Below are 57,671 nucleotides of genomic sequence, written 5' to 3' on the forward strand. Positions count from 1 at the left end.
CTGGTTTAGCGCCAAATGAATCTGAGGTTAGATACCAAGATTCTAAAACTGTGGCCAAAATTAGTTGACCACTACAATATGGAGTTACCAGTACTAGGTAATATAGATAGAACTTTTACTCCTAGGGATGGAGGGAAAATAAAAAAGAAATAACTAACTCTAAAGGAGTAAGCCAAGTAAAAGATATGTCACATTGGCTTGCGCATTATTTATATAAAAAAATAATAGAGTTAGATGTAATTTGTATTTTTGATGATGTAATGGGTACGGAGGGGGATTTAGTTGGTTTTGAAAAAACTTCATTTATAAATAAACATGAAGAGATGGTGCATATTGCTTGTAAAAAAAATATTAGTTCAAAAAATGAATTGATGAAATTGATTTTTGCATCAAAGGTGAGTTGGCATTTTGTATGTGTAATTGCTTATACGGATAAAGGTTTTACGACCCCTGAATATTATGAGACTGACTCTCTAAAAGTAAAGGAGGTTGTGATAGGTGCATGTGATGGTGAAGCTTTTATAGTGGTAAAAAATCTTTACGAAAAGTAGTTAAACTATGCGCCACACAAAGGCTTACCGATGAATATAAACAAACGCTCTGGCAAGCCCAGTATAATGCCTTTGGTACAACCCAGATAATTACTCAACAAGCAGTCGCTGAACAAATAACGAGTAATCTTCGTTTTCCAGGGCAGTATTTTGATGCAGAAACGGGACTCTATTACAACTGGCACAGATACTATGACCCAGAGATTGGTCAGTCAGAGTGAAATCAATATTATTGGCTGTCGTTTATTATAATTAACTCAGCTCCCTGATCGCATTACTAATCCCATCTAAGCTCAATGGGTACATTCTGTTATCCATCAGCTGCTTTATAAAATCAATTGATTGATAGTAAGGCCAGTGTTCAACAGGTTGTGGGTTGAGCCAGGCGACTTTATCAAAGTGATTTGTTATACGTTGCAACCATGCTCTGCCGGGCTCTTCATTGTAGTGCTCTACCGAGCCGCCGGGGTACGCTATTTCGTATGGGCCCATAGTAGCGTCACCGACAAATATTACTTTGTAGTCGCTGGTAAATTTATTAATCAGCGTCATGGTGTCGATGATGTTTGAATGGCGCCGTGCATTGTCTTGCCAAACGTGCTCGTATAAGCAGTTATGAAAGTAGTAAAACTCTAAATGTTTAAACTCGCTGTGGGCTGCGCTAAATAGCTCTTCGCAGGTATGAATGTAGTCATCCATCGAGCCGCCAATATCAAACAGCATCAATACTTTTACGGCATTATGGCGCTCGGGTGCCATTTTTACATCCAGCATGCCGCCTTGTTTGGCGGTAGCGCGAATGGTCTCGTTTAAATCAAGGGTGTCACTTGCGCCTGTGCGGGCAAATTTACGTAATTTTTTAAGGGCCAGTTTAATAGTACGAGAGCCAATTTCGCGATCAGAGTCTAAATTGCGGTATTCGCGCTTATCCCACACTTTTACCGCTTGGCGATTACGGTTACCCTCTTGCCCTATACGCACGCCTTCTGGGTTATAGCCATATGCACCAAAAGGTGATGTACCGCCGGTGCCCACCCATTTATTACCGCCTGCGTGGCGTTTTTGTTGCTCTTGTAAACGCTCTTTTAGGGTTTTCATTAGCTCGTCGAGCCCACCCATGGCTTTTAGCTGGGCTTTTTCTTCATCGCTTAGGTGTTTTTCAAACTCTTTGCGTAACCAGTCTTTAGGTAAGTTGTGCTGTTGTTTTAAACTTTCGAGCAAATCAAGGTCGGCAATACCGCTAAAGTAGTCGCTGAACGCTTTGTCGAACCGGTCAAAATGGGTTTCGTCTTTTACCATTATGGTGCGAGCTAAATGGTAAAAGCCATCTACATCGGCAAATATAACGCCTTTTTTTAAGGCGTTTATTAAATCGAGTAGCTCGCGCAAGCTTACCGGTAAGCGGTATTTGCGCAGCGTGAAAAAAAACTGTACTAACATGTTAGCGACGGCTCATAAACGCAAGTTTTTCGATGAGGCTTATGTCTTGCTCATTTTTAAGCAGTGCACCAAACATCGGCATTAAGCCGCCTTTTTGGGCTTTATCGTGCAGTGTTTTAGCGTCTATATCTTCGGCCATTAAAAGCTTTAACCAATCCAGCAGTTCGCTGGTGGAAGGTTTCTTTTTAAGACCGTTGGCTTCACGTAAGTTAAAAAATACTTCGAGTGCTTGGCGAACTAAATCTTGTTTAACGTTAGGGTAGTGCACATCAACAATTTGCTGCATTTCTTCGCTGCTTGGAAAATCAATATAGTGAAAAAAGCAGCGGCGTAAAAAGGCATCTGGTAGTTCTTTTTCGTTGTTTGACGTGATGATCACAATAGGGCGTTCTTTCGCTACAATGCGCTCGTTAGTTTCGTAAACATGAAACTCCATTTTATCAAGTTCGAGCAGTAAGTCGTTTGGGAACTCGATGTCGGCTTTGTCTATTTCGTCGATTAAAAGCACTGGCCGTTTGCCGTTAAGTTCAGCGTAGTTAAACGCTTGCCACAGTTTACCTTTAACAATGTAGTTGCCAATATTATGTACGCGCTCATCGCCTAATTGGCTGTCGCGTAGGCGCGATACCGCGTCGTATTCATACAAGCCCTGTTGTGCTTTGGTGGTTGATTTAATGTGCCACTGAATAAGCTCGGTATCTAAGCTTTTAGCAAGCTCTTCAGCCAGCATGGTTTTACCTGTACCTGGCTCACCTTTAATTAATAAGGGTTTTTCAAGCATAATAGCGGCATTTACAGCCTGTTTAAGCGAGCTGCTAGCGATGTAGTTGTCGGTAGAATTAAATTGCACGGGTTCCCCTTGCCTGGTCTGATCAGTGTTGTATGTGATTATAATGCCATAGTTAATCTGCAGCTCCAAGGTAGGCAAAGCGTGGAATAGTGTGTCCATCTTTTTCAACGGTTTCTAAAAACATACTTAGTGGGCGTGCCCACATGCCGTAGTCGCCATACAGGGCTTGGTATATAACTAGTTGCTCGTCGGTTTCACTGTGTGTTGCTACGTAAAATACTTTGTATTGTGGGCCTTTGTAGTGTTGATATATCCCTGGTTTGAGGGAAAGCGGTTTTATTGCTGTAGTCATGTTTTGATCTCTTGTATAATTGCGTTTGCTTTTTATTATGCCAAAGAATACACCAACACTATGAATTATATTTCGCTCGATGATCACAAAAAAGCCTGGGTTTTTCGTCATAAGGACCTCCCTGTATCTGAAGAAGACGCTGCGCGTATTAAGCCAATGACCAGCGAACGTGCTGCGGTGCTTTGGAGCACTATGGTGAGCCGCGAGTTCGACCACCCCGATTTTTTTGATAAAACTGATTGGTGCGGTAAAGAAGAAAGCTTTAGCGATGAAGTAAATTGGGAAGATGCGTGGGAAAATGGCGACGAAAGCTTACCGCAAGCCATTTTGGATCATTTAGATTGGCAGGCTAATACCACCGTTTATTTTTGTATGGCACGCGATAACGTTATAGAAACCACCTTTGATGTATTTAAACGTAATTGGCAAAACTTTATGTTTTTAGCTGATGGCAGTTTATTAATTGGTAAAAAGCGTAATACCGTGGTGCAATTTTTAGAAAGCGGCATTGCTAAATTAGGTGAAAAGCCAAGCGCTTAAATTGCCTAGTACGCTTAAAAAATAGCCGCTATTGTGCTATAAAACAGCTACCTAATTGTTTTTTGAGTATAACTATTGGTAGCGAAGAGTCAGCCACTTGCAGCTCAGCAGCAAGAAATATGGCAAAGTGATGCGCAAAAAGTGCTGTATGCACAATTGTGCAATGCGTTTTATCAGCGAGAGGTACAGCGCTTAGTTGCTGAGCCTAATGCCGATAAACTACGCCGTCAATTAAAAAGCTTACCGTATTATATAGAACGGGCGGCCACTTTGGTTGCCAATGGGAGTTCGCCGTTTACGCTCGACTCACAAAATGGCTCTTGGCTTGAAAAACAAAAGCCAACACCGCCAGAGGTTAACGCTCAGGCAAATGAACTTTTTTATAAAAAATATGCCCAAGTGGGGCTAATAGTGCCGGTGTTAATAAATAGCCATGACCAAGTGAGGCTAAGAATAGACAGCATAGATCAAGTAAGCGACAATAAACTGCACTGTAATGAACTAGGCTGGTTTGATTTTTTTGGCAAGGGCCTAGAGCAAGCAAATACGCAGTTGGTAAAACCCAGTAAAATGAGTTTAACAGCGGCGTGTTGCGGGCATCAGTGGCAATTTTCAAAACGCTGCGCACCTAGGTTGCTTTCACTTAGAGAAATGCTATTAGCGGGTAATATTAATTGGCGTAATATAAAACGCCCACGAGCCTAATTTTATTTAAAAACGAATAGGGAGTGTTAAATGCGGTTTTTTCAGCTTGGCCTGTTGTGCTTAGCACTGTTTATACAATACCGACTTTGGTTTGGTCATAACGGGGTGCAAGACTATACGCGTTTAAAAGCAGCCGTGGCTTCTCATCAACAAACTAACGAAAAACTAATTAAGCGCAATAAAGTACTTACCGCCGACATAGAAGATTTAAAGCTTGGTCAAGAAGGTATAGAAGAGCGCGCTCGTAACGAATTAGGAATGATTAAACCGGATGAAACATTTATACGTGTTTTACCGGGCAAACAACATGAAAAATAATAATTCAATAGCTGCCATTGTACCCGCTGCCGGCGTAGGCAGCAGAATGCAGCACAGTGCACCTAAGCAGTATATTAAATTGGCAGGAAAAACTATTTTAGAGCACACGCTCTGTAAGCTTTCGCAATTACAAAGCTTAAGCCAAATAGTTGTAGCCGTTAGTCAAACCGACCCTTATTTTGACTCGCTTGCGCACATAGACTCGCGAATTTTACGCGCCAGCGGCGGGCAAGAGCGAGCAGACTCAGTGCTTAATAGCCTATTATTTTTAGAAAATAACCCTCCTGAATGGGTGCTGGTGCACGACGCAGCCCGCCCCTTAGTTACTATTAACGATATTGAAACCTTAATAGCGCATTGTATAGCCGACGACGAAGGCGGTATTTTAGCAAGCAAGGTAAAAGACACCATAAAGCGTGGTAACACGCATAGCGAGCAAACCGTGCCTCGTGATGATTTATGGCAAGCGCTTACACCGCAGTTTTTTAAATATGACGAGCTTAAAAATGCGTTGCAACGTGCGCTTTGTGAGGGCGTGACTATTACCGATGAAGCCAGTGCCATTGAGTGGGCAAATAAACCCGTTAAGCTAATTACAGGGCGCAGCGACAATATTAAAATAACCACGCCGGAGGATTTAGACCTAGCGGGGTTTTTATTAAACAAACAACAAAACGAGCAAGCATTATGATTCGAATTGGCCATGGTTTTGACGTACACAAATTTGGTGGCGAAGGCCCAATAACAATTTGCGGCGAAAAAATAGATTACCCGCAGGGCTTTTTAGCACACTCAGATGGCGATGTTGCTATTCATGCATTATGCGATGCTATTTTAGGCGCGTTGGCAATGGGCGATATTGGTAAGCATTTTCCGGACACGGCGAGCGAGTATGAAAATATCGACAGCCGTATTTTACTTCGCCATGTTGTAGGTCTTGCCAAAGAGCAAGGTTATGTACTGGGCAATGGCGATGTCACTATTGTGGCGCAGGCTCCTAAAATGTTGCCACACATCCACGCTATGCGCTCTAATTTAGCCAGCGATTTAAATTGCGAGCTTTCACAAATCAATGTTAAAGCGACCACCACCGAAAAGCTCGGCTTTGAAGGGCGTAAAGAAGGTATTTCTAGCTATGCGGTGGTTATTATGAGCAAAGCGCCTGAGAGTACAGCAAGCGCATGAGCGATTTAAATTACCTATACGGTGCACCGCTTTCAAAAGCAGACTTTAAAACCGTTGCTGAAGATTTTATGGTTGATGAAGACCTCGGCATAGAATTTACCGGCAGTGGTGAGCATGTATGCTTACAGGTCGTTAAAAAAGGTGAAAACACGCAATATGTGGCCAAGTTAATTGCACAAAAGGCTGGAGTGTCACCGCGCGAAGTAAGCTATGCCGGCATGAAAGACCGTCACGGCGTGTGTAGCCAATGGTTTAGCGTAAAAGTACCCATTAAAAAGCATATTGATTTTAGTGAACTCAATAGCGACAGCATTTTTGTGGTTTCGCAACAGCGCCACGAACGTAAATTACGCACCGGTTGCCACAAAGGAAACCGATTCACTATTACGCTTCGTAATGTAACCCAGCCGCTTGATATTTTATGCCGCATTAATGCTGTACGTGCCGGTGTGCCTAACTACTTTGGCGAGCAGCGCTTTGGCCGCGATGGGCATAATTTAGTTATGGCCGAAAAAATGTTTGCCGGCGAGCGCATTCGCGATAAAAAACTACGCGGTATTATTATCTCCGCTGCCCGTTCACATGTATTTAATCAAATAGTGAGCTTACGTGTTAAAGAGCATGGGTTAGCTAAAACCATGCACCGTGAAGTATTTATGCTAAGCGGTAGTAACGCATTTTTTGAAGATGCAATAAGCGATGAAAACATAGCACGTTTAGCCTCTGGCGATATTATGATGTCGGCTCCTATGGTTGGTAAAAGCGAAAAGGGCTTAACTGATCAAGAAAAAATATGGCTAAAACCATACCAAGCATGGTGTGAGGGCTTAGGCGAATTAGGCCTTAAAAATGAGCGCCGTATGCTGCGCCTCATTCCGCAAGATTTAACCATAGAAACACTAGACGAAACGACTTTAAAATTAAGCTTTGGATTGCCTAAAGGGTGTTTTGCTACCGCACTTTTACGTGAGCTGGTGGATTACACCGATGCAAGCCCTAATGAGCGAAAAGAAAAGGATAGTCAAAATGAAGATACTGCTAAGTAACGACGACGGTGTAAACGCTAAAGGGATTGCTGTTTTATACCAGGCTCTTACGCAAATTGCCGATGTAACCCTTGTAGCCCCTGATCGTAACTGTAGTGGTGCCAGTAACTCGTTAACGTTAATAAACCCACTGCGCTCTACCACGCTTGAAAACGGCTTTATATCGGTTAATGGCACACCTACTGATTGTGTTCATTTAGGGGTTAATCAGTTAGTAGATGAAACGCCTGATTTGGTCGTAGCAGGTATTAACCACGGCGCTAATTTGGGCGACGATACATTGTATTCAGGCACTGTGGCAGCGGCGACCGAAGGGCGCCATTTAGGCTTGCCTGCTATTGCCGTGTCGCTTTGCTCGCACCATGGTGAGCACTTTGAAACCGCAGCAGCTGTGACCGTTAACATAATTAAAGGGCTGGCATCGCACCCACTGCCTAAAGATCAAATTATCAATGTAAATGTACCCGATATACCTCTAACTGAGCTAAAAGGGGTGCAAGTTACGCGTTTAGGCGCTCGACATAAAGCCGAAACCATGACCAAACAAACGGACCCATGGGGGCGTGATATTTTTTGGTATGGCTCGCTTGGTATTGAAAGCGATGCCGGAGAGGGTACTGATTTTTACGCTGTTAATAATGGCTATGCTTCAGTTACACCGTTAAGCGTTGATATGACAGCAAAAGAAAGTATTGAAGCGGTTGGGCAGTGGTTAGCTGAAATGGAGATAAACCGTGCTGGCTAATTACTCGCGCAGTGCTATTGCGCTTTCTAAGCTATTAGAGCAAGAAGGGGTAGAAGACAAACAGGTATTAAAAGCCATTGCAGATATACCACGTCATGCCTTTATTGATGATGTACTAAAACACAAGGCGTACGAAAACACGGCGTTGCCAATAGGGCAAGGGCAAACTATTTCGCAGCCTTATATTGTGGCGCGTATGACCGAGCTGCTTCATTTGGCTGGCGTACGCGACAAAGTGTTAGAAATTGGCACAGGCTCTGGTTATCAAACCGCAGTGTTAGCCAAGTGTTTTAATAAGGTGTATTCGGTCGAGCGTATAAAAGCACTGCAATGGCAGGCTAAACGCCGTTTACATCAACTTGATTTATACAATGTAACCATGAAACACGCAGATGGCTGGCAAGGCTGGCAATCGCAGGCCCCGTTTAATGGTATTATAGTTACCGCGGCCGCATCAAAAGTGCCTCAAGACTTACTTGCACAACTAGCTGATGGAGGTGTACTCCTTGCCCCCATTGGAGAGCAAGAACAAAAATTAACCATGGTTATTCGCCAAGGCGATTGCTTCACAGAGCATGTTATTGCACCAGTTCGGTTTGTCCCTCTCGTCCCTGGTGATATTGAATAGGAATTCACGTTGAAATTGTTTACTAAGTTATACGATATGGCCCTAGTGTGGGCAAAACACCGCTTTGCTGAGCGCTATTTAGCAGCCATGAGCTTTGCTGAGTCTGTTTTTTTTCCGGTACCACCGGATGTAATGCTTGCTCCTATGTCGCTTGCTCAGCCAAGTAAAGCGTGGCGCTTTGCAAGCTTTGCAACAGTTGCTTCAGTACTTGGGGGGATTGTAGGTTACTTTTTAGGTTACTGGTTATTTGAGCCTGTTGTACAGCCCTTTATTGAGCAGATGCACTGGCAAGAAAAATTTGAAACAGCGCTTACATGGTTTAAAGAGTATGGCGTGTGGGTGGTATTTTTAGCGGGCTTTTCACCTATCCCTTATAAGGTATTTACTATTGGTGCAGGGGTATTACAAATGGCATTTTTACCATTTTTAATAGCGTCTGCCGTTGGCCGCGGTGCGCGTTTCTTTTTAGTTTCTGCTTTAATGAAGTGGGGCGGGGTTAAAATGGAGCAAAAATTACGTCAATATGTTGAAGTACTTGGCTGGGGTTTAGTTATATTAATAGCGGTTGCTTACTTTTTATTACGCTAACTAGCAAAAGTAGTACTTTTTAAATTTCGGAGCAAAACACCTTGAATAGTCAGTACGCATTATATGTAGTTGTATTTATTGCTGTTTTGTTTTCGGGGTGTTCATCTCGCCATATCCCTGCTCCTGTTAGTAGCCTTAATACTAATGTTAATGATTTTCAAAAAGGCATTAACATTAATGGAAATAAATACACAGTACAAAAGGGTGATACTTTATATTCCATTGCCTTTAGTGCAGGCAAAGATTTTAGAACACTTGCAAAAAACAACTCAATTCCATCACCTTATGTTATTTATCCTGGGCAAGTTATTTCGCTTGTAGCCACCAGTAGTCATGCGATTGCTAGCAATTCACCCGTTAAACAAAAAATAACATCCACTAAAATAAAACAAAAAACTAACAAAAAATTAAAGAAAAATCTTGATCAGCCGAAACAACGAGAGTATGTTCAAAAACAAGCCAATAAAATAGTTAGTAATGCTAAACCTTCGTCGAGCAGTAAAGTAAAGTGGTTTTGGCCTGCAAAGGGCAAAGTGACTAAACGCTTTTCTAATAAGGAAAACGGTTACAAGGGTTTACAGATTGCTAACCGTACAGGGGCTTCAGTTTTAGCCGCAGCACAAGGAACGGTGGTGTATGCGGGTAATGCGCTTCGAGGGTATGGTAATTTAATCATTTTGAAACATAATGATGATTACCTAAGTGCTTATGCACATAACTCGAAACTACTTGTTAGAGAAAAGCAGAAAGTTAAGGCAGGACAAAAAATAGCAGAAATGGGCAAGTCAGAATCTTCGGTCACTGCGCTTCGTTTTGAAATTCGCTACCGTGGGCAAGCTGTCAATCCTGCTAAATACCTTCCCTAATTTTTAGGTATTGATAATTGCTCGGGAGAAGGCTTATGGCTAACGCAGCAAAACTTGACAAAAACACCACCGACGAAAAATTTGATGACACCGCAGTAGCAGAAACTGCAGCATTACTTGAAGAGGTTGATAACGAAGAAGAGATATTTGCAAAAGAGGAAGTAACTAAAAACCTTGATGCAACCCAACTTTATTTAGGAGAAATTGGTTTTTCTCCCCTACTTAGCGCTGAAGAAGAAGTCTTTTTTGCCCGCAAATCGCTACGTGGATGTGAAGCATCTCGCAAGCGTATGATTGAAAGTAACCTACGTTTAGTTGTAAAAATTGCCCGCCGTTATAACAACCGAGGATTAGCACTTCTAGATTTAATTGAAGAAGGTAACCTAGGTTTAATTCGTGCTGTTGAAAAGTTTGACCCAGAACGCGGTTTTAGATTTTCGACTTATGCAACGTGGTGGATACGCCAAACAATTGAACGCGCCATTATGAATCAAACGCGCACAATTCGCCTGCCAATACATGTAGTTAAAGAATTAAATGTTTACTTGCGTACAGCACGCGAGCTGACACAAAAGCTAGACCATGAGCCAACTGCTGAAGAAATTGCTGAAAGCCTAGGCAGACCCGTAGAAGACGTAACTAAAATGCTACGCTTAAACGAGAAAATTGCCTCAGTTGATATGCCAATTGGCGGTGAGAACGACAGCGCACTGTTAGACATTATTGCCGATGAAAAAAGCGCAGGCCCTGAGGGCGAAGTTCAAAACAACGATATTAACAAACATATTGTTGATTGGTTAGGTGAGTTAAACCCTAAACAACGTGAAGTATTAGCGCGTCGCTTTGGTTTACTTGGCTATGAGCCATCAACACTTGAAGATGTTGGCCGTGAAATTGGTTTAACGCGAGAGCGCGTAAGACAAATTCAGGTAGAAGCATTACGTCGTTTAAAAGATATTTTACAACAAGAAGGGTTAAGCACAGAAAGTTTGTTTGACCAGTTCTCGTAACTCCCTTTTATACTGTCTATGTGTTTAAAAGCTGAAGGATAAAACCTTCAGCTTTTTTTATGTCTTACAACCCCCAAGAAATACTATTCACTGTGTTATCAGCTTCTTAACCACCGCTCAAGTTAGCTATATTTAAAGCAGAGCCTTTAATTTATAAAGAAGTTCGTGTGCTTGACGCGGCGATAGGTTATCAGGGTCAATGGCACCGAGCTGCTCCTCAACTTCAGAAGGCTCAGGCGCAGGTAACTCATTAGCAAATGAAAACGCCTGCTGCTCAGCATTAGGCGCTGTTACACTTTGGTGGTTTTCGAGCAGTTTAAGCTTTTGTTTTGCTTGGGCTATCACGGCTTTAGGCACGCCGGCAAGCGCTGCGACCTGTAAGCCAAAGCTTTTACTTGCTGCACCATCAAGCACAGTATGCATAAATGCAATGGTGTCGTTGTGCTCTATGGCATCTAAGTGCACATTCACCAGCCCAGTTTTTTGCTCAGCAAGTTCCGTTAATTCAAAGTAGTGCGTAGCAAATAATGTTTTAGCAGATATTTTTTGTGCCAGATGATCAGCCGTTGCATAAGCAAGTGACAAGCCATCGTAGGTACTGGTGCCTCTGCCTATTTCATCCATTAATACCAAAGATTGCGCAGTTGCATTATTTAAAATTGTGGCAGTTTCGGTCATTTCTACCATAAAAGTAGAGCGACCAGAGGCTAAATCGTCGCTTGCACCAATGCGTGTAAATATACGGTCAATATTACCAATTTTTGCACTATCAGCAGGGACATAACAGCCAATATGCGCCATCAATACGATAAGTGCTGTTTGGCGCATATAGGTTGATTTACCACCCATGTTTGGACCGGTGATAATCAACATTTTACGCTGGCTATTTAGCTCGACAGGGTTGGCAATAAAAGGTTCTTTCATTACTTGCTCTACCACGGGGTGGCGACCTTGTTTAATGCTTATATTGTCATCATCGCATAGCTGTGGTTTAGCATAGTTAAGCGTTTGTGCTCGCTCTGCTAAGTTATTCAATACATCTAAATCAGCTAATGCGCCAGCCATCATTTGAAGCTGTTCAATATGCGGGGCTATAAACTCAAATAGCTCTTCATATAATTGTTTTTCAAGCGCAAGAGCTTTTGATTGGCTGCCAAGCACTTTGTCTTCGTGCTCTTTTAATTCAGGTATTATGTAGCGTTCATTATTTTTAAGCGTTTGGCGGCGAATATAATCAGCAGGTACTAAGTGTGAATTTGCACGACTTACCTCGATAAAAAAGCCATGTACCTTGTTATAGCCAATTTTTAATGTGCTGATCCCGGTGCGCTCGCGCTCTCTAAGCTCTAGTTGCTCAAGTATATCGGTAGCGCCTTTACTCAAGTTTCGCCATTCATCGAGTTCGCTGTTGTAGCCTGGTGCAATAACGCCCCCATCGCGAATTAGTACCGGTGGGTTATCAATAACAGCACGCTCAAGTAAAGCTTGTAGTTCAGGCAGCTCTGGAGAATGGCGAACAATGCTCGCGATACGCTCATCATTAGCATCGTTTAATAAAGCATGCAGTGGTGCGAGTGCTTGTAGGGCACTGCGCAGTCGGGTTAAATCGCGCGGGCGTGCAGTGCATAAAGCAAGTCGTGCTATTACGCGCTCTATATCACCAATTTCTTTTAATGAGTCGTGTAACTCGCCATATAATTGCACATCTAAAATAGCGCTAATGGCATTTAAACGTGAGTTAAGCTCATTTTTATTACGCACCGGTGTATGAATGCGGCGTTTAAGTAAACGCGACCCCATGGCCGTGGCGGTTTTATCAAGTACCTGCGCTAAGGTGTTTTCAAAGCCACCCGATAAATTAACGGTTAGTTCTAAATTTTTGCGCGTTGCCGCATCTAATATAACTGCGTGCTCGTTATGCTCAAGCGTAATAGCGCGAATGTGAGGGAGCGCAATACGTTGTGTATCTTTTACGTATTGCATTAAACAACCCGCAGCGACCAAAGCAGCATGCGCTTTATCTACACCAAAACCAACTAAATCTTTGGTGCCAAACTGCTCGCACAGTAAGTGTTGCGCGGTGTCTAGGTCAAACTCCCACTCAGGGCGTCGGCGTGCCCCTTTTATATGCTCAATTAAATGTGTGTTTTCAAAGCTTTCACAGTATAAAAGCTCAGCGGGTGCTAAGCGCTGTAAGGTTGAAGTAAATGCTTCGTCGGTGTTAACTTCAACTACGTTGAAGCGCCCTGAATTTATATCAAGGTAGGCAATACCGTATAGCCCTTTTTTATTTTGCCATACGCTAGTGAGTAAGTTATCTTGGCGTTCTTGCAATAGCGCTTCATCTGAAATAGTACCCGGAGTAACGATACGTACGACTTTGCGCTCTACTGGCCCTTTACTGGTTGCAGGATCGCCAATTTGCTCACATATAGCAACCGATTCGCCCATTTGCACTAAACGAGCTAAATAGTTTTCTACTGCATGATAAGGGACACCCGCCATAGGGATAGGATCGCCGCCGGCTTTACCACGATGCGTTTGCGAAATATCGAGTAGTTGGGCCGCGCGTTTAGCGTCGTCAAAAAAGAGTTCATAAAAATCCCCCATACGATAAAACAATAAAATATCGCGATGCTCTGATTTTATTTTTAGATACTGCTGCATCATAGGGGTTTGTTGTTTTATAGTGTGCGGTGCATAAAGATCAAACGACATGTATTTACCCAAAGGCTGAATATGGAATTACATCAAGAGATTAAAACACTTGCTGCGCAATTGGGCGTTATTTTAACGGATAAACGCTTATGGATCACTACCGCTGAATCATGTACTGGTGGCGGAGTGAGTTATGCGCTTACAGATACGCCAGGTAGCTCAGGTTATTTGGGCCGCGCATTTGTTACTTATAGTAATGAAGCTAAGCATGAACTGCTTAATGTGGCCAATACTACGCTAGAGCAATTTGGTGCGGTGAGTGAGGAAACAGTAAAAGAGATGGCTTTTGGTGCCGCAAGTGTTGCCAATGCTGATGTTGCCGTGGCAATTTCGGGCATTGCTGGGCCAGGTGGCGCTACGTCCGATAAACCAGTTGGCTTTGTGTGGTTTTGCATACAAATTGCCAATGAACAATTTACGTTTAAGCAAATATTTAACGGCGATAGAGCGCAAGTTAGAATGCAAGCTATTGAATTTGCATTGAAAAGTACTATCGAGAAGATAAAATTATAAATTTCACTTGATACTGTGATTTCATACAGTATACTTGTTCGCATTAGCCGGATTTGGAGAACAGAATGAACGATAATAAACAAAAAGCGCTGGACGCTGCACTATCACAAATTGAGCGTCAATTTGGTAAAGGATCAATTATGAAACTGGGCGATAACAAAGCCCTAAATATTGATGCTGTATCTACAGGCTCACTTGGGATTGATATTGCTTTAGGCATAGGTGGTTTGCCTATGGGGCGTATTGTTGAAGTGTATGGCCCTGAGTCTTCAGGTAAAACAACGCTTACTTTGCAAGTTATCGCGCAGGCTCAAAAAGAAGGAAAAACATGTGCCTTTGTTGATGCTGAGCATGCTCTTGATCCGGTATACGCACAAAAGTTAGGTGTTAACATTGATGAGCTGTTAGTGTCTCAGCCAGATACCGGTGAGCAAGCGCTAGAAATTTGTGACATGTTAGTACGTTCAAGTGCTGTAGATGTTGTTATTGTCGATTCTGTTGCAGCGCTTACACCAAAAGCTGAAATTGAAGGCGACATGGGCGACTCGCACATGGGCTTACAAGCACGTTTAATGTCGCAAGCACTACGTAAGCTTACAGGTAATATTAAACGCTCAAATACGCTATGTATTTTCATTAACCAAATTCGTATGAAAATTGGTGTAATGTTTGGTAACCCTGAAACAACAACCGGTGGTAACGCACTTAAGTTTTACGCATCAGTGCGTATTGATATTCGTCGTATTGGCTCTGTTAAAGAAGGTGATGAGGTAGTCGGTAACGAAACCCGCGTTAAAGTAGTTAAAAACAAAGTTGCACCACCGTTTAAACAAGCTGAATTCATCATTATGTATGGTGAAGGTATTTCTAAACAAGGTGAGTTAATTGATTTAGGTGTTAAGCACAAAATTGTTGAAAAAGCAGGTGCTTGGTACAGCTACAACGGCAATAAAGTAGGCCAAGGTAAATCAAACTCTATTAAGTTTTTGAAAGAAAACGTAGAAATTGCAGATGAAATTGAAGGTAAGTTACGTGATATGTTGCTATTAAAAGCAACGGTTGAGCCAGAAGATGGCGAAGACGTATTAGGCGCTGAGTCTGACCTTTAAGTGTAAACGTTCTCTAAGCTTGATTTGACCCGAGCTTTAAAAGGCGCTAACCAGCAATGGTTAGCGCCTTTTTGTGTTTAATGCACGCTAAAACTATAACCTTACAGGCTTTAATAGATGCAGTTTAAATAGCACTTAGCCATATTTACAGTGAGGCTGGCTAACAAGTTCGCGTTTTAATTGAGGCGCGTAATAAAAGCATGCTATTGCAATTACTTTGCATAAAATAGATAGCGCAAGGAGGGTGATAAGCGCTTTAACTTAAAGGGGCTTAAAACAAAAACGGCACTAAAAAGTGCCGTTTAAATTTAAAAGCCGTAATTTAAAAAAGCGACTTATAGCTGCCAGTTTACAGATAGCGCGTAGTTACGCGGCGCACCGTAATAACCTTGAGCCCAGTATAGGCTGTGTAGGTATTTTTCATCTGTGGTGTTATTAACGTTAAAAGTAACCCCAACGTTTTCTGTAATTTTGTAGTTAGCCATTAAATCAAGAATACCGTAAGCATCTTGGTTCGTGGTTACAAGTGCAGCGCCGGTTGCATCTTCAACTTGTACGCGGCTAACCGAGTCTTGCCAACGATAATTTGCACCAAAAGTTAAGCCTTCAACAAATGGAACTTGGTAAGTTGCAGCCAGTTTTAGCTGATTCTCTGGCGTGTAATCTTCAACTAAATCATCACCCTCAATACTTAAGTTACTAAAGCTGATGCTTGCACTTAAATCGTCGGTTACTTTACCACTTAGCTCAATTTCAAACCCATCACTGTTAATACCATCAGCGGCATAGTAACGAGAATTTGGTGCTGTGTTTGCTATTTCAACGGCAAGTCCTTCCTGTTTTGCATCAAAGTATGCAAAGGTGACAAATACTTGATCGTCTAAAAGCTGTGCTTTTAAACCAATCTCGCTACTTTTACCTGTTATTGGTGCAAGCTGCTCATTGTTGATATCTAGTTCTTTTTGCGGCACAAAGGTTTCAGTGTAACTTGCATAAGCTGAAAGTGATTCATTGAAATCGTATACAGCTCCAACATACGGAATAACTTCGCTGTCGTTACGTGTTTGTTCTACACCATAAGCACTACCAGAAGTTTCCCAATCAGTGTAACGCACACCGGCTAGTACGCTTAATGGTTCACCTAACTTTATACGTGTAGATATATAAGCTGATTGTTGCTTATTTTTTATGTCACTGCCACTTAAGGCATCAACAAGTGTTGCCTCAGGCGCTACACCATCCCATGTGTCAAGTGATGGCATTGCAGGAAAGCCGTTGCCCGTGCTGTAATCGAAAAGCGACTGTTCGTTATAGTCCATTTTTGCTTGGCTAACACCAAATGACAGGTCGTGTTCTTGGCCAAATAAATCAAATTTACCGCTGGCGTATAAATCAAACAGGTCGTGCTTATCTTCGTAGTCGTAACGACTTGCGTAACCGGTTAAACCAAGGCCAGTTTCGCTATCTGGTGTACCGAATACGTAAAATAGTTCTGAGTCTTGCTCGTTTTCTATGTGTGCATAACGCGCTATTGCAACCCACGTAGCCGATAGGTTTTGCTCAAGTGTTACATATACTTGCTCTGCGCTGTTATCCCAGTAAGACCAATCAGATGCCGTACTTGTAGAGGCGTCGTAGTTTGTTGCTGTGCCATCGGTGTAATAAAGAGGGAGTGCGCCCCAAAGTGGGCTATCGGCATCTTTTTGTTGGTTAACATAGTTGATGCTTAATGTCGTGTCGTCGGTTAGCTTGCCTTCGTAAGCAAGATAAGCAATTGTTTTATCTGTTTCGTAACGATCTAGGTATGACTCCGCTTTTTGCTTGGTAAATACGGCGCGTACAGCGTGGTCGTCGTTAATTGGCGTTGAAACATCTACCTCTAAACGCTTGTTGTTCCATGAACCATACGATGCAGATGCATGCGCTTGAGTTATGTAAGTTGGTTTTTTTAATACCATATTTACGGTTGCTGATGGGTTACCTGCGCCAGTCATAAGGCCGTTTGCACCACGTACAATTTCTACACGGTCGTAAATAGACGTATCTAAAGTGCCCTGAATAGAGCCTGAGCTTTGAGGGATGCCTAAACCATCAACCTGAAAGTTTGTTATTTCAAAGCCACGGGCTTTAAAATAAGTACGGTCAGTTTCTATTTGTTCTACAGTTACACCGGGGGTGCTCTCTAGCACTGAGTTAATATCATCTAATGAAAAATCATCCATTAAAGCGCGAGAAACAACAGAAATACTTTGTGGGGTTTCTTTGATTGTTAGGCCTAATTTTGTAGCAGATTGCGCATCTTCGGTGATGTAGTTTTTATGATGCTGGCCATATACTGCTATTTTTTCTAATGAGTCATCTGTATTTGTTGTAGTTTCTTGTGCAAATGCATGACCAGATAAAACAAGTGAAGTAATAAGGCTTAGCTTAGATAAACGCAAAATTTGTTGGGACGACATGTGTTTTTCCAATAGGTTCAAAAAAGAAGTGCATAACATAATCTAAATGAGAGTGATTTTCAATAACGCGTTTGTTGTTTGTGCAAAATAATTAATAGTTATCCGAAATTGTGGGAATTTAGTGGATTTTAGCAACTAAATAGCCACTTAGTTTAGCGCTAAGGTAATATTACTTAATCGCAAAGAGAGTGTTATTTCTGTACAAACTTTTATCTGAGCTCTTCCAAATGCTGCTATTTAAGCTTGTTTAATCGCTAACCGTGTTTAATTTACTGAAAATCTCAGACAAAAAAGCACCCTTAAATACCATTACTATCACAGTACTATTAAACCTTTTAAACAAAGTTCAAATTGTATAGCTAAAAAAAGCGGCCTAAGCCGCTTTATTGTGATCACTATGTTTAATTAAAAATTGTATTTTACAGAAAATTGTAAGCGCTCTAAATCGCCGTCAATACCACTTTCTGTTTCGCGCTCGGCATGTTTAAACTCTGCACCAAATGTTAAACGCTTAACCGGTGAGTATAAAATGTTTGCACTAAAGCTTTGGCTTGATTCAACAGGGTCGCCTGATATTGTTAATAGATCGGTGTTGTTGTCAGCACTAAAGAAAGAATATAAGAAAGTTGAGCGCCACTGGCTTGTCCATTTATGTTGATAAGCAACAAAACCAGATGTTGAGTCTATTGCATCTAGTTCATCGCCATTAAGCACTGCACCATGGGCAACATTTAAGCCCACGTAACGGCCAAGGCCTTTACCTTGTGTAAGCATAAATTTAAGATAGTCTTCGCCAAAATTTACACGGCCCGAAGCGCTAATACCAAACGAGGTTTCATCAGCGTCAACATCGCCTACTTTATAAGTAAGTTGGCGAGCAAGTGCTGCAACTACAAAGTTACCCCAATCGGCGTTGTGTGTGTAGCGCGCAGTAAAATCAGGAAGTGACGCATCATCTGTTTCTACACGTGCGCCACCTTGAGTGGTAATTGTGCTTTCTGGGTTTTCTAGTGAGAATGACCAAGCACCGGTTGTGTACTTAATTTGCGTTTGGCGAACAAAAACAGTGCCTTCAGCAGGGCCTACAAAATCAAGTGTTTCTGCAAGTGCACCCACGTTTTGAAAGTTTGACCATGTTTGACCAAATAACCAGCCATCGTAAGTTACAAATGCATGGCGAATACGTGGAGCATAAGAGTTTGATACGCGCTCGTTACCGCCAGGTGCAGATGCTAAAAAGTCTAACTCAATTTTAGTTTTAACTGTTTTACCGTTATCCATTAACGTTGACGTACCAAAGTTAAAACGTGACTCACGTGCATGCATATCAAATACGGCATCCGAATCATCGTCATCGCCTACTGGCAGTGTGCTTGGTACGTAAAAATCACGCCCTACATTTGAGCCATCAGGAGCGCCTGCAGAGTAATCACTCCACATTGTATCTAGCTTAATGTATCCGCCGTAAGTAAATTCGGTGTTACCTACTTTAGCTGCAGTTGCCGCATAAGCTGTGCTTGTTAAAGCACATAATACAGCACTCGCTGCAAGAGTTTTTAATGGGGTAAATTTCATTGTGGTGTCCTTTAAAGGCTACTTGTTGTTTGTTGCTTTTTAAACGTTCAAATGTATTACTTGCTACAGGTATTACTTACGAATAAAAATTTATTTATCTTGCATCACGCTATGAGTTCGTTAAATAAGTGTTTAACTTGCATGGCTGCATCATTATTTTTTAATGTCCGAAAACCACTTTTAAATATGTGCAAAATTTACTCAATTACCTATTGGTCTATAAGACGAAGGTTTAAGAGTAATTCAATGGCCACTTACTTATATTTAACATACTGTATTTCTATGTAAAAAAGTCATGAGCGGCGAGATTATAAACCACAAAACGTTAATTAGAAGGGTTGTACAACTAAGGTCTAATACTTAATAAAGTACTGCTGAGTAATCCTTTAATCATGGCAAGTTATTAAAATGGAGACTGAGATGTCACAAAGTATCTATCCTGTTCCTGCACATATTGAAAAAACGACGTTAGTTGATAACGAAAAATATAATAAGCTCTACAAACAGTCGATTGATGACCCACAAGGGTTTTGGCGTGAACATGGCCAGCGCTTAGATTGGTTTACTCCGTATACTAAAGTAAAAAACACCTCATTTGATAAAGGCCATATCGATATAAAATGGTACGAAGATGGCGTTTTAAATGCCTCTTATAACTGTATTGACCGCCATTTAAAAACCAAAGCCGATAAAGTTGCGCTTATTTGGGAAGGAGACAACCCAAACCAAAGTGAAAACATTACCTACCAACAATTACATGATGAAGTGGCGCGCTTTGCTAATGGTTTAAAAAAACTGGGTGTACAAAAAGGTGACCGAGTTGCTATTTATATGCCGATGACGCCGCAAGCCATTTACGCCATGCAGGCCTGTGCACGTATTGGTGCTATTCACTCGGTTGTATTTGGTGGTTTTTCTCCCTCTGCCATTGCAGATCGAATTAAAGACTCAGGCGCTAAAGTGGTGATCACATCCGATGAAGGCCGCCGAGCTGGTAATTGTGTTCCTTTAAAAGCGAATGTTGATGAAGCCGTAGCACAAGAGTCGGTGACAAGCATTGAACACGTTATTGTACATCAGCTAACCGGTGGCGAAGTTGATTGGAACGAGCACGATATTTGGTGGCATGAGCTTGTAGCTGACCAACCGGCGCAGTGCGAACCGGAGCCAATGAATGCAGAAGATCCACTTTTTATTTTATATACTTCGGGCTCTACTGGCCAACCAAAAGGGGTTGTGCATACTACAGGGGGTTACTTAGTTTACTCATCAATGACCCACGAATACGTATTTGATTTACAAGAGGACGACGTATATTGGTGTAGCGCCGATGTAGGTTGGATCACCGGCCACAGCTATATTGCTTATGGCCCACTGGTTAATGGCTGTACGCAAGTGGTATTTGAAGGTGTGCCTACCTACCCAACCGCAGGGCGCATGGGTGAGGTGATTGATAAGCACGGCGTAACCATTTTATATACTGCACCAACCGCTATTCGAGCGTTAATGGCCAAAGGCGATGAGCCAACCGCGTCATCTAATCGTCAAAGTTTACGCATTTTAGGCTCGGTGGGAGAACCCATCAACCCTGAAGCATGGACGTGGTATTACGAAAATATTGGTAATGCTAATTGCCCAATCGTAGATACGTGGTGGCAAACCGAAACGGGCGGCATTATGATCACCCCACTGCCTGGTGCCACCCAAACTAAGCCAGGTTCAGCAACGCATCCGTTTTTTGGTATTGCGCCGGCTCTATTTGATGCAGAGGGTAATACACTAGAAGGTGCCGTTGACGGTAATTTAGTGATATTAGATAGCTGGCCTTCACAAGCGCGTACTGTTTATGGCGACCACGAACGTTTTGAACAAACCTATTTTAGTGCTTACCCCGGTGTTTACTTTACAGGTGACGGCTGTCGTCGTGATGAAGATGGCTATTACTGGATCACAGGGCGTGTTGATGACGTGCTTAATGTATCAGGGCATCGCTTAGGTACCGCTGAAATAGAAAGCGCGCTGGTTGCTCACGAAGCTGTAGCAGAGGCCGCCGTAGTAGGTTATCCGCATGATATTAAAGGCCAAGGTATTTATGTTTACATTACGCCAAATGAAGGCGTTACTGTAAGTGATGAGCTGACAACTCAAGTCCGTAATTGGGTACGTAAAGAGCTAAGCCCAATAGCTTCCCCTGATATGATTCAATGGTCGCCTGGCTTACCAAAAACGCGTTCAGGTAAGATTATGCGTCGAATTTTACGTAAAATAGCCGCAAATGAACATCAACAGCTAGGGGACACATCAACACTTGCAGACCCAACCGTGGTAGATGAGCTCATAGAAAACCGATTAAATCGTTAAATGCGCGTTAAAAACTTGATTACAAGTTGATTCTAAACGTAGTATATCGGCTGTCAGTAAGTACTTTATACCTTATTGGCAGCCGAATTTATTAGGAGCGAACCATGAGTCAGTTTTTAATAGCGGATGATCATCCGTTATTTCGCGAGGCACTAAAAGGAGCATTAAGTGCTAAGTTTGACGATTTAGAGGTATTTGAATCATCAGATTTTGACAGCACACTGCAAGTACTTAGCGAACAAGAAGATCTTGATATATTACTGCTAGATTTACACATGCCAGGTAATGGCGATTTATATGGCCTGATCCGCATTCGCGAAGACTACCCATGCTTACCCATAGCGGTTGTCTCAGGAAGTGAAGACATCAACATAGTGTCTAAGGTAATGGGTTATGGCGCAATGGGCTTTATTCCTAAGTCATCATCTTCAGATAATATTGCTAATGCTATAAACCAAATACTTGAAGGCGATACGTGGCTTCCAAAAGAGTTAAAAAATAAAGTAGCCGAAATAGAAGGAGAAGACAGAGAAATTGCCGCGCAGGTTGCATCGTTAACGCCGCAGCAATATCGTGTATTGCAATACCTTCATGAAGGGTTACTAAATAAGCAAATAGCGTACGAACTACATATTTCTGAGGCAACAGTCAAAGCACACATTACCGCAATTTTTAGAAAACTTGGCGTTTATAACCGTACCCAAGCCGTTCTTATTGCAGCTAAATTACAGCTAGAACCAATAGAGCAAGCTTAAAATATTAAAAGCGCTAAAATCTGTTTATCGTTTAAAAATAAATTTACAGCCGTATGTTTGGTGTTTAGGCAAAGCCGTGCCTAGCTAATGTGCTTATTGCCTGTTAATAGGTGATAAGCGCTTACAAATACCAGATATGCGCTGCTCTGGGTGATATGGCAAGACTGAAAAAACTTCAATCCACAAAAGCCAATACACTCAAGCAGCGCTTTTTAAACTTAAAACCTACACGTCATTTACCTTTTATACATGATCTCTTTTGCAAACAATGCTAGGTTAGCGCAATTTTGTAATTTATAGAGCCAAGTATGACAGACTCCACACACTCACCTAATAATCAACCTAAAGACAATAACGGCTTATTTAATCGCTTTTTAGCAACCGTTGAGTTTTTAGGAAATATGCTTCCTCATCCCATTACTTTATTTGCGATATTTGCGGTTTCAATTGTGCTAATAAGTGGTATTGCCGATTGGTTTGGGCTAAGCGCAATTGACCCAAGACCGATTGGGGCAGCAGGGCGTGCGCCTGATGGAGTAATTGAAGTTGTTAGTTTACTCAGTGCTGAGGGGCTACAGCGTATCATGGCTGGCTTGGTTACTAACTTTACCGGTTTTGCGCCTTTAGGCACTGTTTTAGTGGCACTACTTGGGGTAAGTGTTGCAGAGCATTCAGGGCTACTCTCTGCTGCTATGCGAGGCATGGTTATGGGCGCGTCAAAGCGTTTAGTTACCTTTATGGTGGTGTTTGCGGCCATAATGTCTAACACAGCTTCTGAGCTTGGCTATGTGGTGTTAATTCCGCTTGCAGCCATGATATTTCATAGTTTGGGGCGCCACCCTTTAGCTGGCTTAGCGGCTGCCTTTGCCGGTGTTTCTGGCGGCTATAGCGCTAATTTACTACTTGGCACAATAGACCCATTATTAGCAGGTATAACTACGCCTGCAGCACAAATGATTGACCCAACGTACGAGGTTGGCGCCGAGGCTAACTGGTATTTCATGATGATATCAGTATTACTTATTGCCGCACTGGGTACACTCGTAACCGAAAAAATAGTAGAGCCGCGTTTAGGTAAATATAACCCCGATGAAGCCAGTATCGACTTGTCACAAAACAATATTGATACACTTACCGCGTTAGAAAAAACCGGTCTAAAATGGGCGGGCGTTGCTCTATTAGTGGTGCTGTCGTTATTTGCTTGGACGATTATTCCTGCCGATGGCATTTTACGCCACCCAGATACAGGCCAAGTGGCAGGCTCGCCTTTTTTAAAAGGAATAGTCGCAATTATATTTGTAACTTTTAGTGTGCCAGGCTTTGTTTACGGGCGTGTTGTTGGCAGCATGAAAAACGATAAAGACATTATTAACGCAATGAGCAAAAGCATGAGCTCAATGGGTTTATATATAGTATTAGTATTTTTTGCAGCCCAGTTTGTGGCCTTTTTTAAATGGACTAATTTAGGCACTATTTTGGCAATTAATGGTGCAGCACTATTACAAGCGTTAAACCTTACTGGCCCAGAAGTATTTGTATTGTTTATATTAATGTGTGCAATGGTTAACTTGAGTTTAGGCTCGTCATCGGCGCAGTGGGCGATTACAGCCCCTATTTTTGTGCCTATGCTTATGCTTATTGGTTACGCGCCAGAAACCATTCAAGCGGCGTATCGTATTGGTGACTCTGTGACTAACTTAATCACCCCAATGATGAGCTATTTTGGCTTAATTTTAGCGGTGGCAGTTAAATATAAAAAAGACATGGGTATAGGAACGTTAGTGGCCACTATGCTGCCATACAGTATTGTGTTTTTTATCGGTTGGGTCATTTTATTTTACGTATGGGTGTTTGCTTTAGGCTTGCCAGTAGGGCCTGAGTCACCTATTTATTACACACCTTAATGGTGGATGCCAATTTACAATTAAATACGGTGTCGGATAAAACACAGCACAGCTAATATCTGACTCTAATTAAGCTGTTAGGCATAAAAAGCCAGCAAAAGGGGGAAACCCTGTTGCTGGCTTTATAGTATGTAAAAAGGGGTCTTAGCTAAATACCACGGTTTTATTACCGTTAATAAATAGTTTGTGTTCAGAAGCTAGTTGTAAGGCTTTACTAAACACGGTTTTTTCTACGTCTTTACCCATTTTAGCCATCATTTCAGCGGTATTAGCGTGCGTTACGCTGGTGACGTCTTGTAAAATAATAGGGCCTTCATCTAGCTCATTATTTACAAAGTGAGCCGTTGCACCAATAATTTTTACGCCGCGCTCAAATGCTTGATGATACGGTTTAGCGCCAATAAAGGCCGGTAAAAACGAGTGGTGAATATTAATAATTTTGTTCTCAAAGCGACCCACAAATTCAGGGCTTAGTATGCGCATATATTTTGCCAAGCCAATAATGTCAGGGTTATAAGAGGCAATTAAATCACCTACTTTTTCATCATGCTCGGCGCGACTTAGGCCTACGTGCGAAACAACATGAAAAGGCACATCAAAGCCTTTTGCTAATGGCTCTAAATCTGGGTAGTTGGCAATCACAGCTAATACTTCAATATTTAACGCTTGCTCAAACTGTTTAAGTAATACAGACCCTAAGCAATGTGCTTCTTTTGTTGCAAGCAGTACCACTTTAGTTTTTGTATCATCATGTAGAGCAAGTTGTGCACCCTCAGGTAATAAAGCGCGTAATTGCGATAAAAAGTCACTTTGTGGCTCGCCGGTTAGTTCAGTGCGCATAAAAAAGCGCTTGGCGTCTTTATCTACAAATTCGTTATTACGTGTAATATTTAAATTGTGCGCGTGGCAAAGCCCTGTAATTTTGGCAATTAGGCCTACATCGTCGGCACATTGGGTGGTTAGTATATAGCTCATTTTCCTCATTCTTACCCAGTTTATAATTGCTTCATTATTTGGTTTTTAACGCATAAAGCAAGGGCTTTATGCGTAAATTTAGAATTAATCGGTCAAATAGGTATAAATGATTCAATAAAGTGAAGGATAATTAAAAATACGTTAATAATAAGGCAGATAAACACCATAAATTTTAACAAGCGGGTATTTAAAAAAGGTTTGGTGGTAAGTATTTAGTGCGCGCACGGTTTGTAACCTAGTTGCCTAGATTACAAACCGCGGCGCAGTTTAGCTTTTACAAATATAGCAAAGCGATTATTAAGCTTTAGGCTCTGGTGTTAAGTTCTCTTCTTGCCTTAGGTAACCAGCGGCCTCTTCATCCTCTTTTGTTATTGCTTGCTGAGTAGGTATTGCACGGGTTTGTTGGTTTAATTGATGTATTTGCGATGCATTGCCTAAATCGCGCTCACTGGTAATTGAAGCAATCGATTCGCGGTCTTTTAGAAAGGCAATTACATCATTTTTAATGGCTTGTAATTGACCTTCATCTTTGTGCATTTCCATTATATGGCGAGGATGCTCAAGGTTTTTCATACCGGTGGCAGCAAACGTGCTCGTAATAACACGAGAGACAATGACCCATGGCGTGATACTGCTGCGCACTAAGGTGTTTTCTGAGCGGGTGCTGTCGTGAATACCTGTCCCCGTTGAAATTTTAGATTCGGTAAATGTACCTTCGCACTTAAAGTACACAAGTAATGATTCAAACTGCATTTCGGCAAAAAATAAATGAGCACAGTTAGCCAATAAACGAGCAAAGGCTTTAATAATCACTGCTATTATTAAAATATGAACACTGCTCATTAGTAAGCTACTAAACTGTATAACGTTTTGATTATTAAACGCTTGCTGTAAATTATTAATATTAGCGCTATCTATGTAGTAATAAATATCTATTAATGAATAGGCTAACAACACTGTTAATGCTAACGCCACAATATAAAGTAAATTAGCACTTATTAGCGCGACTAACCTGGCTAGGGTAAAGTTTTTACCTAGCTCCATAGCGTGTAGTTTAGGCTGAACCTCTTGAATCATTTCGCCTTTAAAACCGCCTTTACCCTCTATTTGCTCTTGCAGTTTTGGGTCTAGCTCGCGGTAAACTCTATTAGGCACTTCTTTGTAGCGTCTATTTGCCATGACAAGATTATCAAGGTTTATAAATACTTCATCAGGGTGAACAGACTCTTGCCAGTTTTCACGTAATTCTGACACTTCGGCGGTAGGGGTCACTGCGTTTAAGCGTGCTTTGATCATTGTAAATACTAATGCGCAGCTTAACGTTGCTAATATAATAATGGCAATGAGGTATATGCCAGCATGCAAGTTTGGCAGTTGTGCCATCCACGCGTCTATTTCTTGTTTGCTGATATGTTGCTCTTGCATTAGCCACGACATAGAAAGGCCAATAACAATAGGCAAAATAAACGACAACGAAATAATTTTAGCTAATGTACCGCCTCCCAGCGCTTCAATGTTTCTTTCAGCATTGCGAGAGATAGGTTTGCTACTTGAGCGCCAAGAAAAAAGCACATAAAACATTAAAATAGCACTGTAAACCGGAAAGGCTAATTCGCCAGCTTCCCCAGTAAAGCCCGACAGCGAAACAAACGCTACAAGCCCATAAGCAATTAAGGCAACAAGCGTGCTCACCCATGAGCCAAATAATCGCTGCGCAACATTTCGAATTGGGTAAGGTAAAAATAACAGTTTGGGAATTAAGCTGTGTAACAAACGAGATAAAAATCCGTTAGGCTCTTTAAAGGTACTGTTTTTACGACCAACCAGCATTTCTTCGAGTGATTGGGCGTTATAGGCTACTTCTTTTTTTTCTTCTTGCGCGGTAGAGCTCTCAGACTTACTAAAATTATACGCAAGCGATGTAGGGTGGTTTCTGCCTACAAAGTATTTTAAGGTAGCATAAATACCTGACGATAAAGAGCGAATACCCAGCGCTAAAATAAACATGCCAAATAGCATTAAAATCCAGCCTGCGGTGGTACTTTCTTTCACCGAGCTTGCAGCTATAACAAGTAAACTTACGCCTGCTACCGACTCGATAATACCTCTTAGCGCGGTTACTTTACCTTCCAACTTAAAGGGGTTTTTTAACCCAAGATCAATAGAACCATAATCAAATGCCATTGTATGCTCCTTGTAAACAGCACATTATTTAAGGGGGTACCAGTTTTGCAATAATAGTTAATCATTTGCGGGGGCAAACCTAGTGTTAGCTATGTTTTCCGGGCTCAAATAGACTAATCAATTAAGCGAGTTGGTATTATTATCCGTGTATATTTTGGCCAAAAATGAGCATAGCTAAACGGTACCAAAAGGTGCAGTTTATATACTTAAGCAGGTAATTAAACTAAACGGATTTTTATATTATTGTTCAATTTTTGATTATATATCAATAACGTTGTTCAGTTTAAGGTTATTTTACAGTGATACATTTATTGATGGTGGTTTAAGTTGCTAGGAGCATAAATGAAACTAATCTACGTAGATGATAATTTACCCGGTATAACCCGTAAGCGTAAAAACAAAACGTGGCTGTACTTTGACCCAATAGGAAAGCAAATTACCGATCAAAAAGTGATTGATCGTTTAAATGCGTTAGCGTTTCCTCCCGCCTACAAAAATGCTTGGTTTTGCCCTGAAGAAAATGGCCATATTTTAGCAACGGGGATAGATAGTAAAGGCCGTAAGCAATACCGTTACCATGAAGACTTTAGAGCTCAACAAGAGGCGAAAAAATACCAAGCCTGTGGGGTGTTTGGCAATAAGCTGCCATTACTGCGTGCCCGTTTAGAAAACGATTTACAAGGGGATGAGCTCAGCGTAGAGCGCACATTAGCTGCGGTAGTTAGGCTTATGGACTTAGGTGCATTGCGGGTAGGTAACGAGCGAAATGTAAAGCAAAACAAAAGTTTTGGCGCCACAACCCTGCGCAATCGCCATGCTAAGCTTACGGGTAAAAATATACAGCTACGGTATCGGGCTAAATCGGGCAAAGAGCGCGAGGTAAACATAACCGACAGAGTGCTTAGCCATGTAATTAAAGACCTACAAGATTTACCCGGTCAGCATTTGTTTCAATATATAAGCGATGGCGAGCGCACAAACGTAACCTCTAGTGAAATTAACCAGTATATTCAACAAATAATGGGTGAGGACTTTAGCGCTAAGCACTTTAGAACCTGGCGAGCCAGTGTTATTGCCTTTAAGCAACTTGTAAAAGCAAAAGGCGCACTTAGTTTAAAGAGTATGCTCGAGAGTGTGTCTGAGCAGCTAGGTAATACGCCCGCTATTGCCCGTAAATCGTATGTTCACCCGGATTTAATTGCCTTGTGTAAAGAGGATGAACAAACCCAAACAGCGTGGCGAGAGTCGCTTTCTTTACCGCGAAAAACAAAATACTTGAGTCGTTATGAGCGTGGCTTTTTAGCCTTTTTAAAAGACTAATTGCTATAGCAACTTTACACACTACAGCAACCAAATTACATAATTGCGTAGTTGAAGTGTTTTTTAATTACCATGTAAAAGTTTAAAAAGTTATTAAATTTCAGTGTGTTGTGCTTTTATTTTATTTTGGCACCTGCATTGCACCTTCAAATTACTGTTAAGCAGTAAGTACAAAAGCATTTATCAATGATATTTAGCGAGGAGGTACAAAGTGAAGGGGTTATTTTCAAAGGCATTGTCTACAAAGGTAAAACACATTACGTTACACGCTACGCTCGCAGGCTGCGTTAGCACCATGCTAACAGGGCAAGCGCTAGGCACTGCAGATCTTGAAAGTGTGGCACTTGCCAACTCTTCATTAACCACTTACAACTCGCAACAACAATTGCAAAATGGCGATTATTATTTTGATCAAAATGCAGCACAGTTAATAGCGCGCACCGAAAAAGCAATTAACTGGTACACAGAAATAGTTAACAGTGGCGGGTTTACCCCTTTATACACTAATGAGTTGCTTGAACTTGGCAGCACTAGTAAAGCGGTGAGTCAGTTGGCGCTGCGTTTGTATCAAGAGCGTGACTTAACCAGCAATGTATGTGACACCGCAATGTGCACATTTGATAAAACCATTGAGCAGGCTGTGCAACAGTTTCAGCGTCGCCACGGTTTAAAGGTTGATGGGCGAGTAGGAAAGCGCACCTTAGCTAAGCTTAATGTACCCGCTAAGAAAAAATTGGCTAAATTAAAGCTTAACTTTTACCGCATAACTAACTTCGCAGGCTCAAGTGATTCGCAGTATGTGTATGTAAACATACCTGAGTACACATTGCGCTATGTAAAAGCAGGCGAAGTAAAACTACAAAATAACGTTATTGTGGGTAAGCCGAGTTGGGAAACACCTGCCTTTAGTGACGAAATCGAAAAATTTGTAGTAAACCCTGAGTGGCGCATACCAACCTCTATTGCAACCAAAGAAATAGCACCAAAGGTGGCAAAAGATCCTCAGTACCTTGCTAAAAATAATATCGAAGTTAGAAAAAACAGCTACCTAGATTCTAAAACAGTTAACCCCAGTAATATTGATTGGCAGGCTATTAAGCCCTATCAGTTTGATCACTTTTTAGTTAAGCGGGCAGGGGATGAAAACCCACTTGGCGAAGTGAAATATCTGTTTCCAAATCCTGAAGCCATTTATGTTCACGATACTCCAGCAAAGCAGCGTTTTAACCAAGCGCAGCGTGCGTTATCACATGGCTGTATAAGGGTTGAAGAGCCATTTTCATTGGCGCGTGAAATAATTAAGCACCAAGGTGAAGAGCGCACCCTTAAGCAAGTGGATAAAGCCAGAGATACCGATACCACTCAAACTTTTTATTTAAATGAGCCCTTACCTATTCATTTAGTGTATTGGACGGCGTGGGTTGATGAAGACATGCTCGTTAATTTTAGAGACGATATTTATCAACACGACGCAAAAGCATTACTTAAAAACGAAGATCAGTCAGTCATTGCTGCATTGATTAAATAGACTATGAGAGGATTTATGCCGTTTATACCGTGTATTTTAGGGGGCATATTAGCGCTTTGCGTAAGCGTAGGTAGTTATGCCGCCGAGCCCGTGAAAAAAGCACACCCAAGCGTTGATATTCAAAATAAAGCAAATTTTGAAGATGCAGAGTTTAGCCTAAAAATTAACGACATAGTAATGCCGTATTCGGTGTTTTCTGTATTTGTGATGCCTAATGAGGCAGTTGAATTTGAAGTGCTTTACGCACAATCAAAACGACCCTATTCATTTATTAATAACCATAGCAACGCCACCTTAACTGATACAAACCGCTGGCAGTGGCAGGCGCCTAAAAAGCCTGGCTTAACACGGGTAATTATTGAATCCCCCGACAAAAAGCAACGTATGACAATTAATGTGTTTGTTAAAGTACCTGCAGATGAAGTACAAGGTGGAAAGCTTAAATATTACCACATTGGCCATTACCCAACGCCCTCACAAATTAAAGATAGTAAGCATTACATAGTGCCCGATGGTTTTGTAAAGGTGACCCCAGAGAACGAAAATATAAAAATATCACCGCATTTTTCTCTTAAAGAATTTGTGAGTAAGCAACGAAGTAAGCACCCTAAATACTTATTTTTACAAAATAAGTTGTTACTTAAACTTGAAAAAATACGCAAAGAGCTGATTTTAGAAAACATACCGGTTAAAAATATGGTGGTAATGAGCGGTTACCGCACCCCTTATTACAACAAAGCCATTGGTAACGTAAAGCTTAGCCGCCATGTGTTTGGCGACGCTGCCGATATATTTATAGATAACGATGGCGACTACCGTATGGATGATATAAACAAAGACGGCAAGCACTCTATTGGTGATGCACAAGCTATGGCTGGTATAGTGGAGTCGCTCGCTAAGCGAGAATCATTTAAAGGCTTACTTGGCGGTTTAGGTGTTTACGGGCCAAAATCGCATCGCGGTGCATTTATACATGTTGATACGCGTGGTTTTAAAGCGCGCTGGGTGAGTAAGTAATATATGTTTCATGGTTAGTAATCACGTTAGCATAAAAAGTATTGGCAATTTTTTTGCCAATACTAAGCAGGTCATTGTTAAATATTGATTACCTTTTACCTTTTACCTTTTACCTTTTACCTTTTACCTTTTACCTTTTACCTTTTACCTTTTACCTTTTACCTTTTACTCAAAATTTAAGAGCAAAGATTTAACTCAATAACAGCCATGTTATTAAAACACATAAGGTATAAGACTCGTTCAAACCAATTAAGCGAAGGTTGAAGATGTCTGAAATTAAACGGTTCCAAACTTCTTTAAATAGTGCCGACAAAATACAGGCGCTTATAATCCACATTGCTAGCAGTAGCACCATTTTTACTGTGAATGTTTGTATATAAATATCAATAAGGCTATTCCTTTGATATGCATTCCCTACATCAAACGTCATTAACGTATACAACAAGCTAATAGCCCACAAAGCTATGGTTGCAAAGATATTAAAGCGCGTGGTTATTCCTTTTTTCATTAAAGATAAATCCTTTTTAATTAAAGTTAGCTTTACTTTTGTAAGTTACCATTAATGGTACGGCGGTGCTACTGCAGCATAAAAGTTTCGTACTCAAGCTCTTCAAATTGTTTTGATAGCCAATAAAGACCAATTACAGATGTAATTATGGTCGAGAGCGCAAAACCGTAACCATAAAACTGTGGCCCTAATGCAATTGAGGCAATCGTAAATACGATATTGATAAACAAAAACAGCCCAGATAAAAATAATACGGTGGTACGCTTATCTAAGTAAAATAAAATATTTAAGATAGACAAAAATATAACCTGTACACCTACACCCACCACATCAATAAACAGTAATGTTTTATAGTTAGGGTCTATGCCTATAAAGGTCAGTATTTGCTCGCCCCACAGTAATAAGCACGCAACGGTTATACCTTGGATTTTAAATATATCGTAAAGGCCGCCTTGCGCTGTTTGCACCATTTTATCTTTTAGGTAAAAAATTTCTTCTAGCGATGAGCCACCTCTAATGGCGGTATAAAAACGGTCGTATTGTTCTACAAAGTCTGTTTCCATTCTGACTAAAAATACCGCCATTCCTGGAATAATGGTTAAATAGGCTAAAAATATAGGCAAGTCGTAAATAGGGCTTGCTCTTAATGTGCCTATAATTTGAATAGAGGTAGCGGGGGAGTACCAAAAAATAATTTTATCGGCCCACACGCCTATGTTGTAAAAAAGCCCACAAAAAAATAGGCTGTAATACACTTTTTTGTTGTTTAAAAAATCAAAACTAATGAGTTTACCGCCAGGGTAGCGACGAATAATCATAAACAAAAAGCTAAAAAAGAGCAGAGCTTCACCGGCAAAAAAAGCAAAAAACAACCCGTCTATTTGCCAGTCGCGCAGTAAAAATGCCAGTAACACCATAAAGCTGTAACCGCTTAACATGGTCACTAAAATAAGTCGGTACTCCTTCATTCCCGACAAAAATATAGCGCCAAGCCATTGGTTACATAAGCTTACAAACGCCCCTAATATTATTATTTTAGTCACAACAGGTAGCGGTAGTATTGGCCATACAGCTAAGCCGATCAGTAATGCGGCAAGGGTGGTAACAAGCTGCGCGCCAAGTAAATTAGGCAGTACCTGCTCGTCCTTTTTTTGAAAAAACAGATCGGCAACAAAACGCGTTAATAATAGCTGCAGACCGCCGGTTAATATAAGGGACGCTGCCATCATATACGTAATAAGCGTTAAAAACTGAATAATTAATACTTTTGGCAGCACGACACCTAGGCTTAAAATACCAATTAGCATGAGCGCAATGATAGAAAGCAGCCAAGGGCCTGAGCCTATTAATCCCGCATAACCGTATGCTTCAAAAACAGAGAGTAGGGTGTTTTTTTTGAGAATTTTACGTATCTCAAAACCTATTCCGGCCATGCGATTGTATCCTTGTAAAGTTTATCGTAGCGGGCAAACATATGGCTCTCGTCGTAGTATGTTTTAACACGGTTGAGGCCGTTTTGTTGGTACTGATACCATGTTTGCTCATTTTCCAATAGGGTGATTATTTGCTGTGCGGTTTCGCTGGGTGAGGCAATAGAAACTACTTCGCCAGCTTTACCAAGGGCCCTATCTTCCTCGCTTGCCCCTTCTATTATTTCTCGGCACGAGCCCACGTCACTTGCAAGTACAGGTACGCCTGCAGCCATTGCTTCAAGCAGCACTAATGGTTGAGCTTCAGAAATTGAAGTCAACGCAACAATACCTAGCTTTGGGAGTATTTCGACGATGTTTTTCATGCCGGTAAACGTAATGTTTTTGTCTAAATCTAGGCTGCTTACTAGTAGCTGGCACTCTTTATAATACTGTGGGTCTTCCTCAAAAGGGCCTATGATCCAACCTTCTATGTCTGGCAGTTCGGCTTGGACTTCTTTAATGGCACGAATAAAGGTTTTAATATCTTTAATTGGCACTACACGGCCAATTAACCCAACCACCATAGGGACCGATTTAGGTCTCGCGTTAAGCGCATCAGCAAAGCGTTTTGTTTTTATACCATTAGGCACTACCGAGGCTTTACTTTCGCTGGCACCATCTTTAATTTGCCTTTGTCTATTCCCTTCATAAAGCGAGATGATTTTGTCGGCTTGATGATAAGTAGTGCGGCCAATTTGCTCAAAAAAGCTGATCCACATTCGGCGAATAAAGCCCATTTCAGTATTTAGGTTTTTACCTAGGCTTTGTTCAGACTCTTTTATCCAGCTGGCCTGTATTAAATCTATTTTACGCTCTTTAGTATAAATACCGTGCTCGGTAAGCAAAAATGGCGTGTTGTGTATAACGCTTGCACCTGCGCCCAATATGCCAGCATAGCCTGTCGAAATAGAATGAATAAGTTTAACATCGGGGAGTGAACGGGCTATTTCGGCTATTTTAAACAGTGGTTTATACAAATTTCTGTACGACCAAAAAAAGTCGATAAATGACGATTCATCGCAATAGGTTAAATAATAGTTTGCCAGCACCTGCCACGACGACTCGCTGTATAAAAAATCGGCTTCGTTGATACCGTCTTTTTTAGCTAGATTTTCAAAGGCAAACTTTACCAACTCCGGCGGTATTGGGTCTTTACAGTCACGGAAATACCCTTGTAATAGCTGCCAAAAATCAAACAGTTCTTTTTTATATTTAACGCCATGTTTCGCTTTTATTTTTGTACTGTGTTGCGTAACTAAATAATGCACATGCAGCTTAGTCACATTACTCGGTAACGTGTACTGAATGTCGCCGTAGTGTTCGGGTGCGCCACCAACAAACACTAATTCAAAGTTATAGTGAGGCAGGCCTTCTATAATTTGATGTACCCAGCTCGATACGCCGCCCCGTACATAAGGGTAAGTGCCTTCAAGTAAGAGTAAAATGTCCGCTTTTTTTTCACTCATGCCAATACTCCTGTAAATGGCGTAACTCAGAGCCTTTAGGCTGTAGTGCTAGCTCTTCGAGATAGCGCTGACAGTCTGTGTAATTGTGTAATCCAAAGGCGACTTCGGCTTTATAAGGTAGTACGTGGCGCCTAGCCATGCCTAATTGCGTGGCTAAATTTAAGCTTTGCTGCGCCTCATTTAATTTACCGAGCGCAAGTTGAATTCGCCCTAAAAACACATAGCTTGCTGGCTGAGGGTTAAACTTTATACTTGTTAAGGTTAGTGCTTCTGCTTTTTCTAGTACGTACTTTTTTAGTGCGCCTTGTGCTAAGCCTAAGTAACTAAGCTCCCAATAAAGCTCGGCTTGTTGGCGTTGCAGATTGCTCAATTTAGGTTGTTGCGTGGTATTGGCTATAGCGTGCTGGCATTGGCTTATTTTTTCGTTCAGTTTAGTTTCTTTGCTATCAAGAGTTGAATAGGCAAGTAAGCGAATATCATCTTCTAAGTCTTTTAAAGCCAGTTTGAGTATAGGAATAGCTTGGGCATCGCTCATGTGCCGTGCAGCCATTACTGCACTTAGGCGTTTATTTGGCTCACTGGCGTGTTTTAAAATAGCTTTTAGTCCACCCATAGAGTAAATAGGCGTTGCTGAAACACTTCTTGCTTCAAAGGGCAGGGCAGGAACCTTGTGCTCTACAATATCAATATCGTTGTTTTTAAGCGGTTTACTAAGGGCAAAAGTAATGGCAAATACCACCCCTAAAATACCAAATACTGGCAAGGTAAATAGCAGTAAAAATAACAGCGCTGAGCCACTTTTTAAGGTGGTTTTGTATTTGTTAGGAATAAAAGCATGGCTTACAAAGGTAAAGCACAGGCTAGCAATGCCATGTAATAAAACAATTAACAGCCAGTTAGGCGCATCTAAAATATGCGCAAAAGCAAAGTATTCACATAAACAGCCAATAAAAGTGGCAACGATAATTTTAATCATGGGATGCAACTAACTTAGCGATGTGTTCGCTGCTTATAGGCAATGCCATTTGTTCTTCTATTTTAATTTGCAGTTGCTCAACGGTTTTACCAAAGTGCTCGATACACCAAGTATTAATACGCGATATAAAGCCACTTTTGTCCAGTTCACTTGCCATTGGCATAAGCAGTAAAAGTGTGTGGTTTTCACTATCGTAAAGATAAATATCTAAACCTCTGCGAGCTTCACTTAAATACTCTAATAATTGGCGCGACTCTTCACTTGTTTGCATTGCTTTGAGTTTAAGCAGCTGCGAGGGAATATTATAGCGTTTAGCTTCTTTGTTCGCCCTGCGTAGTTGCCTTACAAAATAAGGGGTTTCTTGTGGGGTCATTACCGGATTGGTAATTTCATGACGCAGCAAATCGCCAATGTTACCGGCCATAACAGCTAGCAAAGTAAGTGTGGTGTTTTTAAGGGCAAAAAATTGAATGCTTTGTACTAAAATCACCCCGTAAATAGTGTTATTAATATCAACCAGTGGGATAGCAATATGGTATTGGCTAAATTTATTTTTAACCTCTTTAACAGAAACCAGCTCGCGCTCTTCAAACATGGCTTTAATAAGGGGGTCTTCCATATTTAGCTCGCCCATAGCACCTATGCTTGCTAATGGTTGCTCTATTATGGTGTTGTTTTCTACTTTATAAAGCGCTGCTTTTTCAAGGGAACCATATTCAACAAATAAGTTTAAAATGCTATTTGCCGCACTGTCTAAGCGTCTTTGTGTTAGTTGCCCTATAACGGCCCGTACCGCTTGGAGCGATTCGCGCAGGCTAAGAGTATGACCTGCTAACATTTGCTCAATCCGGTCGTGGGATGAGTTTATTAAATGGTATTGGCGGGTAAAGGTTTCTAATCGGTTAGTTACATACTCAAGCTCAATGCTTTGCTGCTGATTAGTGCGCTCCCATACATCTCTGAATTCGCCAGCAATCATAATTACAATTAAATAACCAATCATGGCGTTAATATTAAATTCGTTAGGTTGCGCTAATACTTCGCTTTTGCTTAACAGCAATTGCCCGGCTAATAAACATAATATGCTTATAAAGCCTTTTGAAAAACCATAGCGCAAAGCCACTAACAGCGGCCCAAGTACCGGCCACGAAAACCCATTTTCCGTCCAAAAGGGGTCTTCGGCGTTAAATATAACCGGCAGCACAATTGCAAGCGCGGTAAATACAATTACCTCAGCCCAAATTTGTAGCTCAGGGACCTCTCTTGGTCGAAAAAAATGTGTTTTCACTCACTAACCTCAATGTACGAAATTAAATCGGCGATGACATCTTGTGCAGTCGCGGCAATACTGTCGCGCCCCCAGCCACTTTTTGCGATAGTGCCCGTCCAAAGTGGGGTTGTTTGACCTTTAGCCGTTAAGCTAAGTGTAAGTGCGACTACCGGCTCGCCATCTAGGCCCGCTTTATAACGCCATTCTTCTATGCTACCTGATAACACATAATCTGTTTGCTGTGTGCTTAACCACTGCATGGCGTTATCAAGACGGTATTGATCGTCAAGTGGCGGAAGGTCTTTAGTGTTACTGCGCGGTGCACGTAATAACGTAGGAAGCTTATTTTGTTGCCAAATACTTGCCAGTATATCTTCTGCACGTTCACCGGCTAAGGGGGTTTGCGCATGATTTACCAAAGGCATTAAAGCCACGGTAGTTGATGGACCTAGCTCTACATCATCAGCCACACGGCTGGTGGTACATGCACTGAGCACTAATACCAAACACGGTATGATTAAACGAAACATATTCTCTCCTAACATTAAAAATGTACGTAATAGCCTAATTGTAATTGTGTATCTGAGTTACCCACTTTATTACTACTTTGATAACCCAGCTGTAATTTAAATAAATCATCCCCTAGCACTGACCAGCCCGCACCACTTGATACTGAAATGTCGAGGGTGTCGTTTAACGTTTGATAACCCGTACTTATGTCGAATAACCACGAGGGGCTTTCGCCTAAATAAGGGGGGGCTAAGTTTGAGTTTGACGAAAGCGAAGTGCCCAGAGCAAAGCGCCTAAAAGGTTGTATATCAATAAGCAGCGGTCGCGCTCTTTGATCTATGCCTAAAGGGGCTAATGTGCGTTCAAAGTCTTGCCATTGAGCACTAAAATAAGTACTCCAAATAGGGCGGTCTTTTAAAATAGTGTATTGATAACGGGCGTTATATTCTTGTCCGCTGACAAGCGTTGAGCTATCACTGCGGCGCTTAAATGCCATGGCGGCTGCCGAGAACTGCACGTTTTGACGCCCATCAATAGCGTAATTTATATAAGCCGTGGTTTTATTTAATTTGGCAAAACTTAATAAGGTTTCTGATTGGCGGTTCTCAACGTTGTGCTCAAGTTTTACGCCTACCTGTGTGCGTGAGCCCCACTGGTAACGCGCATCTAGACTCAAGCCTTGGCGGCTCATTAAATTGCCCTGATGAGAGTCTACTTTTGCATTAAAGTACCAACGACCCCACGTCATTTTATCTTCTATGGCAAACAGTAACCCGTTGTTATTTAGGTTTTGTTGATTGCTAATGCTAAGTTTCCATTGCCCTTTAGCATACGGAAAATAAACATTTACATCGTATTGGCTAGTGTTTAAACCGGCCTCGGGGGATAGGTTAATCTCTAATGCTCTAAAGTAGCTGGTGCGGGCATTACGTAATAAAGACGTTTCGCCTTGTGTTGGCTCGTGTGTTAACTCCTCATACCAACGCTGCATAGTTGCATAAGGCTGCCTTAAATAGAGCAAAGCACTTAGCTCATCTATTTTGCCTAATGTTTGCGTATTTACCAGTGCCTTTACTTTATTAAACTCGCCGTTGCTCATAGCCAGTTGTAGCTTCTGCCATGGCTCAAGTTTTTGTGCTGCGCGTCTGGCTAACCACCAGTTGGCGGTTGCGTTGTTTATAGCCTCAGGCGCTATGTCATCTAAGCTGCTAAATTGGCGTAAGTGGGGCACGGCCATTGCGCCGGCCCATTGGATCATTAAACCTCGGTATGCGTATTTGTCTTTTGGTAAATGGTTTAATAAATAATGTTTAAGTTCGCTGGCATTAGCGTAGTAGCCTAACTGGTTCATAACATCGGCTAAATTTACTAAAGTAGTTAAATCTCGAGGGTTACTAATGGCTAATTGGCGCAGATAAAAATAAGCACTATTAAAGGCTTTTTGATGAATAGATAAACTCGCCAGTAATTGTGCCCACTCTCGGCTGGGTTCATTGCTTGAGTAGTTAGCTAAAATACGCTTAATCATAATGGTGTCGTGCATTTGCAATGCAAGCCAGCCTTGCGCTAGTACCACATCGGGATTGTATTCACTTAGTTTTGCTGCGCGGTTAAGTGTTGTGTATGCGTAATTTAAGTCACTTTGATTTTGGTACCAGTTTGATAATATTAACCATGCAGGGTAAAGCGCTTTATTATAACGTTGTTTTTCAAGAGCCTGATGAGCACGAGTAACGTGTTCTTTATCGCCAATTTGCGTGCTTAATAAGGTGATTTGGATTAACTGTCTATCAGTGAGTGCTGTTTGTTGCCATAGGTAATTTAATAACCCTTGTGGGTTGTCGGCAAATTTTAGCTTCTGATAATGCAGCATATCACCTACACTCAGTGGGCTAATGTTTTTTAATTGCTCTAAAGCGTACAGCTCTTCTTTTTTATCATTTACACGCAAAGCCATATCAACGCGGGCACCCCAAAACTCATCATCGTTACTACGTGCTTTTTGCTTTAAAATGGCCAAAGCGGTTGTAAAGTCATCGTTTAACCAATGCGCTCTTGCAAGCCAGAGTATGTCTTCTTCGTTTTTTGGCCCTGCGTAGTGAGGCCACAAAGCTCTCAGTCCTGCTAAATTACCGGTATCGTGTAACACCTTGGCTTTCCAATATTGTGAAAGAGGTGTTTTTCCATTTATTTGCTCATAGCGCTCAATATGATTAAGCTCTTGTTTTGCGTTACCAATAAATTCGTTGGTTTGCATCCAATTTGCAAATCCGTTGCCTTTAAGCTGTCGGTTTTGCGCTTTATATTCGTAAATGTCGTTGGCATCTTGATATAAGTACAAGGCATTCGCATCATTAATGCTGTCGGTCAGCATAGCTACATCAACGGCTTTATGGGCCATTAACCATTTAAATTCTTTAAGCGCCTGTTTAGGCTTATTTTGCCAGCGCATAATTTTCCAATTTAAAAGCCTCAGCGCTTTATCATTGGGTGTTTTAAGTAATAACTTTGCGATTAATTGTTCAGCTACGTTTGCATTGCCATTGGCTAAGTTTAAATGCATGGCTTTGGTTAAATATTCGCTGTTATTAGGCTGAGTTTTTAATAATTTTTCTACTGCTTTTAAGGCTTCTTTATTATCACCCGCTAAGCTTGCAAAATATAATGTACGCTCGGTATTAGCGGTATCACCGTATTTTTTCCACCATGTGTAAGCTTGTTTTGGATTGTTAGCACCCAGTGCGGTTTCAATGGCTTTTTGGGCTACATCGGCATTAATGTGGGTTTTATAAATAGCGAGCGCTTTGCCAGGCTCACCTGCGCCTAACCAAAAATCAGCGGCTAATAATGGCTGTGCGTGTTGCTCATAATATTGCGCTACGTTTGCATTGAGCCCCGTGGCTTTAGCTATATTTAATAACTGGTTATCCCAGTGTTTAAATGCCGCAAGTTTAAGTGTTAGTTCTTCAAAACGGTCATCTTTATTTGCGCCACTATCAACCCACAATGCGTATAAAAGTTTTATTTCTAATTCAGTTTTTGTATCGCTTTTAGGGAGTTTTTCAAGCTCGTTAGTCGCTTGCGAATACTCATTTAAGCCCAGGTGAATGGCTATTTTTTTGGCGCGTAGTTTTTCATTATTAGGGTCGCTACTTAATGCGGCATTTAAGTAGGTTTTTTCAAAAGTATAATCTTGCGATAGCGAGTCATCTTCAAAAAATAAGGTGTGCGGAAACAGCGCGTAAAGTGAAAAGCAACTAACCGCTAATATAATTAAAATGGTTTTAACTGATACTAAGTGAGGGCGCTTTTTGTTATTCATTATTGAGCCCTTTTTGCGCAGTTTAAATAGCCATAAAATTCGCCAGCAGGTAATGTAAACTGCATTGTATTGCCAAAGGTTTTTCCGCTAAAGCGCTTTCCCATATGCGAAATGAATTGACAATTGCGAGCATTTTTAAGCTCAATTTTAGCCTCAATCCACGCTTTAAAGCTGACAGGGCCGTTTACCTGCCAATTACTAAACGCGACATTAGCAGAGAGCAAATAAGGTTGGTTATCTGGCGTTGTATGATCAAAGTTAATGGTGGCTATTTCATCGCCCACGTGAATATAGTTTCCTTGCGCGGTTACCCCTAAAATACCCTGGCTGTTAGTCATATTGGGCACATCAAAAATAGCAGGCAAGCGCAGCGTTTTTATATATTTAGAACTAAATAGCCATTCGCCACGCGTATTTTTAGCAAGCGCAGAAAAATAAAAATCTTTGGCAATGCGTGCATATTGACTTAAATGCACCGGGGTATTTTCTCTGGCTAATACGTAATCAATATTGTAATGCAGCGCATCAAGCCCTGCTGGCACTTCGCCAGAGTAAAAATGAAAGTAAATTGTGTAAGGCTTTAACCTGTATGGTTTTTCGGTTATTTCAAATGTTTCTACTAAGCGTTTAAAACCATAGTAAGGGCCGTGCCATAAATTGGTGTAAACATTTTCGTTTAAAATGGGCGCGTATATTTGATACAGCAAATCTCGCTCAGGACGGCCAATAGGTGATATATGCGACAAGCTTGGATTGTCGGCATTTACATTGGTATTTCCTCCATTAACGTTAATTACACCGGCATCGCGGGCAAGTTCGAGGGCTTTTGGGCCTGGGGTTGCATCACCTGACCATAGCATCATCACGGTTTTTTTATTTTTTGGTGCGAGTCGCTCATTAATGTAATTTATTGAGCCGGTTATTTCTTTATTTAAATCGATGGCGTCATAACCGGGTACATCTAAATGAAACCCGTAGTCGGTGTCGTCTTTATTTATTTCTTTTCTACCTGATAAGGCTGTCCAAAAATAGGGATGGCTGTAAGTGTGTGATGCCACTTCGACATAAGGAAGCGCAAAAATTTCTTTGGCTATTTTTTCAAGCTCTGGGCTGTCAGCGCCATGCAATCCGTTAGGCTCAATATCGGCTTGGATAATTGAGGAAGTAAGTGGTAGCTTGTATTTTTTTATAACTTCATCGCGCACAACTTCTGCTGCGTAAGGTTTACCTGCAAAGTGCGCAATGCTCGTAAAGCCGTCGCCATCAATATGAAGGGTTAGCATACGCCGACCGCTTAATGTAGTTGTATCTGGGGCTAGTATAGGCGCGAGCCCCATTGCCTTAGTTAACACGGCTTTGGGGTCTACAACCCAGTTACTGCCCTCCATAGGCAATGTATCTATAAGCCAAGGTGCCGCGATAAGTGCGCCGTACTTAGTTTTACTTCCTTGGGTTAGGGTAGTGCCATCTTCAGCGTGTATTGATATTAATGATTGCGCATTCTCTGCAAGTGTTAATAAATAGGGCTTTACAATAGCGGGCGCAGTGGTTGACTCACCTTTGAGCCAAGATGCCATAGCTGCGAGTTTATAAGGCCCATTTGAAGGCAAATTAAAAGGCTCGACTCCTAAGCTTTTAAGTAACTTATTAGAAGAAGGGAGCTCGCCAAGTACCAGTTGCGGTACCACGCCTAAGTTACTTTCGAGCCACTCAATAACCTGTGCATTATAAAATTGATCGCTCGTCGTCCAAGAGATAATGCCAGCATGGAGGCTGGTATCTACTTTAGGTAAGGGCGTGTTAGCCATGTCTATGTAATCAGGTATGTAGCCTAAATACTCAATCATTGTGGCAAGCTTTAAGTGAACCGTGGTGTATATAAGTGGCTTTACATTACTGTTGTATGGAATAAGTATGCGCCTAGGCACTGGCTGTATATTTGATGTCCCCCAAGTTTGAAGGTGCCCATCAGTAACCCAAGGAGCATAACCTTGGGCAATAATTTGTTTAGCCATCGCAAGGCGCTGCTGTGGTTTAGCGTAATCAATTACCTGTACGTTAAAGCCCAGTGATTGTGCTTTATGGAGCTTTTCATTTAACCAAGCTTGATCGTTCTCAGTAGTAAGTTTGTAGCTGTTATCTACTGGATTAAAGTGGCTAAATAGCCCCTCGGCAACTAAATCAGAGGCGTAATCGTTAAGCTGTGGCAGTAGCTCAAACCCTCTGTTTAAAATTAAATGTTTATTAAATGTACTCGACAAACCTTTAATTATATTCACAAGCCCCACTTGTTGAGCCGCTTTATCGTAATCGGGTTTTAATAATTGGTAGCTGTCGAGCGTATCTAAAAATAAACCGTTAAAGCCTCGTTGTTGTAATTCACATGCTTGTTTTTGCAGGTGTTGTTGCCAATGCTCAGCGGTTAAATCAGCAATATGGCTATTCCAGTGTGGATTTTTTGCTACTGAGGATTCATTTTCAGTAAACGATTCTCCCACACTTAAATAAGCGAATACGCTAATGTTGCGCTCTTTAAGCCAATTAAGTTCGTGTTGAGTGATGCTTTGCGGCTGCACAACAACCCGTGAATAAAAGGTCATTTCAGCCAGCGGCATGGGGGATGAGTAATAAAAGGCAATGCTCTTGTTAGCAGGTTGAGCGCACACGTTTAAACAAATCAACAACGTTAGACATAAGAAGTACTTCATTATTATTTTTAAAAACCACAGCCTAAGTTAACGTTGAACATTGTCCCGCTTTTTGTATAGGTATTTATTATTAGAATTGTGATGATTATATGTTAAATAAAAATGCCTGGCTACCTTAATGTGAGATGAATAGTGGTGGAATTGCTTGAGTGTTAACTAAGTAAAAGGTAATGAAAACGCCTTACTGCACAGTGTTTTCGATAAAAAATTGCGACTAATGTCGAGTAATAATGTATATCTAAAGCGCTGTAATCTAATTATAATGCGCCCACCTTGCCAGCCCTTGGCAACCCCCTGCGCTATTTATAAATTGATATAAATAGTGACATATTAAATGCTTACTTTATTGCGTTAATTACTGCAAAGCAGACAGTGATAACGTGCATACCTATTTGTGGAGATTTAATGAGTAACTTAAGCTTGAGAAATAAACTTTTATTACTGGCTATTTTACCGTTGAGCTTGTTATTAATTAGCTTAATGGCCAGCTCGTACTATTTAGAATCACAAAACCAGCAACAAAATTTTGAAACAATTAAATCTAAACTCATTAAAGACAAACACACGCTACTTGCCACTGAAGTGGAAATAGCAAGCAAGATGGTACGCCATCAGTTAGATAACGGATCAACACAAAGTGTTAAAAATGTTCTTAGGGAGCTTACTTTTGGTGACGACGGTTACTTTTTTATTTACGACACACGTGGCGTTAGCGTGTTCCATGCCCTGTTAGGAAGTGCTATTGAGGGGCAAAATAAAATAGGCATGACAGACCCAAATGGTAAAAAAATAATTGTTGGATTATTAGAGCAAGCACGTAAAGGTGGCGGGGCATTTAATTACCATTTTCAAAAGCCAAATACCAACGGGTTAGTAGAGAAAATAGGCTATGCCGTAATGATACCAGATACCGATTGGATGATTGGTACGGGTGCCTATATGGATGATATACAAACAGAGCTTGCAAATTATAAACAAACTATGCAATCGCATACTCGCGAAAAAATAACTACCTTGTTATTGATTGCCTTATTTTGGGTTGTGGTTAGCGTAGTGGGCGCACTTTTAGCGTCTAACGCTATGGTTAAACCTATCCAAATAATGGGCCAAAGCTTAGATGATATTGCTAAAGGTGAAGGCGACTTAACAAAACGCCTAGCTATACATACGCACGATGAAATAGGGCAGTTGGGCGAATCGTTTAATGTGTTTGTTAGCAAGCTGCAAAGCATTATAAGTAATGTGGCTGATGTTACTAATGATGTAAAAAACGCCTCAAGCGATATTAATTCGCAAACAAAACTGTTTGAAAATAAACTGCTTAATCATAACCACGAAACAGACCTAGTTGCCACAGCGATTACCGAAATGTCGGCCACCTCTCACGAAGTGGCTAAAAATACCACGCAAGTTGCTGAGTCTACTCATACGGCAACGCTAGAAGTGGCAAAAGCGCAAGAGTGCGTAGATATTTCACTAAGTGAAGTTTCTGACCTTATGGGCGAAATTAACCTAGCTGCTGATCAGGTAAACTCTTTAAGTGAGCAATCTAAAAAAATAGACAGTGTACTTAGTGTAATAGGTGGTATTGCCGAGCAAACTAATTTGCTTGCACTTAACGCCGCCATAGAAGCCGCACGTGCCGGCGAGCAAGGCCGGGGTTTTGCCGTGGTGGCTGATGAAGTAAGGAGCTTAGCGAGTCGTACACAACTTAGTACCCATGAAATTAGTGAAATGCTAAGTGAATTACATAACTTAGTGGGCGCCGCGGTAAATGCCATGCAGGCGAGCCAAGCAAGTTGTAATCGCTCAGTTGAGTCATCGCGCGATATATCGCAAAGTTTAGGTGCTGTTACTACGTCGGTTACCACGATTAACGACATGAGTACGCAAATTGCAACCGCTGCCACAGAGCAAAGCTCAGTGACAGAAGAGATAAACCGTAATGTGTTTGCCATTCAAGAAATTGTTAATGAACTAACCCAAGCAAGTAAGGCCACCTCTGAGGTTAGCCAGCATTTAGCAGGGCGCGGTGAAAACTTAGGACAGTTAATAGGGCAGTTTAAGGTTTAAAACGTCATTGCATAAACCACTACTAGCCGCAACTTATGTTGCGGCTTTTTATTTTAAATACAAAATGGTTTAGAGGCTGTTTGCTTTTTGAGGTTGAATTTTTAGCAACGTACTTTTATTTGGTAAAGCTGTGCTTATATTTTAAGGTTGCTGCACAGGCATAGGCGATAACGCAGTATTAACGCCAAACATTCCAGACCCTAGGTAGAACAAATTTTTATTTTTGAAAGTACGCTAACCCTAGGGAATTTTATTAATTATGTGTAGTCTATTACACGCATTTTGAATAAACAGAGTAACCCTTATATGCAACAAAGTATGCCTTCAGTACAAAACGCCGACCCCGAAACGCTCGTAGCAGAGCAAGACCTAGGCCGGTTGATATCGTTTTTACGTTCAAAAATTGCTACACACATTGATGCCCAACTCGATTGTATGGACTTAACCTCTGCGCAATATATTGTGGTGGTGCTATTAGCGCGTGGCTCAGTAAACACATTAGCTGGGCTGAGCGATCATATGGTGTATGATAAAGGCGCGATGAGCCGTTTGTTAAAGCGTTTAGAAGAAAAAGACTTAATTGAAAAAACACAATGTGAGTTTGATAAACGCTCTACACTTTTAAGTTTAAGTGATAAAGGCAAAGCGCTTTATCCGCAAATAATGCCCTTAGTAAATCAAGTGTACGAAAAAGCACTTAGCGGCTTTTCTGAAAATGAAAAACACAGCGTTATGGACTTACTAAACCGAGCAATAAACAACCTAGATACACCTTCTTAAATCTCTAAAAAAGATTATCAACATTTTAGCGATACTGTTTCAATAAAAACTTAGCCTGCTAAGTACTAGATCTAATTGTGCGGCAAATCCAACTTTGCTAATATAGTTGCCTAGGCAATTAAAGTTATCATCTTGTTAGGTTTGTTATGATTGAAAATAAGTTGTTATCACAATTACAGCAGCAGTTTCCTGAACATGTATTTATGCAACAGTATTTAAGTGTTGTTCATAAAGGGCGTTTTGCGAACGCAATTGTATACAGGTACAAAGATGATACGTTTGACTTAATAGTAAAAGACTTTAGTCAAAGCCCGTGGTTTATTCGTAAAACCTTTGCCAAGCTTTCTGTAAATCAAGAATTTAAAGGGTTGAGCCGCTTAGCACAGCTTGATGCAGTTGCTAATCGGTTTAGCCGTTTATCGCCGATAGCGGTGGCGTATGACTACATAGAAGGCACGCCGCTTAGAAGCTTAATACACCAGGGTGAGACGTTGCCTGTTGAATTTTTTATTGAGCTTGAACGCCAAGTTGCAAAAATGCACCGCCTAGGCATTGTGCATTTAGATTTACGTAATATGGGCAATATATTATGTGGTAGCGATGGCAGGCCTTATATCATTGATTTTCAGTCAACCATTAGCTTTTCGCGCTTTGCGCGTTGGTTGCAACGTTTTATGCGCGGCTCTGACATGTCGGGCGTATATAAAGCGTGGGATAAGCTAAGTAGTACACCTTTGCCGCGTGCTAAGCAACAGTATTTACAGCGTTTTAACCATGTTCGTAAACGCTGGATATTTAAAGGCTACCCAATACAACGTGCATATGCATGGGGTGCTGCAATGGTCACGCAGTTTGTGGACTCTGACCTAATACGTAACTTAACCGATAGATTTTAATTCCCCTTTTTCATTGTGTGACTTTGCCCATAACAGCTTAGCGTTATGGGCTTTTTTTGGTTAAAAATAAGGCCAATAATTTCTTTTTTAATTTTTAAAATAAACAGTAGTATCGCTGATGTTTTTGCCCCTACAATGCGCAAAAATAATGAGCGCAGTTTCAACCATCAAAGCTTAAAGCGTCTTAATAAGTTTAGGTTTTTTCTGCAATTTTTTATTGTTCAAGTAAACTATAAGCAATGTGCATTTTTAAATTTAAGGTTTCAAGATGATTGAGTATCCAGTCGACCAACTACCGCAGCTAATAAACGATTTATTACAATGCGAAACACACACGCAAAAAAGTCAGCTTTTAGCCGATGCACAGCTTAATTTATCTACTGAGCACCTATCGCTACTTTTTGAAGCCATCCCAAAAGAACAGCGTCTAGAAATTTGGCAGCTATTAGATAAAGACACGCAGCATGAAATATTCGTCACCCTGAGCGATGACAGCTGCTTATGGTTACTACAAACCTTAGATGATAGCGAGGCATACGCGCTATTAGATGAAGTGAATGTTGAAGAATTACTTGAGCTTGAAGAGGTTATTCCTGAGCGCTTTGTTGATTATGCTAAAAAGCAACTCGATGAAGCACAAACGAAACAATACGATCTTGCTCAGCAGTATCCGCCTGAGCAATTAGGTCACTGGGTTGGTTTCGACTTTCTAAAAATAACTGAAAAAGCAACAATTGCAGGCGTTAAAAAATTACTGCACAAAGGTTTGCCGCAATACAGCGAAGTTGTGTATTTAGTTAGCCGCCAAGGCAGCCTAATAGGTGAACTTGCAGTAAATGATTTAATAAAAGCCGATGAAGGCGATAACCTATTGGCGCTGGCAAACTATGATTTTTCATCATTGCATGCTGATGATGATTTATACGAAGCGGCAGAAGTGGTTATTCACAGTGAAAAAATGGCCATGCCGGTGGTTAATACCGATAATAAATTAGTCGGGCGTTTAACCATTAGCTCGGCATACGAACTACGCCAAGAAATTGCCGACGAAGCTGCGGCCAAAGCTGGTGGTTTACGCGAAGACGAAGACCTGTTTGCCAGTGTAAGAAAAAGTGCTAAAAACCGGGGAATTTGGCTGGGTATAAATTTAGCCACTGCGTTTTTAGCATCTTGGTTTATTGGCTTATTTGGCGCAACAATAGAGCAGGTTGTGGCACTGGCGGTACTTATGCCTGTGGTGGCCTCTATGGGCGGAATCGCCGGGAGTCAAACTTTAACGGTAATAGTGCGCGGTTTAGCGCTTGGCCAGGTAACCGACTCTAATCGCAATGCTCTTTTAAAAAAGGAGCTACGGGTGGGGGCGGTGAACGGCTTAGTGTGGGCATTAGTGATTGGCGCGCTCACCTTTGTTTGGTTTAGCGACATAATGCTAAGCATTACAATTACCGTTGCTATATTGCTTAACTTAGTTGCTGCGTCGTTAGCTGGGGTTGTTATACCGTCTATTTTAGACAAAATGAAAATAGATCCTGCGCTTTCTGGCTCGGTAATATTAACCACGGTTACCGATATAGTTGGGTTTGTGACCTTTTTAGGGTTAGGCAGTTTATTACTGCTTTAAGCTATAAAACAACAAAGCCGCATTAAGCGGCTTTGTTTTTTTATTAAGAAAGGTCGCGTTCTTTAATAGTAACCACCCGCTGCGGAAAGGGTATTTCTATTTCAGCGCTATTAATAGCTTTATAAACGCCTGCGTTAATAGCAAGTTTGGTTTCTATTATTTTGGTTGTAGGCACCCAATAGCGATAACTAATGGTTACGCCGCTATCGGCAAAGCGCTCTATGCCCACTTGAGAAATAGGGTTTTGAGCCACCTGATCATGAGCCTTTAATACTTCTTCAATAAGGCTAACAGCGGTATCAGCGCAGGCAGTATAGGCTATGTCTATTTCTCCTTTAACTAACGAGTAGCTAAACGAGTTGTGAATAATTTCACCCACTATGTGCTTGTTAGGAATAGTGATTTCTACTTTTTCTTCATCAATTAAAATGGTGTAACCCAGCTCAATTGTTTTTACTTGGCCGCTGACCCCTTTTACTTCAATGGTATCGCCTACCACAAAAGGGCGCGTGGCAATAATAGCAAGGCCTGCGCCGTAGTTTGAAAGCATCCCTTGTAAGGCCAAACCCGCACCCAGAGAAGCAGCACCTATAGCCGCTACAAAGGGGGTAACACTAATGCCTATTTTGCCAAGCGCTATCACTACAACCATCACAATAAGCAATACTTTTACCACGTTACTGACAAAGCTGGTAAGCGTGATATCGACATTGTGACGAGCCATCAATTTAGCGACTAAATTTGAGAGTTTTTTAGCAACCCACAAACCTAGTATAAGAATAAAAACGGCACCCACAATTTGCATGCTGTAGGTAACTAAATACTCAGTGAGCATGGTGTAGTATTTTTCAAATTGTTCTATTTCAGAACTGATCATAGTGGGCTCTTTATATTGCGTAATTATTTTTGCTAACTATAGCAAAGTGTTGACTAAAAAAGGATATAGCACGGGGACTATTATGGCGGTTAATAATGCGCTTAAAGCCATAGCAACCGAGGAAAACGCGCCTATTTTTGGGTGCTCGTCCAGTGCTGCTGCGGTGCCTATAGCATGGCACGCAGTTCCCATTGCTATTCCTTGAGCTTGCTGGTTATTAACACCTATCCACTTAATGAGCATTAACCCAAAGAGTGCACCTAGTAAGCCAATAAATATAACTAATGCTGCGGCAAGAGAGCTAATCCCCCCTAAAGACTCAGTAACTATTAACGAAATAGGCGTAGTTACACTTAATGCAGCTACGGAGGCGCTTAAATTGGCGGGTACATCAAACAAAATACTTAAAATAAAAGCCACCACAGTGGCGTTAATAATGCCTAAGCTACACGTGCTTACTATTAACAGTAGATTTTTTCTGACATGTATAAACTGCTGATACAAAGGTAAGGCCAGTGCCACTATAGCAGGCTCTAATAGCCAACTAAGTAGTTGGCTATGCGTGGAAAAATCAGCATAAGGTAATTTTAAATTAACAAGTACTAAGGCAATAATCGCAATACTTAAAAACACTGGGTTGGTGAGCGACTTTACTATGCTGTGCTGCCAGTGTTTATTAAACGCTCTTAATAGTAAAAACAGCAAAATAATAGCGGGAGTTGTTAAGTACCATAGCGTAAGGTGCAGCTCAGTCATTGTTATTTTTACCTTTAACATAGCCAACAACACTGCTTACCAGTAAAAGCGTACTGGCAGGGACGAGCAAAATAACCAAAACCAAATAGGGCCAATGCAGCTTAATAAGTGCAATGTGCTCGATAAATCCTACCCCCGCGGGTATAAAAAATATTGGCATAATATTTAAAATAGGGGAGGCCGAGGGTTTAATATGGTGCTCTTTCACTACACCTAACAGTAATAAACTCAGTAAAATAACCATGCCAAGGAGCGGTGCAGGGAAGCTGCCACCAATTAAGTGCATTATTAATTTAGCACACCCTAAGCACAGTAAAATAATTGCACTGCTAAGCAAGTACTTCATGATAATGGCTCATTAATATAGAAAGAAATTAACGTTAGCAAATACGCACTATTATTAAATGCTAATTTAGTCTTACCAGCGCTTTGAATTTGCATAGCTTATATCTGTTTTCCCTTTTGCTTTGGCAATTGCTTTTTTAGTATTAGGATTGAGTAACAAGCGAATTTGGCTAAACGTTTCTTTAGCTAAAATTTGTCGTTGGTTTGTTGTGTAGCTTTTTTGAGTAACGCGCTTTATCGCTGCCAGTGTATCGGGGGAGCGTTCACGTAATATATTTAACATGCGCTGCGTGGCCTGTTCGGTATTGTCTGTAAGCTCTGTGACTAACCCCAGCTCGTAGGCCGTGTGTGCACTAATAGGATCGGCGTGGCTTGCCAGCCACAGCGCTTGGTCGCGCTTTAATAAACCAGCAAGCACTACATTAGCGCCCATATCGGGGCATAACCCCCAACGCGCTTCCATAATGGCCAGTTTTGCGTGGGTATCAACAATTCTGTAGTCGGCGCCCAATGCTATTTGTAGCCCACCCCCTAAACAATTTCCATTTATTTGCGCAATCACAGGTACGCTTAACGATTGCCAGCCCAGTACCACTTTCTGCGCTAGGTTTTGATTGCCAGGTAGCCATTTTAGCAACAGCCTAACAATGTTTAATGGTGAGGCCATCACTGCAGCCACATCAAGCCCTGAGCAAAAATGCTCACCATCACCTTTTATCACTACGGCGCGAACACTTTTATCTTTTTTTATACGTTTAATAGTGCTGTTTAATTGCATGAACATATCAAAGCTAAGTGCATTTTGTTTTTCTGCGCGGCTTAAAATAACGTTAGCAATGCCTTGTTGTATTTCTAGTTTTATCATTGCGCTCTCCTATTGTTATGTGTTTGAGCTTATGATGTACGCCTTACTAAGTAAAGTAACGGTTTGTTTTATAATAAAAAATAAATTGAATTATTTTTAACTTTTTTAGTCAAAGCACTTTGAATCTTATTTAAGCTTAACCGCGCATGAGCTGGTAACAAAAAAGTCATTATTTTTAGCTGTTTTTTCTCAAAACACAGATGAGTTTTGATATTATGTGCGCACTTAAAATGCATTGAGGTTTTACCCATGTCAGGCCCACGTTTATATAGCGAAGAAGAAGTTACCCATCAAGCGTACGATATTTTTTTAGAGCTGGCGCCAAATAATCTTAGCGAACAAGATGTTGAAGACTTTAACGAATACCGAGAAGAACTTGGGTTTATTGAAGAGGGCGAGCCTGATGAGCAATGGCAAGACTTTGTAGCACTTGAAATAGAGCCGGAGTTATTTGTGCAAGTGCTAGTGGGGTTAGAGTTTGAAAACGAAGATGTGTTATTTGCAAAAATTTTAATTAGCCGTGATAAAGACGCGCCGTTTTGTCATATTTTGTGGAAAGAAACAGAGCACGCTGAGTAAGCAGTTTTGTTTGTATGTGCAAGAGAGTTTACCGTGCATAAGTATTTACTATTCGTGTTTTTAATAATGAGCAGCCGATGTTGGGCTGTTGATCCATTTGAAGACTTTCATGAATATGGACAACTCTCTGATGAAGAAATTCACGAGCTACATAAAGGCGAAATGCTCTATGGCGATACGGAATTTGGCTTGATTTTAAGTAAGGGTAATACTAACTCTACCAGCTTTAAGTTTAGAGGAAATTTATACCAGGACTTCGAAAATTGGCGTAACCAATTTAAATTAGACACCTTGTATAAACGAGATCAAAACGAAGATACAGGGCAAACCGATGTAACGGCAGACCGTATTTTTGTCTCTGCACAGGGTAACTACAAAGTGGGCGTTAAAAACTCTTCATTTTTTATTTACGGTGACTACGAAGAAGATAAATTTAGCGGCCTAGATTACAAAAGTACGGTGGCTACAGGCTATGGTGCCAGAGTTTACCAAGGTGTAAAAAATAAAGTAGATATTGATATTGGCCCAGGTTTATATCGCTCCGTCGCTGATGATGAGTCAGAGGTAAGCGAAGAAGATGAAAACAAAACCGGTTATTTAGTGCGTATTGCAATGCAGTGGGAGCGTTTGGTATCTAAGCGCACGCGCTTTAATCAAGATGTGAGTATTGAGCAGTCTTTGTCGGGGTTAAATTCGCGTTTGAAGTCAGAAACCGCTTTGATTAGCCAAGTTATAGGTGCGGTATCGTTAAAGTTTGCCTATATGTATCGTTATAATTCAAAACCTGAAGACGATAACCTTAAATACGACTCAGAATTAAGCGCCACGTTGGTGTACAGTTTTTAATAATAAAGAGAGCGTTATGTATCAGCATAAACAATATGCGGTGTTTATATTTTTTGTTTTAGCATGGATAGGCGGCTTTGTAGCCTTAGCCTGGAACTTAATGGGCGCCGATGTGCCATTAATGGTATTTGCCGGTGTATTGGTTTTAGTCGGTTTTTTGTTTCATGGTTTAACTGTAAAAGTTGACGAGCAAACAATTAGTTGGGCTTTTGGCCCTGGCGTTGCGGGGCAACGTTTAGCACTTGCGGACATAGTAGAGGCTAAAGCGGTGCAAAACTCTTACCGCCATGGTATTGGTATTCGTATTACGCATGATGGGTGGGTGTATTCTGTATCCGGGTTTAGTGCGCTACAGTTAACCTTAAAAGACGGTACTAAGTACCGAGTGGGGACAAACGATCAGCAAGGCTTATTACGTGCGCTTGAGGGTAAAATAACACCCAGTGAAACCCCTTTAGAGGAACCGGCGCCAATAAAAACCGCAACCTACAACAATATGTTATAAAAAAAGCGCCTTAGGCGCTTTTTTTATAAACGGCGGTATGATTAGTGATCGTGACCACAACCGCCTTCACCGTGCACGTGGCCGTGCGCAAGCTCTTCTTCGGTTGCTTCGCGCACCTCTAAAATTTCTACATCAAAATTAAGGGTAATACCCGAAAGCGGGTGGTTGCCATCAACTATAACGTCTTCATCTTGAATCTCGATAATCATCACAGATTGATCACCATCATCAGTTGACGCTCTAAATTGCATACCCACTTCAATCTCCATGCCATCAAACATCGACTTAGGCACCGCTTGCATTAGGTTATCGTGACGTTCGCCGTAGCCTTCTTCAGGTTCTACTTTTACATTTAATGTATCACCGGCTTGCTTGCCTTGGAGTGCATTTTCAAGCCCTGGGATTAAGTAGCCTGTGCCAATAATAAAAACCAGTGGCTCGCCATCAAAAGAGTTATCAATGGTATTGCCATCGTTATCCAGTACTGAATAATGCATTTTTACTACTGTGTTTGGTGCAACGATCATAGTCATTCCTATTTATTCATCTTCAAGAGAGTAAGGTAGAGGCAGAATGCTTAGCTCTACCTGAGGGGTGTGCTTTGCACGAAGTACGTGTGTACTTGGTGTATCGTTTGGCAGCACAACAAGGCCAAATAAGGTTTGGCTATTTTCGTTATAGCTTTGGGCAATTAGTTTACCAGCGCGGCGCCAGTTTTCGCCCACTTGGGTTTCAAGCTCTGGCTCTTCAAGTAGGCCATCGCTTTTACCTGTAACAATATACATAGCGCGTTTGTTTTTACCTAGGTACTTCATACGGGCAACCGTTTCTTGGCCGGTGTAACAGCCTTTTTTAAAACTAATGCCGTTAATAGCTTGAAGGTTTACCATTTGTGGTACGTATTCGCCAATGGCGTCACTATTTAATTGTGGCTCGCCCGCTTTTATAGCGGCTTCTTGCCATAGTGCGCAGTTATCTAATGTAGACACATCATCTGGCATACTAAATTGGCTATCAACCATTAGTAAAACGCGATTTGGCGCTAACTTAAGGGCTTTACCACTTGGGAAATCACAGGCCGTTTGGTCATCAGAAAAACGAATATCAAGTTTTTCTAGTACTGGGGTTAAATCGTCACTGATCAACCCGATTAATCTGTTCGTAGAAACATCAATATCGACTTTGGCAAACACAGCGTATTTTTTTAGCTCACTGAGCGACTTCTCTACCTCAGGCTGTGAACCTGCTAAGTAGTAGCTATCTTGGTGAGAAAATAATTTAAATACACCCCACAACTTGCCTTTGGCGCTGCAGTGACCAGCCCATAAATAATTGCTGTTAGATAGTTTATTGAGATCTTGAGTGATTTGTCCGTGAAGATAAGACAATTTATCCGCACCGGTTAGGCTAATAAGTTGGTGAGATAACGGACATGCATAAACGCTCGACATAAAAACCTTCTGTGCAATACAAATGAGTAGACATAATAACGCAGTTATAACCTAGGGTACAGCAACGAAGGCGGGCAGTTTTTTATTATTTGAACACAGATTAATAGCTGCTAATTAGGCGGGTATTTGTTAAACTCGGGACAATTAAGTATGAGGTTTAAAATGACTGAAATTCATAGTAAAGCACGTATACGCTGGGCTTGTCGCCGCGGCATGTTAGAGTTAGATGTTTTGTTTATGCCATTTGTAGAGCAGGCGTATGATTCGTTAAATGCACAGCAGCAGGCTGTATTTCAGCGTTTGCTAACCCAAGAAGACCCTGATTTATTTGCATGGTTTATGGGCCATGAAGAGTGTAAAGATGCTGAGCTTAATACCATGGTATCGCTAATTTTAGACCGAGTTCGTGTATAGGTTTACGGTAGTAAATAATAAAGCAGAACAGCGGCCTGTGGTGCTGTTTTTCTGCTTATTAAGTGTGGTATTAGGGCTTTATTTAAGCTCTTTTTTTAGCATTGTTGTTTGTATAACTGTAAATACAATTGCGTTTTGCTGGGTATGGCAAAAAATAGTGGCTATTCACCCTGAAAGTGGCGTTATTATTTTAGAGCCTAAGCAAATACGCTTCGAAAACGAAAATTTAAAGGTTCAGGGGCAAATAACCCCTAAAACAAAAATATTAAATACTACTGTTTGGTTACACATTAAAGGTTTTAATAAACGCCAATGGCTTATTATTTCAGCTAATGGCGTAAATAAGCAAAGCTACGCACGTTTAAAGCGCGCAGCATTGATTGCCATTAATGGCGAGGTGGAATCAAAATAGTGGGTGTTGGGTTTTCATTTTGCTCAGGATAGTCAATCGTATAGTGAAGGCCGCGGCTTTCTTTACGCTGCATTGCACTTCTAATTATCAGCTCGGCTACTTGCACTAAATTACGAAGCTCCAATAAGTTATTACTTACTCTAAAGTTTGCGTAATAATCATGTATTTCTTGTTGTAATAACTCAACACGGTGCAGTGCTCGTTCTAGGCGTTTAGTTGAGCGCACAATGCCTACATAATCCCACATAAATAACCGCAGTTCGTGCCAGTTATGGGTAATAACAATTTCTTCATCAGAATTACTGACTCGGCTTTCATCCCAGCTTGGCAGCGCAAGTGGTGCTGGCGCATGCTCAAGTTTACTTAAAATATCTTTAGCTGCAGCGTGAGCAAATACAATGCACTCTAATAATGAATTGCTCGCCATACGGTTAGCGCCGTGCAAACCTGTGTAGGCTACTTCGCCTACAGCGTATAAGTTATCTAAATCGGTTTTACCGTTAAAGTCGCTCATTACACCGCCACATGTATAATGCGCGGCAGGAACAACCGGGATGGCTTCTTTGGTTATATCAAGCCCTACACTTAAACACTTTGCGTAAATAGTAGGAAAGTGCTCAATGATAAAGTCTTTATTTTTGTGGCTAATATCTAGGTATACACAATTTGCACCTAAACGCTTCATTTCAAAGTCGATAGCACGGGCTACTATGTCGCGCGGTGCCAGCTCTTCTCTATCGTCAAAGTCTTTCATAAAGCGAGTGCCGTCGGGGCGCTTTAAATACGCTCCTTCACCGCGCATAGCTTCGGTAATTAAGAAGTTTTGTAGCTCAGGATGATAAAGGCTAGTGGGGTGAAATTGGTTAAATTCCATATTGGCTACCCTACAGCCTGCACGCCACGCCATGGCAATACCGTCACCGCTAGATACATCAGGGTTTGAAGTGTACAAATACACCTTGCTTGCCCCCCCTGTTGCGAGCGCTACAAATTTAGCGGAAATAGTTTCTACTTTTTTTGCTTTTTTATTCCACACGTACATGCCATGAATATGCGAACCCGGCTTACCTAAGCTTTTATCACTAATCAAATCGATGGCGTTGTATTGCTCGAGCAAGGTAATGTTTTTATGCGCTTTAACTTGGCTAATTAACGTGGTTTGTACGGCCTTACCAGTGGCATCGGCTGCATGTAAAATACGGCGATGGCTGTGTCCGCCTTCGCGGGTTAAATGAAAGCGCTCTTTTCCTTTGCTATCAAACTCAATGTCAAAAGGAACGCCTTGTTCAATGAGCCATTGTAAACACTGATGCGCATTACTTGCAGTATAATGCACAGCTTCTCGGTCACATAAACCACCGCCGGCATCAAGGGTATCTTCAACATGTGATTCTATGCTGTCGTTTTTTTTATCAAATACTGCGGCAATCCCGCCTTGTGCATACAGTGTAGAGCCTTCGGTGAGGGCACCTTTACTGATCACAGTAACATTACAATAGTTAGCTAAAGACAATGCAAGAGATAAGCCCGCCGCGCCGCTACCGATAATAGCGACATCAGCAATATGATGTTTATTTTGGTTCATGTCAGAGGTACTTTGCGGTTACAATGCTCAAATTAGAGCAATATTTGTTTTTAATAATGTAGTTGTATCATATTTGTCATATTACTACGTAGTGATTTTAATGGCTTAGCGCCGTTATTTACGACTATTTTATAAAAAAATAATATTAAGCAGAACTTTTTATTCATAAAGAGGTCAGAGTATTTGTGAACAATGGCGACACTATGAATAACCAGCAAGAATCAAACAGAGGAGTACCGGCTCGAATGAGCG

General features: G+C 41.2%; 53 protein-coding genes (1 of these 53 running past the window's edge). 30 read left to right on the forward strand and 23 right to left on the reverse strand.

What is annotated here, in order from left to right:
• Nucleotides 1-185: 185 nt before the first annotated feature.
• Nucleotides 186-551, forward strand: coding sequence for a hypothetical protein (locus MTF64_RS16470; protein ID WP_248452030.1), 366 nt, complete (start codon nucleotides 186-188; stop codon nucleotides 549-551).
• Between the two features lie 252 nt (nucleotides 552-803).
• Here MTF64_RS16470 and MTF64_RS16475 read toward each other — a convergent pair whose 3' ends face one another.
• From MTF64_RS16475 to MTF64_RS16485, 3 genes are read right to left on the reverse strand one after another with little or no spacing between them, the layout of a single operon-like run.
• Nucleotides 804-1,991, reverse strand: coding sequence for a VWA domain-containing protein (locus tag MTF64_RS16475; RefSeq protein ID WP_248452031.1), 1,188 nt, complete (start codon nucleotides 1,989-1,991; stop codon nucleotides 804-806).
• 1 nt (nucleotide 1,992) lies between these two features.
• A complete protein-coding gene (locus MTF64_RS16480) occupies nucleotides 1,993-2,841 on the reverse strand; it encodes a MoxR family ATPase (protein WP_004586178.1) in 849 nt (282 codons plus the stop codon).
• Between the two features lie 52 nt (nucleotides 2,842-2,893).
• Nucleotides 2,894-3,133 (reverse strand): DUF1653 domain-containing protein, encoded by a 240-nt coding sequence (locus tag MTF64_RS16485; RefSeq protein WP_248452032.1) that lies wholly within the window; start codon nucleotides 3,131-3,133, stop codon nucleotides 2,894-2,896.
• Between the two features lie 60 nt (nucleotides 3,134-3,193).
• Here MTF64_RS16485 and MTF64_RS16490 point away from each other — a divergent pair, with 60 nt between their 5' ends.
• The 11 genes from MTF64_RS16490 (at nucleotide 3,194) to rpoS (ending at nucleotide 10,764) form a co-directional block, all read left to right on the forward strand.
• On the forward strand, nucleotides 3,194-3,673 hold the full coding sequence (locus MTF64_RS16490) for a DUF2947 domain-containing protein (RefSeq protein WP_024033120.1): 480 nt from the start codon (nucleotides 3,194-3,196) through the stop codon (nucleotides 3,671-3,673).
• A 75-nt stretch (nucleotides 3,674-3,748) separates the two neighbouring features.
• The gene (locus MTF64_RS16495) at nucleotides 3,749-4,378 is read left to right on the forward strand and encodes a hypothetical protein (RefSeq protein ID WP_096739193.1); all 630 of its coding nucleotides are present in this window, start codon (nucleotides 3,749-3,751) and stop codon (nucleotides 4,376-4,378) included.
• 30 nt (nucleotides 4,379-4,408) lie between these two features.
• Nucleotides 4,409-4,696 carry a cell division protein FtsB gene (ftsB, locus tag MTF64_RS16500; protein ID WP_004586182.1) on the forward strand — a complete coding sequence of 96 codons (288 nt, stop codon included), beginning with the start codon at nucleotides 4,409-4,411 and terminating at the stop codon, nucleotides 4,694-4,696.
• Nucleotides 4,686-5,387 (forward strand): 2-C-methyl-D-erythritol 4-phosphate cytidylyltransferase, encoded by a 702-nt coding sequence (ispD, locus tag MTF64_RS16505; RefSeq protein WP_248452033.1) that lies wholly within the window; start codon nucleotides 4,686-4,688, stop codon nucleotides 5,385-5,387. The genes ftsB and ispD overlap by 11 nt, the downstream gene beginning before the upstream one ends.
• On the forward strand, nucleotides 5,384-5,881 hold the full coding sequence (gene ispF, locus MTF64_RS16510) for a 2-C-methyl-D-erythritol 2,4-cyclodiphosphate synthase (protein WP_248452034.1): 498 nt from the start codon (nucleotides 5,384-5,386) through the stop codon (nucleotides 5,879-5,881). Before ispD ends, ispF begins: the two co-directional genes overlap by 4 nt.
• Nucleotides 5,878-6,927: a tRNA pseudouridine(13) synthase TruD gene (locus MTF64_RS16515; protein ID WP_054982723.1), complete on the forward strand. Its 1,050-nt coding sequence runs from the start codon at nucleotides 5,878-5,880 to the stop codon at nucleotides 6,925-6,927. Before ispF ends, MTF64_RS16515 begins: the two co-directional genes overlap by 4 nt.
• Nucleotides 6,908-7,672, forward strand: a complete 765-nt coding sequence (surE, locus tag MTF64_RS16520; protein ID WP_054982722.1) for a 5'/3'-nucleotidase SurE — start codon at nucleotides 6,908-6,910, stop codon at nucleotides 7,670-7,672. The genes MTF64_RS16515 and surE overlap by 20 nt, the downstream gene beginning before the upstream one ends.
• Nucleotides 7,662-8,300, forward strand: a complete 639-nt coding sequence (locus MTF64_RS16525) for a protein-L-isoaspartate(D-aspartate) O-methyltransferase (protein ID WP_248452036.1) — start codon at nucleotides 7,662-7,664, stop codon at nucleotides 8,298-8,300. The genes surE and MTF64_RS16525 overlap by 11 nt, the downstream gene beginning before the upstream one ends.
• A gap of 9 nt (nucleotides 8,301-8,309) precedes the next feature.
• Entirely contained in the window at nucleotides 8,310-8,888 is a 579-nt protein-coding gene (locus MTF64_RS16530) for a YqaA family protein (RefSeq protein ID WP_004586188.1), read from the forward strand.
• Nucleotides 8,889-8,929: 41 nt separating this feature from the next.
• Entirely contained in the window at nucleotides 8,930-9,754 is an 825-nt protein-coding gene (locus tag MTF64_RS16535) for a peptidoglycan DD-metalloendopeptidase family protein (protein ID WP_248452037.1), read from the forward strand.
• 35 nt (nucleotides 9,755-9,789) lie between these two features.
• The gene (gene rpoS, locus MTF64_RS16540; protein ID WP_055252851.1) at nucleotides 9,790-10,764 is read left to right on the forward strand and encodes an RNA polymerase sigma factor RpoS; all 975 of its coding nucleotides are present in this window, start codon (nucleotides 9,790-9,792) and stop codon (nucleotides 10,762-10,764) included.
• 132 nt (nucleotides 10,765-10,896) lie between these two features.
• Here rpoS and mutS read toward each other — a convergent pair whose 3' ends face one another.
• The gene (gene mutS, locus MTF64_RS16545; RefSeq protein WP_248452039.1) at nucleotides 10,897-13,482 is read right to left on the reverse strand and encodes a DNA mismatch repair protein MutS; all 2,586 of its coding nucleotides are present in this window, start codon (nucleotides 13,480-13,482) and stop codon (nucleotides 10,897-10,899) included.
• Nucleotides 13,483-13,503: 21 nt separating this feature from the next.
• On the opposite strand from mutS, the gene MTF64_RS16550 reads away from it, so the two are divergent.
• Complete coding sequence (locus tag MTF64_RS16550) at nucleotides 13,504-13,995, forward strand: nicotinamide-nucleotide amidohydrolase family protein (RefSeq protein WP_096041264.1); 492 nt, start codon at nucleotides 13,504-13,506, stop codon at nucleotides 13,993-13,995.
• A 65-nt stretch (nucleotides 13,996-14,060) separates the two neighbouring features.
• Nucleotides 14,061-15,104 carry a recombinase RecA gene (recA, locus tag MTF64_RS16555; protein ID WP_004586193.1) on the forward strand — a complete coding sequence of 348 codons (1,044 nt, stop codon included), beginning with the start codon at nucleotides 14,061-14,063 and terminating at the stop codon, nucleotides 15,102-15,104.
• 335 nt (nucleotides 15,105-15,439) lie between these two features.
• Here the strand turns inward: recA and MTF64_RS16560 are convergent, their stop codons facing one another.
• Nucleotides 15,440-17,563, reverse strand: coding sequence for a TonB-dependent siderophore receptor (locus MTF64_RS16560; RefSeq protein WP_248452040.1), 2,124 nt, complete (start codon nucleotides 17,561-17,563; stop codon nucleotides 15,440-15,442).
• Nucleotides 17,564-17,968: 405 nt separating this feature from the next.
• The gene (locus MTF64_RS16565) at nucleotides 17,969-19,138 is read right to left on the reverse strand and encodes a DcaP family trimeric outer membrane transporter (protein ID WP_004586195.1); all 1,170 of its coding nucleotides are present in this window, start codon (nucleotides 19,136-19,138) and stop codon (nucleotides 17,969-17,971) included.
• 420 nt (nucleotides 19,139-19,558) lie between these two features.
• Here MTF64_RS16565 and acs point away from each other — a divergent pair, with 420 nt between their 5' ends.
• The 3 genes from acs (at nucleotide 19,559) to MTF64_RS16580 (ending at nucleotide 24,158) form a co-directional block, all read left to right on the forward strand.
• Nucleotides 19,559-21,499, forward strand: a complete 1,941-nt coding sequence (acs, locus tag MTF64_RS16570; protein ID WP_096739202.1) for an acetate--CoA ligase — start codon at nucleotides 19,559-19,561, stop codon at nucleotides 21,497-21,499.
• A gap of 104 nt (nucleotides 21,500-21,603) precedes the next feature.
• Nucleotides 21,604-22,254 carry a response regulator transcription factor gene (locus tag MTF64_RS16575; protein ID WP_248452041.1) on the forward strand — a complete coding sequence of 217 codons (651 nt, stop codon included), beginning with the start codon at nucleotides 21,604-21,606 and terminating at the stop codon, nucleotides 22,252-22,254.
• A gap of 308 nt (nucleotides 22,255-22,562) precedes the next feature.
• On the forward strand, nucleotides 22,563-24,158 hold the full coding sequence (locus MTF64_RS16580) for an AbgT family transporter (protein ID WP_248452042.1): 1,596 nt from the start codon (nucleotides 22,563-22,565) through the stop codon (nucleotides 24,156-24,158).
• 144 nt (nucleotides 24,159-24,302) lie between these two features.
• On the opposite strand, the gene purU is transcribed toward MTF64_RS16580, so the two are convergent.
• Together purU and MTF64_RS16590 are read right to left on the reverse strand one after the other, a co-directional pair.
• The gene (gene purU / locus MTF64_RS16585; protein WP_024033106.1) at nucleotides 24,303-25,133 is read right to left on the reverse strand and encodes a formyltetrahydrofolate deformylase; all 831 of its coding nucleotides are present in this window, start codon (nucleotides 25,131-25,133) and stop codon (nucleotides 24,303-24,305) included.
• Nucleotides 25,134-25,430: 297 nt separating this feature from the next.
• The gene (locus MTF64_RS16590; protein WP_248452043.1) at nucleotides 25,431-27,317 is read right to left on the reverse strand and encodes a hypothetical protein; all 1,887 of its coding nucleotides are present in this window, start codon (nucleotides 27,315-27,317) and stop codon (nucleotides 25,431-25,433) included.
• A 342-nt stretch (nucleotides 27,318-27,659) separates the two neighbouring features.
• Here MTF64_RS16590 and MTF64_RS16595 point away from each other — a divergent pair, with 342 nt between their 5' ends.
• The 3 genes from MTF64_RS16595 to MTF64_RS16605 all read left to right on the forward strand — a co-directional run bounded on the left by MTF64_RS16595 (nucleotide 27,660) and on the right by MTF64_RS16605 (nucleotide 31,182).
• Nucleotides 27,660-28,637, forward strand: a complete 978-nt coding sequence (locus MTF64_RS16595; RefSeq protein WP_138684452.1) for a DNA topoisomerase IB — start codon at nucleotides 27,660-27,662, stop codon at nucleotides 28,635-28,637.
• Nucleotides 28,638-28,848: 211 nt separating this feature from the next.
• A complete protein-coding gene (locus tag MTF64_RS16600) occupies nucleotides 28,849-30,165 on the forward strand; it encodes a L,D-transpeptidase family protein (RefSeq protein ID WP_248452044.1) in 1,317 nt (438 codons plus the stop codon).
• A gap of 15 nt (nucleotides 30,166-30,180) precedes the next feature.
• On the forward strand, nucleotides 30,181-31,182 hold the full coding sequence (locus MTF64_RS16605; RefSeq protein ID WP_024033102.1) for a D-Ala-D-Ala carboxypeptidase family metallohydrolase: 1,002 nt from the start codon (nucleotides 30,181-30,183) through the stop codon (nucleotides 31,180-31,182).
• A 190-nt stretch (nucleotides 31,183-31,372) separates the two neighbouring features.
• Here MTF64_RS16605 and MTF64_RS16610 read toward each other — a convergent pair whose 3' ends face one another.
• The 8 genes from MTF64_RS16610 to MTF64_RS16645 form a co-directional block, all read right to left on the reverse strand.
• Entirely contained in the window at nucleotides 31,373-31,690 is a 318-nt protein-coding gene (locus MTF64_RS16610) for a hypothetical protein (RefSeq protein ID WP_024033101.1), read from the reverse strand.
• 68 nt (nucleotides 31,691-31,758) lie between these two features.
• Nucleotides 31,759-33,123: an exopolysaccharide Pel transporter PelG gene (gene pelG, locus MTF64_RS16615; protein ID WP_248452045.1), complete on the reverse strand. Its 1,365-nt coding sequence runs from the start codon at nucleotides 33,121-33,123 to the stop codon at nucleotides 31,759-31,761.
• Nucleotides 33,111-34,628, reverse strand: coding sequence for a GT4 family glycosyltransferase PelF (pelF, locus tag MTF64_RS16620; RefSeq protein WP_248452046.1), 1,518 nt, complete (start codon nucleotides 34,626-34,628; stop codon nucleotides 33,111-33,113). Before pelF ends, pelG begins: the two co-directional genes overlap by 13 nt.
• Nucleotides 34,621-35,604, reverse strand: a complete 984-nt coding sequence (locus MTF64_RS16625) for a HEAT repeat domain-containing protein (RefSeq protein WP_138684447.1) — start codon at nucleotides 35,602-35,604, stop codon at nucleotides 34,621-34,623. The genes pelF and MTF64_RS16625 overlap by 8 nt, the downstream gene beginning before the upstream one ends.
• Nucleotides 35,597-36,892, reverse strand: coding sequence for a PelD GGDEF domain-containing protein (locus tag MTF64_RS20000; RefSeq protein ID WP_096739212.1), 1,296 nt, complete (start codon nucleotides 36,890-36,892; stop codon nucleotides 35,597-35,599). The genes MTF64_RS16625 and MTF64_RS20000 overlap by 8 nt, the downstream gene beginning before the upstream one ends.
• Entirely contained in the window at nucleotides 36,889-37,404 is a 516-nt protein-coding gene (locus MTF64_RS16635; protein WP_055252862.1) for a hypothetical protein, read from the reverse strand. Before MTF64_RS16635 ends, MTF64_RS20000 begins: the two co-directional genes overlap by 4 nt.
• Before the next feature lie 14 nt (nucleotides 37,405-37,418).
• A complete protein-coding gene (locus MTF64_RS16640) occupies nucleotides 37,419-40,706 on the reverse strand; it encodes a tetratricopeptide repeat protein (protein ID WP_248452047.1) in 3,288 nt (1,095 codons plus the stop codon).
• A complete protein-coding gene (locus MTF64_RS16645) occupies nucleotides 40,706-43,414 on the reverse strand; it encodes an endo alpha-1,4 polygalactosaminidase (RefSeq protein ID WP_348984475.1) in 2,709 nt (902 codons plus the stop codon). The genes MTF64_RS16640 and MTF64_RS16645 overlap by 1 nt, the downstream gene beginning before the upstream one ends.
• Before the next feature lie 405 nt (nucleotides 43,415-43,819).
• On the opposite strand from MTF64_RS16645, the gene MTF64_RS16650 reads away from it, so the two are divergent.
• The 4 genes from MTF64_RS16650 (at nucleotide 43,820) to MTF64_RS16665 (ending at nucleotide 48,784) form a co-directional block, all read left to right on the forward strand.
• A complete protein-coding gene (locus MTF64_RS16650; protein WP_248452049.1) occupies nucleotides 43,820-45,487 on the forward strand; it encodes a methyl-accepting chemotaxis protein in 1,668 nt (555 codons plus the stop codon).
• Between the two features lie 306 nt (nucleotides 45,488-45,793).
• Nucleotides 45,794-46,267, forward strand: coding sequence for a MarR family transcriptional regulator (locus tag MTF64_RS16655; RefSeq protein ID WP_052026274.1), 474 nt, complete (start codon nucleotides 45,794-45,796; stop codon nucleotides 46,265-46,267).
• Nucleotides 46,268-46,413: 146 nt separating this feature from the next.
• Nucleotides 46,414-47,163 (forward strand): serine/threonine protein kinase, encoded by a 750-nt coding sequence (locus MTF64_RS16660; protein WP_248452051.1) that lies wholly within the window; start codon nucleotides 46,414-46,416, stop codon nucleotides 47,161-47,163.
• A gap of 268 nt (nucleotides 47,164-47,431) precedes the next feature.
• Complete coding sequence (locus MTF64_RS16665; RefSeq protein WP_024033089.1) at nucleotides 47,432-48,784, forward strand: magnesium transporter; 1,353 nt, start codon at nucleotides 47,432-47,434, stop codon at nucleotides 48,782-48,784.
• Nucleotides 48,785-48,827: 43 nt separating this feature from the next.
• Here MTF64_RS16665 and MTF64_RS16670 read toward each other — a convergent pair whose 3' ends face one another.
• From MTF64_RS16670 to MTF64_RS16685, 4 genes are all read right to left on the reverse strand, one after another.
• Entirely contained in the window at nucleotides 48,828-49,661 is an 834-nt protein-coding gene (locus MTF64_RS16670) for a mechanosensitive ion channel family protein (RefSeq protein ID WP_029774567.1), read from the reverse strand.
• Between the two features lie 36 nt (nucleotides 49,662-49,697).
• The gene (locus MTF64_RS16675) at nucleotides 49,698-50,417 is read right to left on the reverse strand and encodes an LrgB family protein (protein ID WP_121637848.1); all 720 of its coding nucleotides are present in this window, start codon (nucleotides 50,415-50,417) and stop codon (nucleotides 49,698-49,700) included.
• Nucleotides 50,410-50,763, reverse strand: coding sequence for a CidA/LrgA family protein (locus tag MTF64_RS16680; RefSeq protein WP_004586211.1), 354 nt, complete (start codon nucleotides 50,761-50,763; stop codon nucleotides 50,410-50,412). The genes MTF64_RS16675 and MTF64_RS16680 overlap by 8 nt, the downstream gene beginning before the upstream one ends.
• 72 nt (nucleotides 50,764-50,835) lie before the next feature.
• Nucleotides 50,836-51,627 (reverse strand): crotonase/enoyl-CoA hydratase family protein, encoded by a 792-nt coding sequence (locus MTF64_RS16685; RefSeq protein WP_248452052.1) that lies wholly within the window; start codon nucleotides 51,625-51,627, stop codon nucleotides 50,836-50,838.
• A gap of 249 nt (nucleotides 51,628-51,876) precedes the next feature.
• Here MTF64_RS16685 and MTF64_RS16690 point away from each other — a divergent pair, with 249 nt between their 5' ends.
• The 3 genes from MTF64_RS16690 to MTF64_RS16700 are packed head-to-tail and all read left to right on the forward strand — an operon-like array spanning nucleotide 51,877 to nucleotide 53,557.
• Nucleotides 51,877-52,206, forward strand: a complete 330-nt coding sequence (locus MTF64_RS16690) for an HI1450 family dsDNA-mimic protein (RefSeq protein ID WP_004586214.1) — start codon at nucleotides 51,877-51,879, stop codon at nucleotides 52,204-52,206.
• A gap of 33 nt (nucleotides 52,207-52,239) precedes the next feature.
• Complete coding sequence (locus MTF64_RS16695) at nucleotides 52,240-53,052, forward strand: DUF481 domain-containing protein (protein ID WP_004586215.1); 813 nt, start codon at nucleotides 52,240-52,242, stop codon at nucleotides 53,050-53,052.
• Between the two features lie 16 nt (nucleotides 53,053-53,068).
• On the forward strand, nucleotides 53,069-53,557 hold the full coding sequence (locus MTF64_RS16700; protein ID WP_004586216.1) for a hypothetical protein: 489 nt from the start codon (nucleotides 53,069-53,071) through the stop codon (nucleotides 53,555-53,557).
• Nucleotides 53,558-53,598: 41 nt separating this feature from the next.
• Here the strand turns inward: MTF64_RS16700 and MTF64_RS16705 are convergent, their stop codons facing one another.
• A complete protein-coding gene (locus MTF64_RS16705) occupies nucleotides 53,599-54,084 on the reverse strand; it encodes a peptidylprolyl isomerase (protein WP_004586217.1) in 486 nt (161 codons plus the stop codon).
• 12 nt (nucleotides 54,085-54,096) lie between these two features.
• Entirely contained in the window at nucleotides 54,097-55,008 is a 912-nt protein-coding gene (locus MTF64_RS16710) for a transcriptional regulator (RefSeq protein ID WP_004586218.1), read from the reverse strand.
• A gap of 162 nt (nucleotides 55,009-55,170) precedes the next feature.
• On the opposite strand from MTF64_RS16710, the gene MTF64_RS16715 reads away from it, so the two are divergent.
• Both MTF64_RS16715 and MTF64_RS16720 read left to right on the forward strand, forming a co-directional pair.
• A complete protein-coding gene (locus MTF64_RS16715; RefSeq protein WP_004586219.1) occupies nucleotides 55,171-55,422 on the forward strand; it encodes a succinate dehydrogenase assembly factor 2 in 252 nt (83 codons plus the stop codon).
• A complete protein-coding gene (locus tag MTF64_RS16720) occupies nucleotides 55,415-55,834 on the forward strand; it encodes a hypothetical protein (protein ID WP_096739219.1) in 420 nt (139 codons plus the stop codon). Before MTF64_RS16715 ends, MTF64_RS16720 begins: the two co-directional genes overlap by 8 nt.
• Here the strand turns inward: MTF64_RS16720 and nadB are convergent.
• Nucleotides 55,809-57,419 carry an L-aspartate oxidase gene (nadB, locus tag MTF64_RS16725; RefSeq protein ID WP_248452053.1) on the reverse strand — a complete coding sequence of 537 codons (1,611 nt, stop codon included), beginning with the start codon at nucleotides 57,417-57,419 and terminating at the stop codon, nucleotides 55,809-55,811. The genes MTF64_RS16720 and nadB overlap by 26 nt on opposite strands.
• 245 nt (nucleotides 57,420-57,664) lie before the next feature.
• On the opposite strand from nadB, the gene rpoE reads away from it, so the two are divergent.
• A protein-coding gene (gene rpoE, locus MTF64_RS16730; protein ID WP_004586222.1) for an RNA polymerase sigma factor RpoE crosses the window boundary here: on the forward strand, nucleotides 57,665-57,671 show its start. Its footprint extends 575 nt past the window's final position; only the first 7 of its 582 coding nucleotides appear in the window; it begins with the start codon at nucleotides 57,665-57,667; its stop codon lies beyond the right edge, outside the window.

This window comes from Pseudoalteromonas sp. 2CM41L (assembly GCF_023161905.1).
Classification (GTDB): Bacteria; Pseudomonadota; Gammaproteobacteria; order Enterobacterales; family Alteromonadaceae; genus Pseudoalteromonas; species Pseudoalteromonas atlantica.

Coding starts and splice junctions, on each gene's coding strand:
- MTF64_RS16635 (WP_055252862.1), bottom strand. CDS start 37,404: ATGTTTCGTTTAATCATACCGTGTTTGGTATTAGTGCTCAGTGCATGT.
- MTF64_RS16660 (WP_248452051.1), top strand. CDS start 46,414: ATGATTGAAAATAAGTTGTTATCACAATTACAGCAGCAGTTTCCTGAA.
- MTF64_RS16665 (WP_024033089.1), top strand. CDS start 47,432: ATGATTGAGTATCCAGTCGACCAACTACCGCAGCTAATAAACGATTTA.
- pelG (WP_248452045.1), bottom strand. CDS start 33,123: ATGGCCGGAATAGGTTTTGAGATACGTAAAATTCTCAAAAAAAACACC.
- MTF64_RS16470 (WP_248452030.1), top strand. CDS start 186: ATGTCACATTGGCTTGCGCATTATTTATATAAAAAAATAATAGAGTTA.
- MTF64_RS16560 (WP_248452040.1), bottom strand. CDS start 17,563: ATGTCGTCCCAACAAATTTTGCGTTTATCTAAGCTAAGCCTTATTACT.
- MTF64_RS16590 (WP_248452043.1), bottom strand. CDS start 27,317: ATGGCATTTGATTATGGTTCTATTGATCTTGGGTTAAAAAACCCCTTT.
- nadB (WP_248452053.1), bottom strand. CDS start 57,419: ATGAACCAAAATAAACATCATATTGCTGATGTCGCTATTATCGGTAGC.
- MTF64_RS16580 (WP_248452042.1), top strand. CDS start 22,563: ATGACAGACTCCACACACTCACCTAATAATCAACCTAAAGACAATAAC.
- MTF64_RS16675 (WP_121637848.1), bottom strand. CDS start 50,417: ATGACTGAGCTGCACCTTACGCTATGGTACTTAACAACTCCCGCTATT.
- MTF64_RS16680 (WP_004586211.1), bottom strand. CDS start 50,763: ATGAAGTACTTGCTTAGCAGTGCAATTATTTTACTGTGCTTAGGGTGT.
- MTF64_RS16700 (WP_004586216.1), top strand. CDS start 53,069: ATGTATCAGCATAAACAATATGCGGTGTTTATATTTTTTGTTTTAGCA.
- MTF64_RS16485 (WP_248452032.1), bottom strand. CDS start 3,133: ATGACTACAGCAATAAAACCGCTTTCCCTCAAACCAGGGATATATCAA.
- acs (WP_096739202.1), top strand. CDS start 19,559: ATGTCACAAAGTATCTATCCTGTTCCTGCACATATTGAAAAAACGACG.
- MTF64_RS16685 (WP_248452052.1), bottom strand. CDS start 51,627: ATGATAAAACTAGAAATACAACAAGGCATTGCTAACGTTATTTTAAGC.
- MTF64_RS16475 (WP_248452031.1), bottom strand. CDS start 1,991: ATGTTAGTACAGTTTTTTTTCACGCTGCGCAAATACCGCTTACCGGTA.
- purU (WP_024033106.1), bottom strand. CDS start 25,133: ATGAGCTATATACTAACCACCCAATGTGCCGACGATGTAGGCCTAATT.
- recA (WP_004586193.1), top strand. CDS start 14,061: ATGAACGATAATAAACAAAAAGCGCTGGACGCTGCACTATCACAAATT.
- MTF64_RS16650 (WP_248452049.1), top strand. CDS start 43,820: ATGAGTAACTTAAGCTTGAGAAATAAACTTTTATTACTGGCTATTTTA.
- ispD (WP_248452033.1), top strand. CDS start 4,686: ATGAAAAATAATAATTCAATAGCTGCCATTGTACCCGCTGCCGGCGTA.
- MTF64_RS16625 (WP_138684447.1), bottom strand. CDS start 35,604: ATGATTAAAATTATCGTTGCCACTTTTATTGGCTGTTTATGTGAATAC.
- ispF (WP_248452034.1), top strand. CDS start 5,384: ATGATTCGAATTGGCCATGGTTTTGACGTACACAAATTTGGTGGCGAA.
- MTF64_RS16490 (WP_024033120.1), top strand. CDS start 3,194: ATGAATTATATTTCGCTCGATGATCACAAAAAAGCCTGGGTTTTTCGT.
- MTF64_RS16610 (WP_024033101.1), bottom strand. CDS start 31,690: ATGAAAAAAGGAATAACCACGCGCTTTAATATCTTTGCAACCATAGCT.
- MTF64_RS16690 (WP_004586214.1), top strand. CDS start 51,877: ATGTCAGGCCCACGTTTATATAGCGAAGAAGAAGTTACCCATCAAGCG.
- MTF64_RS16605 (WP_024033102.1), top strand. CDS start 30,181: ATGCCGTTTATACCGTGTATTTTAGGGGGCATATTAGCGCTTTGCGTA.
- MTF64_RS16515 (WP_054982723.1), top strand. CDS start 5,878: ATGAGCGATTTAAATTACCTATACGGTGCACCGCTTTCAAAAGCAGAC.
- MTF64_RS16565 (WP_004586195.1), bottom strand. CDS start 19,138: ATGAAATTTACCCCATTAAAAACTCTTGCAGCGAGTGCTGTATTATGT.
- MTF64_RS16645 (WP_348984475.1), bottom strand. CDS start 43,414: ATGAAGTACTTCTTATGTCTAACGTTGTTGATTTGTTTAAACGTGTGC.
- MTF64_RS16575 (WP_248452041.1), top strand. CDS start 21,604: ATGAGTCAGTTTTTAATAGCGGATGATCATCCGTTATTTCGCGAGGCA.
- surE (WP_054982722.1), top strand. CDS start 6,908: ATGAAGATACTGCTAAGTAACGACGACGGTGTAAACGCTAAAGGGATT.
- MTF64_RS16550 (WP_096041264.1), top strand. CDS start 13,504: ATGGAATTACATCAAGAGATTAAAACACTTGCTGCGCAATTGGGCGTT.
- MTF64_RS16595 (WP_138684452.1), top strand. CDS start 27,660: ATGAAACTAATCTACGTAGATGATAATTTACCCGGTATAACCCGTAAG.
- MTF64_RS16705 (WP_004586217.1), bottom strand. CDS start 54,084: ATGATCGTTGCACCAAACACAGTAGTAAAAATGCATTATTCAGTACTG.
- MTF64_RS16655 (WP_052026274.1), top strand. CDS start 45,794: ATGCAACAAAGTATGCCTTCAGTACAAAACGCCGACCCCGAAACGCTC.
- rpoS (WP_055252851.1), top strand. CDS start 9,790: ATGGCTAACGCAGCAAAACTTGACAAAAACACCACCGACGAAAAATTT.
- MTF64_RS16715 (WP_004586219.1), top strand. CDS start 55,171: ATGACTGAAATTCATAGTAAAGCACGTATACGCTGGGCTTGTCGCCGC.
- MTF64_RS16670 (WP_029774567.1), bottom strand. CDS start 49,661: ATGATCAGTTCTGAAATAGAACAATTTGAAAAATACTACACCATGCTC.
- MTF64_RS16710 (WP_004586218.1), bottom strand. CDS start 55,008: ATGTCGAGCGTTTATGCATGTCCGTTATCTCACCAACTTATTAGCCTA.
- ftsB (WP_004586182.1), top strand. CDS start 4,409: ATGCGGTTTTTTCAGCTTGGCCTGTTGTGCTTAGCACTGTTTATACAA.
- pelF (WP_248452046.1), bottom strand. CDS start 34,628: ATGAGTGAAAAAAAAGCGGACATTTTACTCTTACTTGAAGGCACTTAC.
- mutS (WP_248452039.1), bottom strand. CDS start 13,482: ATGTCGTTTGATCTTTATGCACCGCACACTATAAAACAACAAACCCCT.
- MTF64_RS16640 (WP_248452047.1), bottom strand. CDS start 40,706: ATGAATAACAAAAAGCGCCCTCACTTAGTATCAGTTAAAACCATTTTA.